General features: G+C 43.8%; 47 protein-coding genes and 1 tRNA gene (2 of these 48 cut by a window edge). 28 read left to right on the top strand and 20 right to left on the bottom strand.

The window, feature by feature from the left end:
- Positions 1-603, bottom strand: the beginning of a protein-coding gene (locus AC0VYI_RS20930) for a YdgA family protein (protein ID WP_475445322.1). 732 nt of this gene lie to the left of the window's left edge; only the first 603 of its 1335 coding nucleotides appear in the window; it begins with the start codon at positions 601-603; the stop codon falls past the left edge of the window.
- Between the two features lie 155 nt (positions 604-758).
- Between AC0VYI_RS20930 and AC0VYI_RS20925 the strand changes: the two genes are divergently transcribed.
- On the top strand, positions 759-1601 hold the full coding sequence (locus tag AC0VYI_RS20925) for a hypothetical protein (protein ID WP_475445321.1): 843 nt from the start codon (positions 759-761) through the stop codon (positions 1599-1601).
- A gap of 8 nt (positions 1602-1609) precedes the next feature.
- On the opposite strand, the gene AC0VYI_RS20920 is transcribed toward AC0VYI_RS20925, so the two are convergent.
- Positions 1610-2359: an SDR family oxidoreductase gene (locus AC0VYI_RS20920; protein WP_475445320.1), complete on the bottom strand. Its 750-nt coding sequence runs from the start codon at positions 2357-2359 to the stop codon at positions 1610-1612.
- Between the two features lie 101 nt (positions 2360-2460).
- Between AC0VYI_RS20920 and AC0VYI_RS20915 the strand changes: the two genes are divergently transcribed.
- A complete protein-coding gene (locus AC0VYI_RS20915) occupies positions 2461-2814 on the top strand; it encodes a winged helix-turn-helix transcriptional regulator (protein WP_475445319.1) in 354 nt (117 codons plus the stop codon).
- A gap of 334 nt (positions 2815-3148) precedes the next feature.
- Positions 3149-4723, top strand: a complete 1575-nt coding sequence (locus AC0VYI_RS20910; RefSeq protein ID WP_475445318.1) for an L-lactate permease — start codon at positions 3149-3151, stop codon at positions 4721-4723.
- 247 nt (positions 4724-4970) lie between these two features.
- Here AC0VYI_RS20910 and AC0VYI_RS20905 read toward each other — a convergent pair whose 3' ends face one another.
- Positions 4971-6314 (bottom strand): IS1182 family transposase, encoded by a 1344-nt coding sequence (locus AC0VYI_RS20905; RefSeq protein WP_475443365.1) that lies wholly within the window; start codon positions 6312-6314, stop codon positions 4971-4973.
- Positions 6315-6567: 253 nt separating this feature from the next.
- Between AC0VYI_RS20905 and garD the strand changes: the two genes are divergently transcribed.
- The 11 genes from garD to AC0VYI_RS20850 all read left to right on the top strand — a co-directional run bounded on the left by garD (position 6568) and on the right by AC0VYI_RS20850 (position 19151).
- Positions 6568-8136 carry a galactarate dehydratase gene (gene garD / locus AC0VYI_RS20900; RefSeq protein ID WP_475445316.1) on the top strand — a complete coding sequence of 523 codons (1569 nt, stop codon included), beginning with the start codon at positions 6568-6570 and terminating at the stop codon, positions 8134-8136.
- A 150-nt stretch (positions 8137-8286) separates the two neighbouring features.
- Positions 8287-9198: a 5-dehydro-4-deoxyglucarate dehydratase gene (locus AC0VYI_RS20895; RefSeq protein ID WP_475445315.1), complete on the top strand. Its 912-nt coding sequence runs from the start codon at positions 8287-8289 to the stop codon at positions 9196-9198.
- A gap of 125 nt (positions 9199-9323) precedes the next feature.
- A complete protein-coding gene (locus AC0VYI_RS20890; protein ID WP_475445313.1) occupies positions 9324-10649 on the top strand; it encodes an enolase C-terminal domain-like protein in 1326 nt (441 codons plus the stop codon).
- A gap of 94 nt (positions 10650-10743) precedes the next feature.
- Positions 10744-11502: a FadR/GntR family transcriptional regulator gene (locus tag AC0VYI_RS20885; RefSeq protein WP_067013219.1), complete on the top strand. Its 759-nt coding sequence runs from the start codon at positions 10744-10746 to the stop codon at positions 11500-11502.
- 76 nt (positions 11503-11578) lie between these two features.
- On the top strand, positions 11579-13168 hold the full coding sequence (locus tag AC0VYI_RS20880; protein ID WP_475445312.1) for an aldehyde dehydrogenase (NADP(+)): 1590 nt from the start codon (positions 11579-11581) through the stop codon (positions 13166-13168).
- Positions 13169-13233: 65 nt separating this feature from the next.
- Positions 13234-14175 (top strand): AEC family transporter, encoded by a 942-nt coding sequence (locus AC0VYI_RS20875; RefSeq protein WP_475445311.1) that lies wholly within the window; start codon positions 13234-13236, stop codon positions 14173-14175.
- Positions 14176-14213: 38 nt separating this feature from the next.
- The gene (locus AC0VYI_RS20870) at positions 14214-15164 is read left to right on the top strand and encodes a 2-hydroxyacid dehydrogenase (RefSeq protein ID WP_475445310.1); all 951 of its coding nucleotides are present in this window, start codon (positions 14214-14216) and stop codon (positions 15162-15164) included.
- 191 nt (positions 15165-15355) lie between these two features.
- Positions 15356-16357, top strand: coding sequence for a TRAP transporter substrate-binding protein (locus AC0VYI_RS20865; protein WP_475445308.1), 1002 nt, complete (start codon positions 15356-15358; stop codon positions 16355-16357).
- A 108-nt stretch (positions 16358-16465) separates the two neighbouring features.
- Positions 16466-16993, top strand: a complete 528-nt coding sequence (locus AC0VYI_RS20860) for a TRAP transporter small permease (protein ID WP_199477529.1) — start codon at positions 16466-16468, stop codon at positions 16991-16993.
- 1 nt (position 16994) lies between these two features.
- A complete protein-coding gene (locus AC0VYI_RS20855; RefSeq protein ID WP_475445306.1) occupies positions 16995-18278 on the top strand; it encodes a TRAP transporter large permease in 1284 nt (427 codons plus the stop codon).
- Positions 18279-18353: 75 nt separating this feature from the next.
- Positions 18354-19151, top strand: coding sequence for an NAD-dependent epimerase/dehydratase family protein (locus AC0VYI_RS20850; RefSeq protein WP_475445304.1), 798 nt, complete (start codon positions 18354-18356; stop codon positions 19149-19151).
- Between the two features lie 123 nt (positions 19152-19274).
- Here AC0VYI_RS20850 and AC0VYI_RS20845 read toward each other — a convergent pair whose 3' ends face one another.
- The 6 genes from AC0VYI_RS20845 to AC0VYI_RS20820 form a co-directional block, all read right to left on the bottom strand.
- Positions 19275-20888 carry a TRAP transporter large permease gene (locus AC0VYI_RS20845; protein ID WP_475445302.1) on the bottom strand — a complete coding sequence of 538 codons (1614 nt, stop codon included), beginning with the start codon at positions 20886-20888 and terminating at the stop codon, positions 19275-19277.
- A gap of 15 nt (positions 20889-20903) precedes the next feature.
- On the bottom strand, positions 20904-21584 hold the full coding sequence (locus AC0VYI_RS20840) for a TRAP transporter small permease (RefSeq protein WP_475445301.1): 681 nt from the start codon (positions 21582-21584) through the stop codon (positions 20904-20906).
- A 156-nt stretch (positions 21585-21740) separates the two neighbouring features.
- Positions 21741-22742 (bottom strand): TRAP transporter substrate-binding protein, encoded by a 1002-nt coding sequence (locus tag AC0VYI_RS20835; protein ID WP_475445299.1) that lies wholly within the window; start codon positions 22740-22742, stop codon positions 21741-21743.
- A gap of 327 nt (positions 22743-23069) precedes the next feature.
- Entirely contained in the window at positions 23070-25307 is a 2238-nt protein-coding gene (locus tag AC0VYI_RS20830; RefSeq protein WP_475445297.1) for a GNAT family N-acetyltransferase, read from the bottom strand.
- A 141-nt stretch (positions 25308-25448) separates the two neighbouring features.
- Positions 25449-27479 (bottom strand): methyl-accepting chemotaxis protein, encoded by a 2031-nt coding sequence (locus AC0VYI_RS20825; protein WP_475445296.1) that lies wholly within the window; start codon positions 27477-27479, stop codon positions 25449-25451.
- Between the two features lie 263 nt (positions 27480-27742).
- On the bottom strand, positions 27743-29773 hold the full coding sequence (locus tag AC0VYI_RS20820) for a methyl-accepting chemotaxis protein (protein WP_475445294.1): 2031 nt from the start codon (positions 29771-29773) through the stop codon (positions 27743-27745).
- Between the two features lie 414 nt (positions 29774-30187).
- Here AC0VYI_RS20820 and AC0VYI_RS20815 point away from each other — a divergent pair, with 414 nt between their 5' ends.
- The 3 genes from AC0VYI_RS20815 to AC0VYI_RS20805 all read left to right on the top strand — a co-directional run bounded on the left by AC0VYI_RS20815 (position 30188) and on the right by AC0VYI_RS20805 (position 32973).
- Entirely contained in the window at positions 30188-31531 is a 1344-nt protein-coding gene (locus AC0VYI_RS20815) for an IS1182 family transposase (protein ID WP_475443365.1), read from the top strand.
- Between the two features lie 370 nt (positions 31532-31901).
- Complete coding sequence (locus AC0VYI_RS20810) at positions 31902-32162, top strand: DUF5062 family protein (protein ID WP_199477520.1); 261 nt, start codon at positions 31902-31904, stop codon at positions 32160-32162.
- A 142-nt stretch (positions 32163-32304) separates the two neighbouring features.
- A complete protein-coding gene (locus tag AC0VYI_RS20805) occupies positions 32305-32973 on the top strand; it encodes a DUF1826 domain-containing protein (RefSeq protein ID WP_475445293.1) in 669 nt (222 codons plus the stop codon).
- A gap of 32 nt (positions 32974-33005) precedes the next feature.
- Here the strand turns inward: AC0VYI_RS20805 and AC0VYI_RS20800 are convergent, their stop codons facing one another.
- The 3 genes from AC0VYI_RS20800 to AC0VYI_RS20790 all read right to left on the bottom strand — a co-directional run bounded on the left by AC0VYI_RS20800 (position 33006) and on the right by AC0VYI_RS20790 (position 34828).
- Positions 33006-33725, bottom strand: a complete 720-nt coding sequence (locus tag AC0VYI_RS20800) for an SDR family NAD(P)-dependent oxidoreductase (RefSeq protein WP_475445292.1) — start codon at positions 33723-33725, stop codon at positions 33006-33008.
- A gap of 202 nt (positions 33726-33927) precedes the next feature.
- Positions 33928-34323, bottom strand: a complete 396-nt coding sequence (locus AC0VYI_RS20795; protein ID WP_199477517.1) for a thiol-disulfide oxidoreductase DCC family protein — start codon at positions 34321-34323, stop codon at positions 33928-33930.
- A gap of 61 nt (positions 34324-34384) precedes the next feature.
- Entirely contained in the window at positions 34385-34828 is a 444-nt protein-coding gene (locus tag AC0VYI_RS20790) for a DUF3429 domain-containing protein (RefSeq protein ID WP_199477516.1), read from the bottom strand.
- Positions 34829-35122: 294 nt separating this feature from the next.
- Between AC0VYI_RS20790 and AC0VYI_RS20785 the strand changes: the two genes are divergently transcribed.
- Complete coding sequence (locus AC0VYI_RS20785) at positions 35123-36499, top strand: glycine--tRNA ligase (RefSeq protein ID WP_199477515.1); 1377 nt, start codon at positions 35123-35125, stop codon at positions 36497-36499.
- A gap of 83 nt (positions 36500-36582) precedes the next feature.
- Here the strand turns inward: AC0VYI_RS20785 and AC0VYI_RS20780 are convergent, their stop codons facing one another.
- Positions 36583-37047 (bottom strand): DUF2867 domain-containing protein, encoded by a 465-nt coding sequence (locus AC0VYI_RS20780; RefSeq protein ID WP_475445291.1) that lies wholly within the window; start codon positions 37045-37047, stop codon positions 36583-36585.
- A gap of 147 nt (positions 37048-37194) precedes the next feature.
- Here AC0VYI_RS20780 and AC0VYI_RS20775 point away from each other — a divergent pair, with 147 nt between their 5' ends.
- Both AC0VYI_RS20775 and AC0VYI_RS20770 read left to right on the top strand, forming a co-directional pair.
- Positions 37195-38826 (top strand): tannase/feruloyl esterase family alpha/beta hydrolase, encoded by a 1632-nt coding sequence (locus AC0VYI_RS20775; RefSeq protein WP_475445289.1) that lies wholly within the window; start codon positions 37195-37197, stop codon positions 38824-38826.
- A gap of 223 nt (positions 38827-39049) precedes the next feature.
- Complete coding sequence (locus AC0VYI_RS20770) at positions 39050-40738, top strand: carboxylesterase family protein (RefSeq protein WP_475445288.1); 1689 nt, start codon at positions 39050-39052, stop codon at positions 40736-40738.
- Positions 40739-40923: 185 nt separating this feature from the next.
- Here the strand turns inward: AC0VYI_RS20770 and AC0VYI_RS20765 are convergent, their stop codons facing one another.
- Both AC0VYI_RS20765 and AC0VYI_RS20760 read right to left on the bottom strand, forming a co-directional pair.
- Positions 40924-43467 carry a plasma-membrane proton-efflux P-type ATPase gene (locus AC0VYI_RS20765; RefSeq protein WP_475445286.1) on the bottom strand — a complete coding sequence of 848 codons (2544 nt, stop codon included), beginning with the start codon at positions 43465-43467 and terminating at the stop codon, positions 40924-40926.
- A 434-nt stretch (positions 43468-43901) separates the two neighbouring features.
- Entirely contained in the window at positions 43902-45029 is a 1128-nt protein-coding gene (locus tag AC0VYI_RS20760; RefSeq protein ID WP_475445284.1) for an MBL fold metallo-hydrolase, read from the bottom strand.
- Positions 45030-45222: 193 nt separating this feature from the next.
- Here AC0VYI_RS20760 and AC0VYI_RS20755 point away from each other — a divergent pair, with 193 nt between their 5' ends.
- The gene (locus tag AC0VYI_RS20755; protein WP_199477509.1) at positions 45223-45636 is read left to right on the top strand and encodes a GNAT family N-acetyltransferase; all 414 of its coding nucleotides are present in this window, start codon (positions 45223-45225) and stop codon (positions 45634-45636) included.
- A gap of 113 nt (positions 45637-45749) precedes the next feature.
- On the opposite strand, the gene AC0VYI_RS20750 is transcribed toward AC0VYI_RS20755, so the two are convergent.
- From AC0VYI_RS20750 to AC0VYI_RS20740, 3 genes are read right to left on the bottom strand one after another with little or no spacing between them, the layout of a single operon-like run.
- The gene (locus tag AC0VYI_RS20750; protein WP_475445282.1) at positions 45750-47645 is read right to left on the bottom strand and encodes a methyl-accepting chemotaxis protein; all 1896 of its coding nucleotides are present in this window, start codon (positions 47643-47645) and stop codon (positions 45750-45752) included.
- Positions 47646-47698: 53 nt separating this feature from the next.
- Positions 47699-49000: an SLC13 family permease gene (locus AC0VYI_RS20745; protein WP_475445281.1), complete on the bottom strand. Its 1302-nt coding sequence runs from the start codon at positions 48998-49000 to the stop codon at positions 47699-47701.
- A 32-nt stretch (positions 49001-49032) separates the two neighbouring features.
- Positions 49033-49851, bottom strand: a complete 819-nt coding sequence (locus AC0VYI_RS20740; RefSeq protein WP_475445279.1) for an amidohydrolase family protein — start codon at positions 49849-49851, stop codon at positions 49033-49035.
- A 237-nt stretch (positions 49852-50088) separates the two neighbouring features.
- Between AC0VYI_RS20740 and AC0VYI_RS20735 the strand changes: the two genes are divergently transcribed.
- Positions 50089-50820: a GntR family transcriptional regulator gene (locus AC0VYI_RS20735; protein ID WP_475445277.1), complete on the top strand. Its 732-nt coding sequence runs from the start codon at positions 50089-50091 to the stop codon at positions 50818-50820.
- A gap of 70 nt (positions 50821-50890) precedes the next feature.
- Here AC0VYI_RS20735 and AC0VYI_RS20730 read toward each other — a convergent pair whose 3' ends face one another.
- The gene (locus AC0VYI_RS20730) at positions 50891-51421 is read right to left on the bottom strand and encodes a peroxiredoxin-like family protein (RefSeq protein WP_475445276.1); all 531 of its coding nucleotides are present in this window, start codon (positions 51419-51421) and stop codon (positions 50891-50893) included.
- 124 nt (positions 51422-51545) lie between these two features.
- Between AC0VYI_RS20730 and AC0VYI_RS20725 the strand changes: the two genes are divergently transcribed.
- Entirely contained in the window at positions 51546-52388 is an 843-nt protein-coding gene (locus AC0VYI_RS20725; protein ID WP_199477503.1) for an AraC family transcriptional regulator, read from the top strand.
- 1 nt (position 52389) lies between these two features.
- On the opposite strand, the gene AC0VYI_RS20720 is transcribed toward AC0VYI_RS20725, so the two are convergent.
- Complete coding sequence (locus AC0VYI_RS20720) at positions 52390-53343, bottom strand: GlxA family transcriptional regulator (protein WP_475445273.1); 954 nt, start codon at positions 53341-53343, stop codon at positions 52390-52392.
- Between the two features lie 108 nt (positions 53344-53451).
- Between AC0VYI_RS20720 and AC0VYI_RS20715 the strand changes: the two genes are divergently transcribed.
- The 5 genes from AC0VYI_RS20715 to AC0VYI_RS20695 form a co-directional block, all read left to right on the top strand.
- Positions 53452-53973, top strand: coding sequence for an isochorismatase family protein (locus AC0VYI_RS20715; RefSeq protein ID WP_475445271.1), 522 nt, complete (start codon positions 53452-53454; stop codon positions 53971-53973).
- Between the two features lie 183 nt (positions 53974-54156).
- Positions 54157-54233: transfer RNA gene (locus tag AC0VYI_RS20710), tRNA-Ile, on the top strand.
- A 234-nt stretch (positions 54234-54467) separates the two neighbouring features.
- Positions 54468-54965 (top strand): hypothetical protein, encoded by a 498-nt coding sequence (locus tag AC0VYI_RS20705; RefSeq protein ID WP_475445269.1) that lies wholly within the window; start codon positions 54468-54470, stop codon positions 54963-54965.
- Positions 54966-55014: 49 nt separating this feature from the next.
- Positions 55015-56160 carry a hypothetical protein gene (locus AC0VYI_RS20700; protein ID WP_475445267.1) on the top strand — a complete coding sequence of 382 codons (1146 nt, stop codon included), beginning with the start codon at positions 55015-55017 and terminating at the stop codon, positions 56158-56160.
- Positions 56157-57671, top strand: the 5' portion of a protein-coding gene (locus AC0VYI_RS20695) for a hypothetical protein (protein WP_475445265.1). It continues 744 nt past the right edge of the window; only the first 1515 of its 2259 coding nucleotides appear in the window; its start codon is at positions 56157-56159; its stop codon lies beyond the right edge, outside the window. The genes AC0VYI_RS20700 and AC0VYI_RS20695 overlap by 4 nt, the downstream gene beginning before the upstream one ends.

Here is a 57671-nt window from a genome sequence, read left to right as displayed (position 1 = left end):
ATCCATTGCTAATTTAACGGAAAGGTCTTTTAACGACGCCGGTTGTTGGTCATCAATATTGATATTTTTTAGTGCACCTTGATAGTGAAAGGTGTTGTTTTTATTCTCGCCTGACCCAGAATACCCGCTAAATAACAGGGTTTTTGCCTTGTCGGTAAAGCTTGGAATGGCATCCGCCATGGTTAAATTACCTGTTAAACCACGGGTTATATTAAGCTGATATAAGGGCTTGTTATCATCCCAAACCAAGGTGTCGCGTGCTTTGTCGGCTGGAATGCTAGCCTGTGTTGAATACAGTCCGATAAGACTTTGTTTATTGAATAATAGCGGGCCATAGTGTGTATCGAGAATGATATTGGCTTTTATGGAGCCGATTGGACTATTAGGATCAATCGTTGACGGATCAACTTCCACTGAAATATTGGCCTTTGAGCCAAACCAGGAGTTATCCATTGATTCGATTTTAGCATGATAACCTGCCGATTGATTTAGGTAGGCAATAAAGCTTTCTAGCTGTTTCTGATATTGACCCGCAATAATTTTGGGAGAAATAAGACACACAGCGGCAAGCACAATAACGAGTATACCAAGTAGCTTTTTCACAAAGACTTCCTTTTCTAAATTAATGAGTTGATTGCCATTGTACAGAGAATCAGCAATTAAATGAATGCTAGTAGACTCCATCCTCCTTGTATTTTACAGTGTGTTCTTTGTACAACAGCTTACCTGTCGTACCATTTTTGTGGAGTGGTAACAAAATGAATCAAGCTATCACCCTTAGAGTTGAATTTGCGCGAAAATTGCTCTCTCGTCTGTGCGTTATGGATTACCATACGGCTCTTATTGGTGGCTCTGTCGCTAAAGGTTGGGCGGATGATTATTCAGATATTGAAATAGGTCTGTTTTATACAAGCTTACCTTCTCTTAGTGATAGACAGGAGATGGTAAAAAGGACGGCGGGCACCGATGCTACTTTTTCAAAGCCTGATGGGAATGGTTTGATAACCGACTATTTTTATGTTGATGGCTTAAAAGTCGATCTTTGGCATTGCTCGGAGGAAGTCATTGATGGTTTTATTCGTTGTATCGACACGGCTCCACTGACTAATGCCATTCAGGAAACCTTATGGGTTATTCAAAATGGAATGCTACTAAAAACTTCCTCGCAATTGATACAATGGCGCAATGATCTGCATTTTCCACTGAAAAAACGCCAAGAAGTGGTTGCTCTACATCTAGCGGCTATTACCTCACCAGATTTGAAATTATATGCCCATCGTCAAGACTTACCCATTTATTATGGTTTGATCTCAGGTATTCAAAAACGCATGGGGCTTTTGCTATTTGCCCTAAACGGTATGTTCTCTGTTGACTTTAAGAGCCTTGAACAGAGTTTAAAGGGGTTGCCTATTCAACCTGAAAACTGTTGGCAGCGCTTTGAGGCGATTTATAAAGCGCCTTTTTTAGAAGGCGCTGAAATGATGGAAAGTTTGATTGCCGATACAGTAGCTTTAATTCAACAGCATATGCCTGAAATGAGAGTGGAGAAAAAGCACGTTTTTGATAGGTATCGAAGACGACGTTGGGTCGGGCCTGTTTAAGTGGCTACTCAGACATTGCCAATGCCGCCATCCATCAATAACTCAGAGCCGAGCATATAAGCGGATTCGTCTGAGGCTAAAAACACGGCCGCTTTTGCCAGTTCGATTGCCGATCCCATGCGTTTTAAAGGAATAAGATTGCTTACCTCCGCTCGCAGAGCGTTCTCCTCTTCTTGTTCTAGACCAAATTTTTTAAAGGCATCGGTTTGTGTTGGACCTGGACTAAGGGCGTTAACTCTGATTCCTCGATCTTTTAATTCGCCGGATAATGTCCTGGCGAAAGAAATGAGTCCGGCTTTGCTGGCTGCGTAAACACTACTTTGTGGCAAACCTATTTGGGCGGAAACACTACCACAAAGAATAATGGAAGCAGACTCGGAGAGGTGTGGTAAAAGTGACTGGATAAGAAAAAACGGCCCCTTTAAATTGGTATTGAGAACGTGATCAAAGGTATTTTCATCCCATTTTTCTAGTGGTTGATGAGTGACATCACCTGCATTAATAAACACTATGTCTAATTGAGGGAAAGATACGCTGATCTGCTCAGCAAGACGCCTTTGTTCCGCGACAATACTCGCATCGCTTTTTAACACTAAGAGATGGTCAGCAAATTCTTCTTTTGCCGCTTTTAATCCGATGTCGCTACGGCCCGTAATAGCGACATGAGCGCCTTCTTGTAAAAACTGTCTGGCGGTTTCTAATCCTATTCCTGCGGTGCCACCCGTGATCAAAGCATGCTTACCTAATAGACGTTTCATATAAATACCACCTTGTTGTATTGGTTGAGTGGTCGCATTATCTGTATATTAGTATGTTTTTAATAGTAGGTACCAAATGGGTACTAAAGAGGAAAATATTAATGACCACATTGTTTACTCAGTCTACTGAATCTTGTCCTATGGTAGATTTTGTCAATCTTGTCTCAGGAAAATGGGCAATTCCGATTCTCTATCGTTTAATCGTGGTGGATGATGCGATTCGTTTTGGCGCACTGCAAAGAGCGGTAGCGCCTATCACACAGAAAGAACTCACCAAACAATTAAGAGCCTTTGAATCGATAGGTTTGGTGACACGAACCATGTACCCAGAAATGCCGCCACGAGTGGAATATCAAGTGACGGAGCTTGGTAAAACCTTAAAACCAACATTGGATTCATTGGCTCAGTGGATGAGAGAACATAGGGGGGAGCTAAGCGCGCCTCTACCTCTATGATGTGGTGGTGATTTTTTTATAAGAAAATTTTATATAAAGTGTTTGTTGTTATTTCATTATGCACTAAGGAAGAATTCATTGATTCCAAAATTACACTAATAGTGAAGAGAGGTTTTTGTGAATAAAACTATAACATATTGATTATTATGCAATAAATTTTCTTATTAGTAGTGATTTTGTGTTTTGTCAAATTCTATTAGATTGTTTCTGAAAAAGTACTAGATGGTCTTTGTTTCTTCTCTCCCTAATAATTGGCGCATTCCCAATTGCAGCCATCGGTTGCAAAAAACAAAAATAATATTACGTCCATCAGGACATTGAGTGGAGAAATGCAATGGATTTACTGGTATCCATATTCCCTATTGTTTTATTAATCTATGCAATGACAAAAAAGCATCCTGTCCCTTCCTATATTGCGTTACCCGCCACGGCGTTACTGGTCGGCATATTTCAGGTTTTTTATTTTCATGCGAATCAAACCCTTCTGTTAGCCAACGCAATCTCTGGCGTGTTATCGACTCTCACCCCGATTTCAATTATCGCGGGGGCGATATTGTTGAACCGAGTGATGGTATTGTCTGGTGCTGAGAATATCGTGCGTCATTGGTTAGAGAGCATCAGTACGAATGCCGTTGCTCAGCTGATGATTATTGGTTGGGCGTTTGCCTTTATGATTGAAGGCGCTTCGGGGTTTGGTACGCCTGCCGCGATTGCCGCGCCCATTTTGGTGGGATTAGGCTTTAACCCCATCAAAGTGATTTTGCTGACGCTAACCATGAACTCGGTACCGGTATCGTTCGGGGCTGTTGGCACGCCGACTTGGTTTGGTTTTGCACCGTTAAATTTAAAAGATGCGGAAATTTTAAGTATCTCTCAATATACCGCTCTTGTTCATACCATTGCGGCTTTTTTCATTCCGATTATTGCGTTGCGCTTTGTGGTGAGCTGGCAAGATATCCGTCGTAACATTATTTTTATCTTGTTGAGTGTGTTGTCCTGTACTTTACCTTATTTACTGATTGCCCAATGGAATTATGAATTCCCTTCGCTGCTAGGTGGTGTAATTGGCTTAGTCATCAGTGTGTTTCTGGCTCGTCATCATATTGGTTTGTCGAATGAGACGCGACATAACGAAAAGCGTAAAGGGGTAAGCGGTAAAGCTTTGGCGATCGCCATTAGCCCGATGATTCTCTTAGTGGGGATCTTGATTATTACTCGGATTAAGCAACTAGGCATAAAGCAGATTTTGACGGATATGACACCTTGGTTACACGGTAGCCTTGGTAGCACTCAAGTAAGTGTAACGGATTCGTTAGCCATTTCTCTGACGCACATTTTTGGAACCAGTGTGTCATGGGCTTATAAGACGCTCTATGTGCCAGCCTTGATTCCATTTTTAGTGGTTGTGCTTATTTCTATTCCGATCCTAAAAATGTCTAAAGGCCAAGTGTTTGAGGCGTTTTCGGATTGTCGACGTCGTATTCTGTGGCCGTCTATTTCGTTAATGGGGGCCCTAGTCATGGTGAAGTTCATGATGCTGGGTAAGTTAGATTCTCCTGTGCTGGTTATCGGCCACTCCTTTGCCGAATTAACTGGTGATAAATGGACCTATTTTGCTTCCTATCTAGGAGCACTAGGAGCCTTCTTCTCTGGTTCGGCCACCGTGTCTAACCTAACCTTTGGTGCCATTCAGCAAAGCATTGCAGTGAGCGTTGGCTTGCCACAAACACTGATTCTAGCTCTGCAATCGGTAGGTGGGGCGATGGGGAATATGGTTTGCTTGAATAACATCATTGCAGTATCGACCATATTGGGTATTAGCCATAAAGAAGGCTTTATTATGAAACGTACGGTGGTACCTATGGCGATCTACGGATTAATCGCAGCATTGGTTAGTGTGTTCTTATAAGGCTTATAATGCCGTAATTAAATTAAAAACAAATAGATAGAATCAATAAAAATGCCGCTCAAATGAGCGGCATTTCAGGTTACTGATAAACCCCAGTTTTTTGCTGGGGTTTTATTTTTCTGAGTCTTTTGCTCACATTCCTTCCTAAGTGACTCAAGATATCTCATTAGTTACTTAGAGCTCTTTGAGGCCTTTTATTAAGGCTCTGACTATCGATTTCGTCATTTTTTTGAACAAATAAAAGCCTCTAGCTAAGCATTAAGGCTATCTTTTTCATATTTTGGGCGGCTGCCGTTAATAGACATTGAGAAGCTACTTTATCTGTTCCTCGAAATCGTGCATATCGATAGCCATGCAGCTCTTTTGCGTCGGCAAAACTTCGTTCCACGGTTTCCTTTCGTCTGGCATAAATGACTTTGCCTAATGGGGTTAGCCGATGGGCATTGATGCGTTCTTTGCTATCTTCCCAAACATGACGCGTAATGGTTTTGACCGATTTTTTGTTTGTGGTGCAGCGGTGCTTTTCTGGGCAGTTCGCGCAGATCAGGCTATCTGAGTCGTAGTGACGGTAACCTTCTCGAGAAGTGGTTTTGTAAATGAGTTTTTCACCTTGCGGACAGAAGTAGACATCTTGTTCCCTGTCGTACTTGTATTCGCGTTTATAGAAGAAGCCTTTCTTGTGATTAGGACGACGATAGCCCATCACGGCATAGATATGTCGTTCTTCTAACCCATGACAAACTGCCGAGGTAAAGTACCCCGCATCGACTCCGACCGATGTGATGAAAAGCTTAAAGCGTTCTTTGATTCGGTCCAATCGCTCTAAATAAGGGACAGCATCGTGGACATTGCCTGCGGTGACGTGTACGTCAGTAATAATGTTGCAACGTGCATCAACCGTTCGGTGATCTAAGTAGAAGAACCCTTTGGGCTTAGTATCTCGTACCATATAGCCACTCTCTGGATCCGTCGTACTCTGCTTGATTTCACGACTCTCCACCTTGTTTTTTTCAGGTGGTAAAGGCTTTTTTCCATGAACGAGTCGATCCTCCTCAACGGCCTTATCGAGCTCATCCATATACGCCTGTCGGGACTGTTCAACCACTACTTTTTCAAAATGCTTTTTGTTCGCATTGGCTTTAAGGTGTGTGGAGTCCGTATAAAAGGTGTTTCCGCCAACTAACTTGTGTTTTATAGCCTGGAGTACGATCTCATCAAAGATCTTTTGATAGATATCGGATTCCTTAAAACGACGTGTGCGGTTTGCACTCAAAGTGGAAGCATCGGGAATTTTGTCAGTCAGGCCTAAACCTAAGAACCAACGATAAGCGACATTAACTTGAACCTCTCTAATCAACTGACGTTCACTACGAATACCAAAAAGGTAGCCAATAAATAGCAACTTAAACATGAGAGTAGGATCGAGAGCGGGACGACCGTTATCCGCGCAATAAAAATCCTTCACAAGATCATGTAGAAAGGAAAAATCAATAATTCGATCAATCTTGCGAAGCAAGTGATCACTGGGGACGAGCTCGTCGATGGAAACAAACTCTAAAGTAGACTGGGTTTGAGGGCGTTCTTTAAGCATGCCGTTATTATAAAAAATCCCCGCCGAATGGCGAGGACTTTATCAGCAGTCTGAAATGCCGCTCAAATGAGCGGCATTTTTAGTTAAAAGCGAAATATCTAAAACTTCCTTGAAAAGACAATTGTATGATGTATGATTTTTGGTGGTAAATATAGACAGTATTTACTTGATATTCTTGGCTGCTTTGAAAGCTTTCATTAGTGGCATAAAAATAATGATAAAACCAAAAGTTTGAATGCAGTTGAGGGCAGGTATGAATGAATATGTGCTAATCAAAATCCACGCTAACGATAACGTGGCGATTATTGTTAATCAAGGTGGGGCCCCGGCGGGAGCAGAGTTGGAAGGTGGTATTGTATTAAAAGAAGCGGTGCCACAGGGTCATAAAGTGACGCTAACAGCGATTGAGCAGGGGCAAGACATCATTCGTTACAACGAGGTGATTGGGTACGCAAAGGAGCCATTGGCTGTAGGGCGTTGGGTGTCGGAAGCGTTAATGATTATGCCTACGCCACCTAAGTTGGACGAGCTACCATTGGCGACACGCGCTAAGCCAGACATTGATCCCCTAGAAGGCTATACCTTTGATGGTTATAGAAATCCAGACGGTTCTGCAGGAACAAAAAATTTGCTCGGTATCAGCACGAGTGTGCAGTGTGTTTCTGGTGTAACAGAATACCTAGTAAAGCTCATTAAGCATACTTTGTTACCAAAGTATCCGAACGTCGATGGGGTGGTCGCTCTCAATCATAGCTATGGCTGTGGCGTGGCCATCAATGCTCCTGCAGCGATTGTGCCAATTCGTACCTTACAAAACATGGCGAAAAATCCTAATTTTGGTGGTGAGGTGATGGTCATTGGTTTGGGGTGTGAAAAACTCCAACCTCATCGTTTACTTGATATCGACGATGCGCAAGCGGTGAATATTTTGCCGAATTCCGCTGCGGCTCAATTATTAAAAGACAATGTGGTTAGTCTGCAAGACGAAGCGCATCACGGTTTTCAAGACATGGTTGATAGCATTATGGCGATGGCGGAGGCGCATCTTGAGCGTTTGAACCGGCGTCGTCGCGAATCTTGTCCGTTGTCTGAATTGGTTGTGGGGGTGCAATGCGGTGGAAGTGATGCTTTTTCTGGTATTACCGCCAATCCAGCTGTGGGGTATGCCTCCGATCTGATTATTCGTGCTGGCGGCTCCGTGATGTTTTCTGAAGTGACAGAAGTGCGCGATGCTATTCACTTATTAACACCGCGCGCCGAAAGTGTGGAAGTGGCAAAAGCCTTGCTGCGTGAAATGCAGTGGTACGACAATTATTTGAGTTTAGGCCAGGCGGATCGCAGTGCTAACACCACACCCGGTAATAAAAAAGGGGGATTAAATAATATCGTCGAAAAGTCCCTTGGTTCCATTACGAAATCTGGCAACAGTCCAATTGTTGATGTGTTAAGTCCCGGCGAACGTATTCGTAAGCGAGGCCTTAACTTTGCGGCAACCCCAGCAAGCGATTTTATTTGTGGCACCTTACAGTTTGCTTCTGGGATGAACTTGCATGTGTTTACCACAGGTCGTGGCACACCTTATGGTCTTGAGGTGGTGCCAGTCATTAAAGTTTCGACCAACAGTCATTTAGGTAATCGTTGGCATGATCTGATTGATCTAGACGCCGGTCGTGTTGCCACCAAAGAGATTACCTTAGAAGAAGCGGGTTGGGAGCTGTTCCATTTGATTATTGATGTGGCCAGTGGTCGTAAGCAGGTGGCGGCAGACCGTTTGGGGATTCATAACGACTTAGTGTTATTTAATCCTGCGCCTGTGACTTGATGGTCTCTGCGAGTCGATATAGAGGTTGTCATTTGTTGTCTTTGTTGTATGATGTAATACATTATATAGGTTGAATTACTACCTCCTAAATCATTTAAATAGCCTTTTTAAGGCTTTACTTTCAACGATATAAATAATGAGGAAAGAAGCATGGCTTTTTCGGTAGAACAAATGAGATCGGCGTTGAGTGATGGGCTGTTGTCGTTTCCTGTAACAGATTTTGATGCCAATGGTAAATTTAACGCTGAAACATTCCGCCTGCGCTTAGAGTCGTTTATCGAACATGGTGTGTCTGCTATTTTTGTTGCGGGTGGAACGGGTGAGTTTTTTTCACTGGATGAAGACGATTATCGCCAAATTGTTGAGTTATCCGTTGCGACAGTAAAAGGGCGTGTGCCAGTTATTGCTTCTGCAGGACGCAGTGTATCAGACGCTAAAAAATTCGTTAGCATTGCTGACGAAGCCGGTTGTGATGGTATTTTGTTGATGCCGCCATTTCTGACGGAATGTCCTGAAGACGGTATTGTTGAGTACGCTAGTCAGGTGATGGCATCAAGCAACATTCATTTTATCTACTACAATCGCGCTAATGGTAGTTTGTCCGCTGAGCGTGTAAAAGAGCTGGCGGCTCGTAACCCGAATATGGTGTCTTTGAAAGACGGTGTGGGTAATATTGCTGCATTGAATGACACCATTAAAACCGTTGGTGATCGTTTGGTTTACATTGGTGGTGTACCAACAGCGGAAATTTTCGCTGAAGCTTACTTGTCTATTGGTGTGAATACCTATTCCTCTGCGGTGTTTAACTTTATGCCGGAGATGGCTAATAAGTTTTACAAAGCACTACGTGCCGGTGAGAAAAATACGGTTACGGCCATCATTAAAGACTTTTTTATTCCTTTTTGCCGCTTACGAGATACGAAAAAAGGTTACGCGGTGAGCTTGATCAAAGCAGGGGCGACCATCACTGGTCAGTCAGCGGGGGCTGTGCGCGCGCCTTTGACTATGCCCAATGCGGCGGAGTACGACCAACTAGAAGCGCTTATTAAGAAAAACAGCTAACTCCCTTAAGGAGGTTGGGGTTTTGTGCCAGCCTTCTCTTTTTATTTTTATGAGAGACCTTTATACACGGCTGTGGGTGCCAATACAGCGTTAAAAGGCCTCTATGGATAAAGTAGGCCCGTATTATGTTTACAACAATAAAAAAAATGCAGGTTGTTCCTGTCGCCGGTTACGATAGCTTTCTATTAAATTTAAGCGGCGGCCATGCTCCTTGGTTTATCCGTACGGTTGTTGTCTTAGAGGATAATGATGGCAATATTGGTCTGGGTGAAGTACCAGCAACCGATAATATTATCAACACACTAGAGCAGTGTCGCGTCATTGTTGAAGGCCAGAACGTTGGAAAATGGAAGTCTATTATCAGTCAGGTTCGTCATGCCATATCAGGCCAATCTGATGATGTGCGCGGTAATCAAACGTTTGATTTGCGCACCGCGGTCCATGTGATTACTGCAGTTGAATCGGCACTGTTGGATTTGGCGGGGCAAAATATGGGATTGCCTGTTGTCGATTTGCTTGGCCAGTATGGTAAACAGCGTGACGACATAGAAGCACTGGGGTATTTATTCTTTCTAGGAGATCGCACAAAAACTGATCTACCTTACCCTGCCTACGATCACCCTATGGACGATTGGGATGTGGTTCGCGGTAAGGAAGCCACTACGCCTGAGGCGATTGTTAACCTAGCAAAAGCGGCTTATGCCCGTTATGGCTTTAAAGATTTTAAATTAAAAGGTGGGGTGCTGGATGGGCATAAAGAAGCAGAGTGTATTGCTGCTTTGTATGAGGCTTTTCCTGATGCCCGCCTGACACTTGATCCCAACGGAGCGTGGACTCTTCAGCAAGCGATAGACTATTTAACACCAGTGAAACACATGCTGAGTTACGCTGAAGACCCTTGTGGGCAAGAGGGAGCCTGGTCTGGTCGAGAAACCATGGCCGAATTTAAGCGTCGTACCGGATTGAAAACCGCCACCAATATGATTGCCACCGACTGGCAGCAATTAAAGAACGCTGTGCGTTTGGACTCGGTTGATATTCCTTTAGCGGATTGCCATTTTTGGACCATGCAAGGCGCGGTGGCGGTTGGTGAGTTGTGTAACGAATGGGGCATGACCTGGGGCTCACACAGTAATAATCATTTTGATATTTCTTTGGCAATGATGACCCATGTGGCAGCGGCTTGTCCTGGTGAAGTGACCGCCATTGATACCCATTGGATTTGGCAAGATGGGCAGCGTCTCACCAAAGAACCGCTTAAGATTCGCGCTGGCAAAATCAAGGTACCGACAAAAGCGGGCCTTGGCATCGAACTGGATCGCGATAACTTAATACAAGCCCATGAATTGTACAAAACGCTCACATTGGGTCAGCGTGATGACAGTTTGGCGATGCAGTTTTTGATCCCAGGTTGGACATTTGATCCCAAAAAACCGGCATTGGTTCGATGAGCGATGAGTAATGCGTACAGATAAAAACCTTTGCTTGTGGGAGCTGGAACCCTAGGGTAATGTTCTTATTTTCAGACAAAGATGCATGTTTATCATGAATAGCGAGGGCAAATTGGTAAATCGATTTCAAATTGAACGGGTAGGCAAAAGCGATAGCTTAGCCAGTAATGTGGCAAAACAACTGGAGCAACAAATTGCTGCGGGTGCCATAGCCGTAGGAGATAAGCTGCCGACAGAAAATGAGTTGTGTGATTTGTTTGGGGTGAGTCGAACGGTCATTCGTGAAGCGATTACACAGTTAAAGTCGTTAGGCTTGGTGGAGACTAAACGTGGTGTTGGGACCAGTGTATTGAGAACGCAAGCCGCAGAAACCTTGTTTGCCTATCAAATTGATCCAACCGCCATCGATGATATTTTGCACATTTTGGAAATGCGTATTAGCGTGGAAACCACGGCGTGTGAGCTGGCGGCATTGCGTCGTACAGAGGAAGAAGTCGCCCTGTTAGAAGCCCATTTTCAAGCATTTGATGAGGCATTAAGTCGTGGTGAACTGGCTCGCAAGGAAGACTATGAATTTCATTTGGCCATTTGTACCGCAACACGCAACCCGTTTTTAAAGCAATTTTATGAGCAGTTTAATAAGAACGTGATACCGAGAGCGAATTTAGTAAACAGTGATTTAAAACAGGTCGCAACGGACAGCTATTTACAGCGTGTGCGCTCAGAGCATCTTGAGATACTTAACTGTATTAAAAACAAAGATGCAGAAGGGGCCAAACAAGCCATGCACAATCATTTGTATCGTGCTTACCATTTGTATCAGCGATACCAGGACAACAATAAATTCGATTAGAGTAAGCCAAACTCGCTTTAATCGAGGCGTAGCAACTAGGTATTAGTGTTTTCATAACAAAAACTAGGGGAAGAGCATGCAAAGCAATACCATTCTTAAGGGAACATCACTCATCGCAGGCCAAGCAGTATTAGGCTCGGGCAAGGCGGTCCATGGCATTAATCCAGCGACCAATGAGGTTCTTGAGCCTGGCTATTTAGGGTGTAGCAAAGCGCATGTGGATCAAGCGGTTGATGCGGCTTGGCAAGCCTTCGACCTATACCGTGCTTTGGACATTGAAAAAAGAGCGAGCTTTTTAGAATGTATTGCGGATGAGATTCTTGCTCTAGGGGATACCTTAGTCGAGCGTGCTGTTGCCGAGAGCGGATTACCAAAGGCGCGTATTGAAGGGGAGCGAGGTCGTACGATGGGGCAACTTCGTTTGTTTGCTTCGGTCATTCGCATGGGAGGATTCAGTGATGCTCGTATTGATCCTGCGATGCCGGATCGTACGCCGCTTCCTCGTGCTGATTTACGTTTGCAAAAAATTCCCTTAGGCCCTGTTGCCGTATTTGGTGCCAGTAATTTTCCATTGGCCTTTTCCGTGGCGGGTGGCGATACAGCGTCAGCACTGGCGGCGGGTTGCCCAGTGGTAGTGAAAGCCCATCCTGCTCATCCTGGGACATCGGAGCTGATCGGTCGTGCTATTCAAAGTGCTGTGGAAAAATCGGCTATGCCAGCAGGCGTTTTCTCTTTACTGTTTGTTTCAGATAACCAAATAGCTGGTGAGCTTGTGGCTCATCCTCATATTAAAGCTGTTGGTTTTACTGGCTCGCGCAAAGGGGGACTGGCGCTGGTCAATATTGCTAAACATCGCCCTGAACCGATTCCGGTTTACGCGGAAATGAGCAGTATTAATCCGGTTTTTGTGATGCCAAGTAAATTGGCGACCCAGGCGAAAAAAGTGGCCTCCGGTTTTGTCGCCTCATTGGCCATGGGGGCAGGGCAGTTCTGTACTAATCCTGGTTTGGTGGTTGCATTAGAAGGTGACGGTTTTGATGACTTTTTAGCGCAAGTCGCAGCAGATACCCGTGCATTGAACAGTCAAACGATGTTAACGGGGGGGATTTACGATGCTTACTGTGCCGGTGTTGCCGCCCTTGAAGCCAATAATAAGGTGACATTAGTGGCGAAAGGGCAGCAAGCCGATACGCCAAACCAGTGCCAAGCCCATGTGTTTGTAACGGAAGCGAGCGCTTTTCTTGCCGATCAGGGGATGGAAGATGAAGTATTCGGTTCGACTTCTCTGATTATAAAATGCCGTAGCTTAGAAGAATACAAAGCTGTTGCGGAGCATGTGGAAGGTCAGTTGACGATCACTATTCAGATGAATGATGAGGATGTGGAAGCGGTGCGTACTTTGTTGCCAGTGTTTGAGCGTAAAGCGGGCCGTTTGTTGTGTAATGGCTATCCGACGGGGGTGGAAGTATGTCAAGCCATGGTGCATGGTGGCCCATTCCCTGCTACCTCTGACAGTCGTTCAACGTCGGTGGGCAGCGCTGCGATAGACCGCTTCTTGCGTCCAGTTTGTTACCAAGATTTTCCTGAAGCTTTGCTTCCTTGTGCGATTAAAAACAGTAACCCTATGTCTATTCCTCAGCTAGTCGATGGTAAGCTCATCGTGTAAAGTAATCGTTTTACAACGAGCTGATAGGGCATGCATTGAAATGCATGCTCTTTATTGAGAGAAATATGTTACTAGAGACTAAAAGCGTTATTTTAGAGGTGGCGGCCCCTGTTTTATTAATGATTGCTGTCGGCGCTTTTTTGCGGCGGATTCGTTTATTAAATGATGATTTTATTCTCATTAGCTCACGTTTTGTTTTTAAAGTGGCTATGCCGACCTTGCTGTTTTTAGGCATGTTGTCGAATAATTTAAGCGGCTTGATCAGTTTGGATTTTGCCCTTTATTTTGCCTCGTCGATCGTTCTGACCTTTTTATTTGCCTGGTTTCTCGCGGTAAGGCTTGGTTTGCCTTCTATACAGCGAGGGGTATTTGTGCAAATTGCCTTTCGTGGCAATTGTGGCATTTTTAGTCTCGCTCTTGTTGTGAATATGTTTGGTCAAGAGGGCGTGGCGATAGGCGGTATTATGGCGGGTCTGAGTATTCTGCTGTTTAATGTGCTGGCAGAAGTGATTCTGACACGCTATAGCAAAGGGCATTTGCATCTGGTTCCATTGTTGAAAAGCCTCGTAAAGAACCCGCTGATTCTTGCGATTGTTTTGGGAACGGTTGCGAATCTTATGGGCTTAAAGCTGCCCTTGTTTATTCTCAAAACGGCGCATTTAGTGGGTAACCTTTCTTTGCCTTTGGCCCTAATTTGTATTGGGGGCGCACTGGTGACCAGTGGCTGGGCGTTACCAAAACGTTTTCCGATTGCTTTAGTCTGTAAGGTGATTGTTAGTCCAGCGTTGTTTACCTTGGTGGCTTTTCTTTTTGGTTTTTCGCAAAAAGAGTTACTGTTTTTGTTTGTCTTTTTAGCTGCGCCAACGGCGGCATCCGCTTATGTGACGGCGGTGGCAAAAGGCGATGATGGCAAGTCGACCGCCAATGCTATTGCCACCTCTACCGTCTTCTCGTCAGTGGTGATCGTGGTTTGTATCCCTATGATTATTGCCATGACTGGCGGTTAACATCGTACTTTTATGGCTGAACGAAACAGGAGGTTACTATGGGGAAAATAGAAGTATTGGTTGTGGCACCTGGCTACCCAACTCAAATGGCCGTGCTAGCAGAACGTTATCAATTACATCGTTATGACTTAGCGGATCAAGCTGGTAAACAGCAGATAATCAAAGCCCATGGAGAAGCCATTCGTGCGGTTATGACAACGGGAGGCGGTGGCTTTTCTGAGTCGTTGTTGGACCAGCTCCCTAAACTCGAAATCGTTGCCTGTGGCAGTGTTGGTTTTGATTCTATTTGTGTTGAAGAGTGTATCAAGCGAGGTGTGGCAGTAACTAATACGCCGGATGTCTTGACCAATGATGTTGCCGATATGGCCTTGATGTTAACGCTTGCTACGGTACGCCGTCTGGTGCCAGGTATGGACTGGGTTCGTCAAAGGAAATGGCAACAAGATGGTCCGATCCAGCTTAATACTAGGATCGAAGGCAAGCGTATGGGGATTATCGGTCTTGGACGAATTGGTAAAGCCATTGCGAAACGAGCAGAAAGCTTTGGCATGGAAATTGGTTACTTTGGCCGGCGTCCGCAAGCTGATGTGAGTTACCCATACTTTTCGAATCTAAAGGAGATGGCGAACAATGTGGATATTTTGGTCGCCGCCGTTCCTGGTGGTTCCGAAACACAAGGTATGATTACCCGAGAAGTGCTAGAGGCGTTAGGTGAGCATGGCTATTTTATCAATATTGCTCGAGGCTCGGTGGTCGATGAGCAGGCTTTGGTCGCGCTTCTCGAAGCGGGTGGAATTAAAGGGGCGGGATTAGACGTCTTTGTTGATGAGCCAAACGTGCCAGAAGCCTTATTCACATTAGACAATGTGGTTCTACAGCCCCATTGCGCGAGTGGTACCCATGAAACCCGAGCGGCTATGGCACAGCTGGTGGTAGACAATTTGGCGGCCCATTTTAGTCAAAAACCACTGTTAACCCCCGTCGGTTAAGTTTAGCAATTTTTCGCTGTTACTTCTATTTGTTCTATAGGTGTGAGGACAGACATCACCTTTTTAGTAAAATAAAACATATGATGACTGTTGTATGATGAATTACTTTTGTGTTAAAAAGACCTGTGCTTGTATGACAAACTCGCTTTTTGGATAAGCTCGTTATCAACGACATATTAGGGGATAAAATAATGATAAAAAAATGTTCCATTAAAAAACTGGCTTCAGCATTGGTGTTAACTGGCTCCATTGCCGCGACTTTTACCATGGCGCCATTAGCTCATGCTGATTGGAAAGGTTGGAATGTTCACCCGGCTGGTTATCCAGTTACGGTGGGGATTGAATCTTTTATGAAGCATGTTGAGAAGGCAACGGACGGACGCGTTTCTGGGCGTGTATATAACGGTGGCATCTTGGGGGATCAAAATGATGCGATCCAAATGCTGCAAGTAAACGGTATTCAATTTGCGGAGTTTAACCTTGGGCCAATTGGTACTATGGTGCCAGAAGTCAATGTGGTGTCATTGCCTTTTATTTTCAAAAATGAATCCCACATGCACCGCGTAATGGATGGCCCAGTAGGGAAAGAGTTAGCGAAAGCCATGGCAAAACAAGGGATTATTGCCTTGGCATGGTATGACTCCGGCTCCCGTTCTTTTTACAACACTAAACATCCGATCACGAAGCCTGCCGATATGAAGGGCATGAAATTCCGTGTCATGAACAACGAATTGTATGTCGACATGGTCAAAGAGTTGGGTGGGAACGCAACACCCATGGCGTACTCCGAAGTCTATCAAGCTTTAAAAACGGGCGTTGTAGACGGTGCTGAAAATAACTGGCCTTCTTATGATTCGAGCAATCACTATGAAGTGGCTAAATATTACTCGTTAACGCAGCATCTGATTCTTCCTGAAGTATTAGCCGTGAGCAAAGCCGCGTGGAATAGCTTGTCGCCAGCGGATCAAAAGGCGGTGAGGAAAGCTGCCCAAGACAGTGCTGTGCTCGAACGTAAATTGTGGGCAGAGCGGGTACAGGAAAGCCGTGCCAAATTGCTTAAGGCGGGTGTGATTGTCAACGAGATAAAAGACAAAGCCGCTTTCCAGGCGAAGATGAAGCCTGTCTACGCTGAAGCAGAAAAAGCCACCCCCGCTCTCATTCCTCTAATTAAACAAATTCAAGAAACACCTTAAGCTATTGAAGCCTTTACTCGGTATCACTGGTAAAGGCTTCTCAATGTTGGGTGCCACTGTCTTTTACCGGTCAGTGGTGATCATTGATTTTGTATGAAGAGTAATGTGATGACTGCTTCAATTAAGGCCTCTTTTGTTAAGCGTTTTTTGGACGCACTTGCTTTTTTAGCCATGACGATCTCTGGCCTATGTATGATTGTACTGGTGGTGTCGTTTGGATGGCTTGTCTATGGTCGATACGTATTAAACAACACGCCTACTTGGGTGGAACAAATGGCCATGCTATTGATCATCACCATTACCTTTTTGGGGGCTGCCGTCGGGATCCATGAAAGAACGCATCTTAGTGTTGATATGGTCTCTTTACTGTTGCCAGAAAAGGCCAATCGTTTGATTGATATATTGATCGATACCTGCCTTGCCGTGTTCGGTGCAGCCATGCTGTATTATTGCCAAGAGTTGATGACGTTTGGTTGGTACCGATTAATTCCCTTATTAGGTATTCCCGATGGCCTTCGTTATGCCCCTGTTATGGTAGCGGGCGGCCTTATCTTTGTCTTTTCTTTATACCGTATCTTGGTTGGCATTCAAAAACTGTTTGTTAGTCAATCGGCTATTGTTAATGGAGGCCAATAATATGGGCTTAGCATTGTTATTGGGAGGATTTGGCCTCTTAACAATTATTGGCGTACCCGTTGCTTTTGCGTTAGGCATGGCGGCCCTAGGAGCCTTTTGGTATGAAGGTATTCCATTGATGATTGGCTTTCAGCGAATTATCTCTGGTATGTCATCCTTCTCCTTGTTAGCGATTCCCTTTTTTATTTTTGCCGGTGAGTTGATGCTGCATGGGGGCATTGCTGCACGACTGATTCGTCTAGCATCCGCCAGTGTGGGATGGATGCGTGGCGGCTTAGGCCAGGTTAACGTATTCGCTAGTATGCTGTTTGGTGGTATCTCTGGCTCTGCGGTGGCGGATACCTCGGCGTTGGGATCGTTATTGATTCCTGTGATGAAAGAAAAAGGCTATGACGACGATTACGCGGTGAACGTGACGGTGACGTCCTCCATTGCGGGTATTTTGATTCCCCCCAGCCATAACATGATCTTATACGTGGTCGCTGCGGGCGGTGGGATTTCGGTGGCCAGTCTGTTCATGGCTGGTGTGGTACCTGGGGTGTTAATGTGTTTGTTGTTAGGCTATGCCGCACGTTGGATTTCAATTAGGAAGAACTTTCCAACGGAAGAGTTTGCTGGTTGGAAAGTGATTTTCATCTCCTTCTTGGCTTCTTTTCCGGGGTTAGTCACCGCGATTATTGTCGTGGGGGGCTCTTTATCCGGTATTTTCACGGTGACTGAATCTGGGGCCATTGGGGCGATTTATGCCATTGTCATTACTGGATTAGTCTACCGTTCTCTGAGCCTAAAAGACTTTTGGGTGGCCGTGGTGCGTTCTGTTAGAACCACTGGTATGGTGATGGTGTTGGTTGGTTGTGCTGGGGCATTTGGTTATATGCTGGCCTTATATGAAGTCCCCAAAGTATTGGCTCATGCACTAACATCTGTCTCCAGTAACCCCGTTGTTATTTTGCTATTAATGAATCTGATCTTGCTGATATTGGGCATGATTATGGACATGGCGGCCTTAATTCTGATTTGTACGCCGATCTTTTTGCCTGTGGCAACAGGCTTGGGGATGGATCCGATTCAATTTGGTGTCATGCTAATGATGAATTTAGGGTTGGGGTTGTGTACGCCACCTGTTGGGGGATGCTTATTTGTTGGTTGCGCTATTGGGCAAGTGCCGATTCAACGAGCCGTGAAAACGATTTGGCCTTTCTACATCGCCATTCTGGTTGCCCTGCTATTGGTGACTTTTATTCCTTCGGTATCGTTGGCTTTACCTAATTGGATCACCAGTTAACTTTACATTTTTACGAGAGGACGCGGTTCATTTTCGCGCTCCTTTTTAGATGAATTTTGCTTTAAGGAGTCGTCCATGAAACGTGTTTTAATAACAGGCGCTGCCGGAAATTTAGGGACTGCTATGCGTAAAAAACTGGCGGGTTGGGCGGATGAATTCGTGTTGTCGGATTTAAACCCAGTCACCGAGTTGAGGGCAAGTGAAACCTTTGTGCAATGCGACCTTGCTGATTACGACAGTGTGATGGCATTAGTCGAGGGTTGTGACGGAATTGTTCATTTTGGTGGTGTGTCCACGGAAAATACGTTCGATAATATTCTCAATGGCAATATTAAAGGCGCCTACAACCTTTACGAAGCGGCACGTAAGCACGGAATTAGGCGCATTTTCTTTGCCAGCTCCAATCATGTTATTGGCTTCCATAACAGAGAGACGATGCTGGATGCGCAAAGCGAGATGAGACCGGACAGTTTATATGGGGTTTCGAAAGGTTTTGGGGAGTTATTAGCGCAATATTACTTCGATAAATTTGCGATAGAATCGGCTTTGGTGCGTATCGGCTCATGCTTCCCGAAACCTTTGAATCGTCGTATGTTGTCGACTTGGTTAAGTGAGGGAGATTTAGCGGAGCTGATTAAAAAGGTGTACGCTGCTGATCGCCTTGGTTGTACCGTTGTGTATGGTGTATCCGATAACCCAAGCACTTGGTGGGACAACAAGCATGCAAAATTTCTAGGGTGGACGCCAAAAGACTCTTCAGAGGTGTTTGAACAGGAAGATTATCTCCTAGAAGAAAATATCGATTCGAACGATCCGGCGGTGCGTTTTCAAGGTGGTCCATTTGCCAAAGCGGGTCATTTCGAAGACGACTAAAACTGGCTCGTTGGCTTTTACCTCTCGCGCTGACTTCACAATGTTCTAGCATTTTCATTGTATGGAGTTAAGAACAAAAAAACGCCCGATTTGGGCGTTTTTTAATGCATTAAAACCGTTTTATTATTTCACTAGCTCTGGCCCCATGACGCTATAAGGTAAAACCGTGGAAAGCTCTGGGATGTAAGTCACCAGAACCAAGAACACCATTAATACCAACATAAAAGGCGTAGCGGCTTTTACGACGCGGGCTAAACTCATGCCTGTGATGCCTGAGGTCACAAAGAGGTTTAGACCAATCGGTGGCGTGATCATACCGATTTCCATGTTGACGACCATGATGATACCAAGGTGAATCGGATCCACCCCTAGCTTCATCGCGATTGGGAAGACAACTGGGGCAACAATGACCAGCAAGCCAGATGGCTCCATAAACTGTCCACCAATGAGCAGAAGAATATTCACCGCAATCAAGAAAGTGAACCAGTTAAAGCCGACACTTAACATCCATTCTGTGATCATTTGCGGAATACGCTCTGCTGATAAGGTATGAGCAAACAACAGGGCATTGGCGATGATAAACATCAGCATGATGGTGGTTTTGGTGCCTTCCAGCATCACCTTGCGAGATTCTTCACCAAACAGTGCAGGGAAAAAGCCTCGTAGCATCAATGAAAGATTACGCCCCCAAATAGGCAAGCCAGCAAGCAAACAAGTTACGATGGACTCCTTTAAATGGGAAGAGCGCTTGTAGACATAGAAGATCGCGAGTAATAGCGAGAGGGCGCAACCCCAAAGAGCGCGATCACCACCAGTCACGGTTTTACTGTCCGCAAAGGCGAAGAAGGACAAAATTTCCCAGACAAGGAAGAAAGACACGCCATACACTGTGCCGTTAAAACCAACACGAGCATGAGGTGCGTCGTTATCATTTGTCCAAGTTTGGCCTTTTAATGGCCCCATATCACGATACACAAACAGGGCGATAAAAATCGAGTACACGGCCGCTACCACTGCCGCTTCTGTTGGTGTGAACACACCACCGTAGATACCACCCATGATAATAACGACAAGAAATAATCCCCAGCCAGCTTCTTTACCGCCACGGATAAGATTACCAAAGCCTTTCCATTCTTCTGCTGGTAGGTTTTTAATACGGGCAACAACATAGATGGCTATCATTAACATTACGCCAGCCAATAAGCCAGGAATCACCCCTGCTAAGAACATGCGACCAACGGATACATCCGTTGCGGCTGCGTACACCACCATTACGATGGAAGGGGGGATTAGGATACCTAATGTGCCCGCGTTAGCGATGATGCCAGAGGCGAACTCTTTTGAGTAACCGACTTGGCGCATCCCCACAATGGCAATCGAGCCGATAGCAACCACAGTGGCGGGGGAAGAGCCTGACAAGGCTGCGAACATCATACACGCCAAAACGGATGCCATGGCCAAACCGCCACGGAAGTGTCCAACGCTGGCAATGGCGAAGTTAATCAAGCGTTTTGCGACACCGCCAGTTGACATATAAGACGAAGCGAGAATGAAAAACGGGATGGCCAACAGGGTATAATGTTGACCCGCACCAAACAAAGAAATCGCTACCGACGACAAGGAGTCGTGGGAGAAAAAGGTAATAAACAAGATGGACGATAAGCCCAACGAGATACCAACAGGTAGGCCGATAAACAGCAGGGTCAGTACGAGACCGAATAAAATAATAGATTCCACAATAAAGCTCCTGCGTTAGTCTTTTAAAGAGTCTTTGTTGGCGTTGACGAGGTCTTGCGCCTCGTGGCCGCTGATCAACATGTCACGTTTTCCTCGTGCAATATCGATAAAGGCCTGCAGCGAGCGATACGACAGCATGGCTAAACTGATCGGCAATATAATAAGCACTAACCAGCGTTGAACACGGGGTCTTAGGTCAAACATTTCTTGCATAAAGACCGGGTAACGCAGCTCTTCAGTACCAATGCCGATTTTGAACATTTTTGTCCAATACTCGATGGCCCCACCACGAGCATCGATGCCTAACATTGATAGCCAGGTTGCATCTAGGAGGATTAAGCCGTACATAATGGCCGCAAACGCGCCAAACAGAGATAGGGCTTTGGCAATGGGTTTAGGTACGGCGTTTAGTACAATGTCGACCCCTATATGGATACCCGTTTTAATGCCATAACTCATACCCAGTAGAATCAACCATGAAAATGCGACGGTGTTGAATTCCAATGCGGCATCCCAGCCAGTATTAAATCCGTAACGCGCAATTACCTGACCAAAAGACACTGCCATAATCGAAGAAATGACGATGATTAATAGGTTTTCTTCAGCGCGTTCCATCGCTTTGGGAAAGCATTTTTCCAGCACCCAAAGGATGATGATAAAAAATAATAAATATAAATGTGGCCAGTAGTATGCCATGGTGGTCTCCTGAACAAGTGGACCTGTCTATCTAAAAGCACAACGCAGACACAGCAAGACGAACCTCGTTATACAAGGATAAGAGATAGGTAAACTGTGAGGAGAAGGCCCTAATGTTGGCTCAATAGAGCCAACATTCTGCATAAAACAAAGGGATTATGAGTTGGCTGCGGCATTAATTAGATTTTCACCGATGTCGTTTTGGAATTTTTTCCAAACCGGTTTCATCGTTTCAACCCAAATTTGACGTTGCTCTGGTGTCAATACATTGATTTTGCCGCCGGCTTTTAAAATATTGGCGCGGTTTTCAGCTTCTTTCGCTTTCACAGATTGGTTTGCTTCCTGTGTTACTTCATCCGCAATTTGCAGGAATTGTTTGCGATCCGCTGGGGATAAGCTGTCTAGGAAGTCTTGAGACGTCATGAACAAGTAAGCCAACAATTGGTGGTCGGTTTGTGTGATGCTGTCTTGCACTTCGTAGAATTTTTTGGTGTAAATGTTAGACCATGTATTTTCTTGGCCATCCACAACACCGGTTTGCAGTGCGCCGTATACCTCGGAGAACGCCATCGCTTGTGGTGACGCGCCCATGGCTTCGATCATGGCTTTGGCTACATCAGAGGTTTGGACACGGAATTTTAGGCCCTTCGCATCGCTTGGTAAGATCAGTTTTTTGTTGGCAGAGAAGTATTTCATACCTGACATCCAGTAACCTAGACCAACGAAGCCAACATTGTCTTTCATGGCGTAGAGCAGATCTTTACCTTGAGGGCTGTTAGTAAAGCGGATGGCTTGGTCCATGTTTTTAAAGATGAAAGGTAGGTCGAATACACCATATTTAGGTGTGTAAGAACCAAACTTAGAAAGAGAAGGGGCAAGCAATTGAACATCGCCTAAAAGCAAGGCTTCTAATTCTTTTGAGTCGCCAAATAATGTTGAGTTCGGAAAAACTTCAACACAGAGTCTGCCATTCATTTCTTTGTTAACACGCGCAGCAAAATTATTCGCGGCCACCACTTTAGGGTGAGTTGTTCCCCCTGTTACGTGGCTGAATTTTACAACGCGCTCGCCAGGATCGCAGGCTGAAGAATCAGCAAAGGCGGCGTTGGTAGCAAAGGAAAGGGCGAGAGTGGTCAAGGCTAGACTGATTTTTTTCATTATTTTAAAACTCCAAAACGAGATAATTATTTTTATTATCGCTTGATCTTAGCCAAACGAGTGAAGCACATTTAATTGTTGCTATCTTAGTGTTTACACAATCTATGCCAACTCTTTAATATTTTGTCTAAGTGATTGAATTTGATTGAATAAAAAAGTTTTTTCCAGAATCGGACGAAGGCTGGTGGCGATATTAAGAGCGGAAACTCACACATAAAATAATGACTATGGGTGGATTTCCGCCAATTTTTATTGCGATCTAAACCCGAGTGGCGAGAGATCAAGAAAGATTGTCTGGCAGATCAAGAAGAGGACACCAAGGCTTAACTAGGATTGAGTTGTATGAGGGGCAAATATTTCCTGTTTGAGTGTCTGTTTCAAAGCCAAGTGAAGGTCTTTCCGCCCTGTCAGTTTGGCTGCTTTCAATTGAGGCTGCGTTGTTCTACCTAATACGGCATCAAACAACAGAGTATCGAATGATGAATGTGCTTTGAGTTTACCTTGGTAGGCTAACTGAAAAAACGCGCTATAAAGGGCCGCTCGAACACTATCAAAAGGGCGATGAGTATGGCAAAACAAGAGCAGATCCTGCTTATCCTGTTCGCTTATTAATAGATTAGCCGGTGAGGTTGACTGAGGAGTCCATTGGACAAGTTGAATAATAAGCGCTGCGGATAAATCCTGATAGCAGAGCAGTAAATTCGTCTGGAAACGCTTCAGAAACAGACTGTACCACTGTTTGGCTTGTTGCTCGGCAATTGAGTTAAGAGGTTTGACCATCATCAAAGAGTAGCTGCCGCTGGCTTTGTCTTTGCTTGTACCCAGTCTCACGCTGATAAAACCATTTTTTTGCCAAAACGCAACGATATCAGGACTGGCGGCAAAGCTGGTACAGAGAAAATCGACTTTGCTTCGAGCAGCTTCTGTTATTTGTTTGAGTAAATGGCTCGCTAGCCCTTGGCCTTGAAGATTAGGCTGAGTGGCAATACGGCTGATGCGCCAATAGCGATAGCGTCCCGCTTCGATGAAGCCCTCATGGGCCATTAATGACTGAGGAACAAGGTGGCCTCTAGGGCGGCGGGAGCCTTCTAGAACCGCTTGGCTTAGATCATCTGGAAGCTCACCTTCTTCGGTAACAATTGCCACACTGTTAATGGTCATATTGCTCATTACTTGGGGGTTATTTATTACCATAGGATTTGTCGTTATCTTGGGGACCCCTGTATGCGCTGGTTTAGCGGCTCTGTTGGGGGAGCCTGATTGAGATAACCATGTGGTGACACTTGGGTCATCCAACATCCATCTTATATTATCTGGCGAAGTTTGATAGTGAGCATTTACTAATAGCGAAAAAGTCACTTTTAAATGCTCAGGTTCCTGTAGCCATGCTTTTCCTTGTAACGTGGTGACAAGCGGTGTGGTATTTGTTGACGAAAGGTTGGGAGTTGCCTCAAATGGTGGGCATAAGAAAAATGTCTCATTAACCCATTTTTCGAGTGGGTCATTTTCCCCCCATCGAATGGGCTGGGTTAAAGAGAGCCTTTTTAAGGACGTTGATTTTCCTTGGCGTGGTGTTTCTAAAGTGTGACAGAAACGAATACCAAAACCTCGTCCTGCCCCTTCATAGCCATAATCTGTTGTGCTGAATACACATTGCTTAGACTTATCCAACAGAGCCGTTAGTACGGGAATGGGAAGACGAGCGGCTTCATCAATAATCAGATGTTCCCATTGATCTTCCATCAATAGCAGGGTGTCTGGTGCATAAAAGGGCATCTCTGGCACCATCTCTTTGTGATCAGATGACACGTTAAATGAGGCAAATTGATCATCATATTGTTTGCGAAGGGCAACCAATGCGTCTGGCGTGGCGGCAGTAACGGCGACTTTCTTCCCCGCTTTTACCCACTTGGCTAGGGTGTCTCCAAGCAGAGTGGATTTGCCTCGACCCCGTGATGCGATCAATACATGAGTCTCGTTGGAAGCGGTTAATAATGACTTTTGGGCGGCTTCTTGTTCTTGTGTCAGAGTGATTTTGTGCTGGGGGGCACCCACTGTATGGCTTTGTGGTGGTGTAAGTCTATCAATCTGTTGAGGACGGATGTATTGGAAGGGGCTGCGTGGATGGATAAGCTGATTAAGAATATAGCGTTTAAAGTGTGACTCGATTTGATCAGGATGATAAGGCCAGGGTAGATAGCGGGCCATTTCCTGGTCTTCTTGGTTTAGCCAATTTTGTTCAGGTTCTTCCGGTAAGCCGATGGCAAAGATACCATCGCCTCTTACTGCACCTGCTAATATGGCGATCACACTAGCAGAGACCCCCTGTGTTATATCAATTAATATGGCGTCATAGGTTTGCCCAAGGGTATTCTTTATGTGTTTAAATAAACGAATGTCTGCGTTTTCGTGTGGATTGAAGTCGCGATAATGTGCTTCATCGTGGGTACAGATGAGGATTGAATCTTGTCCATTGGAAACGCAGGAAAAAGCCGCGTAAATTTGCGAAGTATTTCCTGTGAAGAGATAACAATGGCGGTGTTTTAAATTGTTTGGATTCGGCATAATCATTCCTTGCGATCAAGGTATGATACTGTGACCATGGGAAATAGCCAATGTTCGCTAGAATCGAATGCTACAGTAAGCCCATAATTTGTGGACGAAACATAAGGAAGGTCTTTTACAACCTTCCTTAATATTTTTATCTTACTTTAGTTTAAAGGCTTTGAGATCATCTTGAAGATCGTTAGCCAATTGGTGGATGTTGTTACTGTGATCTTGCGACGCATCCGCTTGCTTTAACGTGCTGCCAGAAGCTTCTTGCAGTGTTTCTGTATTCTGACGAATTTGTGTCGCTGCAACACTTTGCTCCTCTGTGGCTGTGGCAACATTGGTGATACCAAGAGAGACTTTTTTCATCGATGTGAGTATGTGAGACAATATGTTACGTGTTTCAGATACTTGGTTGACACTATTATCTACTTGGCTTCTCCCTTGTTCCATTTCTTTCACGGCAGAACGGCTGTTTATTTGTAGCTCATCAATCACTTTGCGAATTTCTTCTGTGGATTGTTGCGTACGTTGTGCCAATACTCTCACTTCATCGGCGACCACGGCAAAGCCTCGTCCTTGCTCACCAGCACGAGCTGCTTCAATGGCAGCATTCAGCGCCAGCAGATTGGTTTGCTCGGCTATCTCATTGATAGCAAGGGCTACTTTGCCGATTTCCGTTGAGCTTTTTTCAACATTTTCGATGGTCTCTGAGGCCTGAGTAAACGCATTGGCAAGCTTGCCAACGGTTTCCTCAACACGTTGCATCGCCTCATTGCCGTTTTGTGTAACGCTTTGAACCTTGTCTGATTCAGCCGAAACATCGTTAGCATTATGTGCGACGTCTTCTATGGCGGTCGAGATCTGAACAATGGCAGAGGCCACCTGAATGCTGACGTCTTGGCTGTAGTTTGCACTATTGATTAATGTTTTATTGACGTCAGAAATGGCATTGCTTGAGTGGAGAAGCTCAATGCTAGAATCTTGAACCTTTTGAATAAGATGAATCAAGCTGTCACGCATATGAATGGTATCATTACGCAATAAATCGATTTCATTATTGGAGTCTTTGCTTAATTTATTATGAAAGCGAAAAGCCAAATTGCCACTTCCTAATTCATGCAAGCCTTGAGAAATTTCTTTTATTGGCGAAAGCGCGCGACGAATAAACAGCCATAACACGGTTGCCAGCATCAAGCCAAATACAGCCGACACAGAACTGACAATCCATAAGGTTTTATTGATTTCGGCTTGATATTCATCGTCATAAGTTTTTAACACCACTACCCAGTTCCAGCCTTTCACTCGTTTAAAGAGAGCAATTGCGGGGCGAGAGGTGGTGGTTTGACCTTCTACTTTTAATGAGTAGTGGATGATGCCTGACTTTTGTTGATAGAGTTTCTCAAACGTATTTGCGAGTTGTGGGTTACGACTTAGAATATTTTGCCCAACTAAAACTTTACTTGGGTGAATAAGAATGTCCCCTTTATGCTTTCCAGCTGTCGTGACATAGACATACCCTGTTTTGCCAAACACCATTTTATTTAGCGTATTAGCAATTGGGGATGTGATGTTTTGAATAGGAATAAGCAGTTCGTAATAGAGATTGCTCTGTCCCGATACTTTCTTATAGTAAGTAAAGTAGGAGGTGTTTCCGAGAGTGTCCACCCCCAAATAATCGGAGTTATTTTGGATGGCTTTGTAGCCCTCTGTATTGTTTCCTAAATCAGTACCAGCAGCCAAGGCATTGTTCATAGAGCTAGCAACGCGAATGATCTGATCTCCTTGCTTGATTAGCAAACTTACTTCAGATTCTGTCGATGTGGCGAACTGTTGAATAAAACGACTATTTCCATTAATAACTTGGTTATTTAACTTAATTGAGGGAGTTTGAGTGCCGTTAATGCTGAGTGGCGTATTCGAATCGACAGTTACCTGTTCCAGCATATCATTAAGAAGAGCGCCGTTGCGCATCATAACGCGTTGCATTAAGTGGTACTTGTCCTCAAGTTGGTTGCTGACCAACTCGACTTCTTTTTTTTCATGACTGATAACGATGTCATTGATTTGCTGTTTTAGTTGCACGTTGATGATAAAAGTTAAAGCAACGAAGATGATAATAACAAAAGCGAGTGTCCCTAGACCGAGTTGCCTTGGTAGCGGGTATTTTTTGAAAAATGCGAGCATCTCATGGATCCTTAATTCAGGGGATATAGTGGTTGAGTTATTTAAAAGGGAAGAAATTCCATAACGATATGTTATGGAAACAGCAATTTTTTATTGCTTTGTTTTATTTTGTAATTCTTTGTTATTATAGTGATAGATTTGTATACGGAAATGATATTTAATTAAATAAGGTGAATTCATATAAATGAATTTATTTGCTAGGATTGAGCATCAAGTGGATTCGGGTTGCCCACTCTAGGTAAATAGAGTGGGCAATAGTGGTATTATGGTAGTGTGAAGGCTTTGAGATCTTCTTGAAGGTCAGTGGCCATGTGTTGGATATTTTGGCTATGACCCTGTGAGGTGTCTGCTTGAATTAATGTATTGCTTGAGGCCTCGCGTAATGTTTCTGTATTCTGACGAATTTGAGTGGCAGCAACGCTTTGTTCCTCTGTCGCTGTGGCCACATTTGTTGTTCCAAGCGAGACTTTTTTCATCGATGTCAGTATACGAGACAAAATGTTGCGTGTTTCTAGGACTTGACTGACACTATTGTCAACTTGGTTTCTTCCTTGTTCCATTTCTTTAACAGCAGAACGACTGTTCAGTTGTAGCTTATCAATCACTTTGCGAATTTCTTCTGTTGATTGTTGCGTACGTTGTGCCAATACTCGCACTTCATCCGCAACCACGGCAAAGCCTCGCCCTTGTTCACCAGCGCGAGCGGCCTCAATAGCCGCGTTCAGCGCCAGTAAATTGGTTTGTTCGGCAATCTCATTGATAACAGAGACTACCTTACCAATTTCAGTTGAGCTTTTTTCAACATCCTCGATGGTTTCTGAGGCTTGACTAAACGCATTAGAAAGCTTGCCAACCGTTTCTTCGACGCGTTGCATCGCCTCATTGCCGTTTTGTGTAATGCTTTGGACGCTGTCAGATTCGCTAGAGACATCGGTCGCATTGTGTGCGACATCTTCTATGGCTGTCGAGATCTGGACAATAGCAGAGGCCACTTGGATGCTGACATCCTGGCTGTAGTTCGCGCTGTTGGTTAGTGATTTATTGACGTTTGAAATCTCGTGGCTGGAATGGAGGAGTTCCATGCTCGAATGCTGGACTTTTTGAATGAGACGAATCAAATTATCGCGCATACGGATCGTATCATTACGCAATAAATCGATTTCATTATTAGAATCTGGAATCAAGGTATCATGAAAGCGAAAAGCCAAATTGCCTGTTCCTAATTCATGTAAACCTTTGGATATTTCTTTTAACGGTTTAAGTGCACGGCGTATGTATAGCCATAGGCATAGTACGAGTAAAAGACCAAAAATCAGGGAAGCGGCGCTGACAACCCATAAGATCACGTTAATTTCTGCTTGATATTCATCGTCGTAGGTCTTTAGCACCACTACCCAGTTCCAGTCTTTGACTCTTTCAAACAGAGCAAGAGCGGGGCGGGGAATGGTGGTCACCCCAGGGATTTTTAGGTCGTAATGAATGATACCGCGATCTTTTTCATACATTTGGGAGAAAGTCGTTTTAAGGCCTGGGAAAACAGAAAAAATATTTTTTCCAACCATTTGTTTGTTGGGATGAAGAACAAATGTGCCTGGGTGGTCACCTGCTTGTGTGATAAAGATATAGCCACTTTTGCCAAATGTCAGTGTATTTAATGACTTGGCTAAGCCATCGGTTATCTCATTAAGCGGGATGAGTAGTTCGTAATATAGATTGCTTTGCCCTGAAACCTTGTTGTAATTGGCAAAGTATTGTTGGCCATTTATGCTGTCTACGCCAATAAAATGTCCGCCGTCTTCTAGCGCTTGGTAGCCCTTATTACTCTCATTTAATAAAGAACCTACAGGGGAAGAATTCGCTGATGAACTGGCAATTCGAATAAATTGATTGTTTTGCTTGATTAGGAGGTTTGTATCCAATTCGGTAGAATGAGCGAACTGCTGAATGAAAGGGCTTTGACCGCTGATGGTGTCACCATGTAATTGCAGCGATGGAATCGTCATGCCATTAATTGTGTCGGGTTTGTTTGCGTTTATCTTTGCTGCTTCAAGCATTGTGCCCAAAAGTACGCCATTGCGTTGAAGGCGATCCTCTAGAGAATGGTATTTTGCTTCTAATTGCTTACTGACCAGTTCCAGTTCTTTTTGTTCATGATTCGTCACAATGGTATTTATGTATTCATTAAGCTGGGCGTTGATAATAAACACTAAGGTGGCAAAAACGATCGTAACAAAGAGCAATGTGGCGATGCCAAGTTGTCTTGGTAAGGGGGATTTTTTTAGAAATGACAACATAGATTGAAAGATCCTTAACAGTAGAAGTGTTAACTTTTGTTTCTTTTTTGCTGTATAAAGCCCTTTTAAGTATAAGAAAATACTCTAAAGAGACTTTTTAAATAAAGTAAAAAAGAATGTTTTTTGATTTTTGTTTATATAAATCAATTATTTAAACTCATACTTATTGAGTTTTAGTTCACACGGCCATGTGCAAAAATCTCTTAATGTAAAATTTTGTTATTTTTTTGATTGTAAAAATGAACAATAATATAAAAAATATCTTAAATTGAAAGTATTAAAGTTTGATTACTTGTTTTTTTAAGTGGTTAACAAGTCATCTTAGGGATTCAAAGCTGTCAATCGCCTCTTTATAGAGGCTCAGACTGCTGATAAAGTCCTCGCCATTCGGCGGGGATTTTTTATAATAACGGCATGCTTAAAGAACGCCCTCAAACCCAGTCTACTTTAGAGTTTGTTTCCATCGACGAGCTCGTCCCCAGTGATCACTTGCTTCGCAAGATTGATCGAATTATTGATTTTTCCTTTCTACATGATCTTGTGAAGGATTTTTATTGCGCGGATAACGGTCGTCCCGCTCTCGATCCTACTCTCATGTTTAAGTTGCTATTTATTGGCTACCTTTTTGGTATTCGTAGTGAACGTCAGTTGATTAGAGAGGTTCAAGTTAATGTCGCTTATCGTTGGTTCTTAGGTTTAGGCCTGACTGACAAAATTCCCGATGCTTCCACTTTGAGTGCAAACCGCACACGTCGTTTTAAGGAATCCGATATCTATCAAAAGATCTTTGATGAGATCGTACTCCAGGCTATAAAACACAAGTTAGTTGGCGGAAACACCTTTTATACGGACTCCACACACCTTAAAGCCAATGCGAACAAAAAGCATTTTGAAAAAGTAGTGGTTGAACAGTCCCGACAGGCGTATATGGATGAGCTCGATAAGGCCGTTGAGGAGGATCGACTCGTTCATGGAAAAAAGCCTTTACCACCTGAAAAAAACAAGGTGGAGAGTCGTGAAATCAAGCAGAGTACGACGGATCCAGAGAGTGGCTATATGGTACGAGATACTAAGCCCAAAGGGTTCTTCTACTTAGATCACCGAACGGTTGATGCACGTTGCAACATTATTACTGACGTACACGTCACCGCAGGCAATGTCCACGATGCTGTCCCTTATTTAGAGCGATTGGACCGAATCAAAGAACGCTTTAAGCTTTTCATCACATCGGTCGGAGTCGATGCGGGGTACTTTACCTCGGCAGTTTGTCATGGGTTAGAAGAACGACATATCTATGCCGTGATGGGCTATCGTCGTCCTAATCACAAGAAAGGCTTCTTCTATAAACGCGAATACAAGTACGACAGGGAACAAGATGTCTACTTCTGTCCGCAAGGTGAAAAACTCATTTACAAAACCACTTCTCGAGAAGGTTACCGTCACTACGACTCAGATAGCCTGATCTGCGCGAACTGCCCAGAAAAGCACCGCTGCACCACAAACAAAAAATCGGTCAAAACCATTACGCGTCATGTTTGGGAAGATAGCAAAGAACGCATCAATGCCCATCGGCTAACCCCATTAGGCAAAGTCATTTATGCCAGACGAAAGGAAACCGTGGAACGAAGTTTTGCCGACGCAAAAGAGCTGCATGGCTATCGATATGCACGATTTCGAGGAACAGATAAAGTAGCTTCTCAATGTCTATTAACGGCAGCCGCCCAAAATATGAAAAAGATAGCCTTAATGCTTAGCTAGAGGCTTTTATTTGTTCAAAAAAATGACGAAATCGATAGTCAGAGCCTTAATAAAAGGCCTCAAAGAGCTCTAAGTAACTAATGAGATATCTTGAGTCACTTAGGAAGGAATGTGAGCAAAAGACTCAGAAAAATAAAACCCCAGCAAAAAACTGGGGTTTATCAGTAACCTGCGCCTCTTTATAGAGGCTTTTTTGCTTTATAGGGCGAAAAGCTAGATAGAAGCTTGTTCTTTAAGGTATTTATTGCTTTCATGCTGATTGAAAGTAAATGATGGAGAGAGTCACGCTGTTTATAGAGGCTCTTGCTTGAGATATCAGGTAGGGGATCCAATGCTCTCTCCTCCTTCCATGTTGAGAAAGGATCGTCATATGAAGAAGATCAAGAATGAAGCGGCTCTGAGCAAGAGAGCATTACAAGTGGGAGAGAACTACGCTTTAAAAAGAGGTTATGCTGGTTTTTCTTCCACTATGTCAGCCAATGAAAAAGTCGAGGCGATTTATCGCTTGTTGGTACTGGATAAGCTTGTGGTTGGGTTACCAGCGGATAAAGAGAATCTTCCTGCCATGAAGCACAAATTGGCTTTATGGATTCAAAAGCACTTGCCTAAAGATGATCCTCTGTTGAAGTAGATCAGTCTTGTTCATGTATACAGGGTTCTAATGAACGCATGAATTGCCGTCTTTATGACGGCATTTTTATATAGACAAATTGCTTTTCAGTATTGTAATGTTATATCATATCATTTAACTGAAAAAGTAGGTTTAGCGTAATATGAACACCGCACGACAAGCATTGCTGGCGCTTCCTGAGCTTGATCATTCGTTACTGTCTGTTGTGAAGTCGAACAAGCCAGATGTTTTTGGGGATATTTATCAAGACTCGTTTAACATGGTGGTATGGAAACGCTCGCTTAAGGAGGTTGATACTTACTGTACAAGCTTAATATCCTCTGCGCCGCAGCTGAATATTAAAGACCAAGGTGCGCCTGAGCACATTGAAAAGTTATTAATTCGTATCCTACCCGACGACACCAATAAAGAGGTCTTTATTAAAGATGTGCGTACGTTAATGGATATGTTTGCCTGTTTATTTGACTTGTCAGAGGTGGGGTTAAGACTGGCTGTATTATCCAAAGCTATGTGTCCTCGTTTCCATGTGGATAATATACCGTGTCGGCTGATTACCACTTATCTTGGGCAGGGCTCAGAGTGGCTTCATGATGCTCATGCGGTCCGCGCCGAGTTAGGTCATGCGGTTAAATGGACTGAGAAAAATACGGGATTGGCTTCTTTCGGTACAGTCAACCAATTAAACGCTGGGGATGTGGCCCTTATGAAAGGCAATACTTGGCCTACTGCTATGGGGAGAGGAGTGGTTCATCGGTCACCCAGTGCATCGGTGGATTCGCCAAGGTTGTTTCTCAGTCTGGATATGATTTAGCGATTATCTTAATGATGCGGAAATGAAGGTTGTTACCATTCGATTTTTTTATTATCCCAGTCGATAAAACTGGCCTGATTATCCATCTTGGCGTTGTCCATGATGGATAATAGTCTTTGTGCAACAAATTCCGGTGTAAAGAGTTTTCCTACTGGCACGGATTTCTGAAAGGGCTTGGATAAAGGGGTATCGGTTGTTCCTGGATGAAACGCAATCAGCTTGACATTCTTTGCACGTCTAGCGTACTCGATAGCACTGGTTTGTATAAGCATATTTAGTGCTGCTTTTGAAGCTCGGTAAGCGTACCAGCCCCCCATTTTATTGTCTGATATGCTACCTACCCGCGCGCTAAACAGGGCTATCTGTGTGGCTTTTTCTCCTTTAAGTACCTGAATCAGCCGACTTAACCAAAGCATAGGAACGATAGCATTGCTCCTATACAAGCCTACTAATTGCTCACTTTGAATGTCTTCCAGCTTTTTCTCCGGAGTGTATTGCGTGTTATGTAGTACACCGTTACAGATAAGAACCTTACTTAGGTTCTTGGTATTGGTCAGCAGGTACTGGCAAATCTCTTCTATGCTTTTTTGGGAATAGTCACACAATAATGGTCTGATTTTTCGACTGAAAAAGCGAGGAGGAAACTGGCTAACGGTATAAACCATTCGGCAATCATTCTGATGAGACAGTTGTTCTATAGCGGCTTGAGCGATACGGCTACTGGCTCCTATCACGAGGGCATCAAATGACATGACGTATTTTCCTTAATAACAGACATGGTGTGAGAGGGATGCATTCGTGGCTTATCATAGACAAGAGCGCCGTGTTCGAACACGTCGCTAAGCTTTGCAACTTTCCTTGTGCGATTGACTGTCGGTGATTATAAGCGGACAAATGCATCCTAATCCAGTGTACTTTATGTTCCACTAAAGTTTAAGAGGGGATGTATTTTTGTCACAATAGATCACATTCGCCTTTGTCACAAGAAGTGCAACGAGGTTTACCCGTAATAAAAGAAGAGATTGAATGGCGATATTTTGCAAAGCCTTGATAACCAAGATCTGCAAATAGGCGAATCACAGGCCAACGTAATATTTGCATCCATCGATGTTTCCCCACGAGTCTCCATGCCATGCAAGTAACGTCTAACCCTTGAATGACTTTACCATTTCCTAGCTGTCCATGAAGAATGCGATCTGCCTTAATGGGGTCGATGTGAGGATAGCGCTGGGTAAAGTCCTCATGATGAATGTTTTCCAGTGTGAGTCGATGGTGTACATCGAGTTTTTTTAACTCACGCATTTCCGCAAGGCAAAGTGGGCAAAGGCCGTCGTAAAATATGATCAACATAAGAGTGTCTCCTATTGACTAGGATGATCCGCTCTTCCCTAGGGAGGGCTAATAAACAGACCTAATACACAGGGAAGAGTACAATAACATGCATAACACTCAATACGACAGTAAGTGCAAAACGGATCTTTGAATAGGCTTTATAAGATTGAGAAACCAGCCGTAACCAACGTCCATCCAGCCAAAAGGTGGTAATAAAGCCTAGTAACAAAATACCAATAGACAGTTCAGGGACTTTCATAAACAGACTTCCCCAAGCAACCAACATAATTAGGTGGTTAAGTACCATTGTTCGGTTGCTGTACTTTTGTGGCTTGCCCTCAAGTACCTGTCCAGATAGTACCCCATTTACAAAACTCAACAGAATGGCGCTATAGGACGCAAAAAGCGCCTGTCCCGAGTATCCCATGATGTGTATGTCTGTCAGTGTAATGATGGTCAATACAACAAAAGGAGCCAGGGCAAATAGACCTAATAGAAGCATGGGGGTGGCAGAATATCGCATAAAAAACCTTTAGCCGAAAACACAAAATTTTTGTGTAAAAAAAAAGAATTATCTAACAAAATGACAAAAAAAAATACGCAAACTTCCGAATAAATTACATATTCTTGTCATAACTCGCGGTTATTAAGGAAGTTTGTACGGCTTTAGTTCCGTGGTAATCATCATTCGCCATTGAGCGAAATTCAGGCTCAGAGTACAATGTCTGGCTAGAATTTAACTTTCCTTCAGATGTACGCGAACTGTTGAGCGTGTATCTAACTAACCAATTTCAACTTGCTTAAGGTGTGTTTAGAAATGCCAGCTAAAACAATGGATGAACTCGTCTCCCTGTGTAAACGTCGTGGATTTATTTTCCAAGGCAGTGAAATCTACGGTGGTATGCAAGGTGCTTACGATTACGGTCCGTTAGGCATTGAATTAAAAAACAACCTAAAAGCGGCTTGGTGGCGCGCCATGGTGTACGAGCGTGATGATGTTGAAGGGTTGGATGCGGCGATTATCCAAAACAAAAACGTCTACAAATACTCTGGTCACGAAGACACCTTTACTGACCCAATGGTTGATTGCCATGAGTGTAAATCGCGTATGCGTGCCGACCATATGAAAGACATTAAAGTCTGCGACAACTGTGGTTCAACCAATGTGACCGAGCCTCGTGACTTCAACCTGATGTTTAAAACCAACGTTGGCCCAATGGTGAACGAAGAGTCCTACACTTACCTTCGTCCAGAGACGGCACAAGGTATCTTCACGAACTTCAAAAACGTCGTGGACTCAACTTCTCGCACTTTGCCTTTCGGTATTGCGCAAATTGGTAAATCTTTCCGTAACGAAATCACGCCTCGTAACTTTATTTTCCGTGTTCGTGAATTCGAACAAATGGAATTGGAATTCTTCTGTAAGCCGGGTGAAGATGAAAAATGGCATGAGACTTGGGTTAAGCTGCGTAAGCAATGGTGGTTGGATCAAGGGTTATCAGAAGAAAACATCCAGTTCGAATACGTAACCGGTGACGATCTGGCCCATTACTCAAAAGCCACTGTGGACATCTTGTACAAGTTTCCACATGGTTTTGAAGAGTTGGAAGGGGTGGCAAACCGTACCGACTACGATTTGGGCTCCCACACCAAAGCACAAGAAGAGTTCGGTCTTTCTGCCAAAGTGAAGAAAAACGAGCATTCAACGGCGAAGCTTGCAATTCGTGATCTTGAAGAAAACAAATGGGAAGTGCCTTTCTGTATTGAGCCTTCTGCGGGTCTAGACCGTGGTTTATTGGCGGTGATGACAGAAGCTTATACAGAAGAAGAATTGCCAAATGGCTCAACTCGTACCGTACTGAAATTCAAGCCACATCTAGCGCCTATTAAGGTGGCGATTATGCCGCTTAAGAAGAATAAGCCTGAGATCGTTGCGCTTGCCAAAGAGTTGAAAAACAAGCTTCAAAAATTGGGTCTGGGTCGTATTCTTTATGAAAACACAGGTAACGTGGGTAAAGGCTACCGCCGCCATGATGAAGTGGGAACGCCAATCTGTGTAACGGTCGACTTTGACTCTATTGAGAAAGAAGGTGCGCCAGTGACGGTTCGTGACCGGGATACTATGGAGCAAATTGTTGTACCAGCGGCAGAGTTGCCTGCTTATGTAGTAAATTACTTTATTAACCAAGATTAATAGCGGTTAATAAAATGTCATTGTCTTTATTATAAGACAAATACCGAAAGCCGTTACGCTCAGTCGTCGCGGCTTTTTTATTATTATACGGTTTTACTTGCCGTTTTGATTCGGGTTAAAGCATTAAAAACAATAAGCACATGAAAGGGAAGAATTGCTTTTAGGTAGAGTTGGCCCGCTAGGTTATTGGGATGCACCCAAGTGGCTAAAAAGACACGTCCATGTTGTGACATAACAGAAATTCTAAAGTTTAAATGTGTGTCGTTAAACCCAGCGATAAGTTCATCGCTATTTTCAGATTCTACTGGGAAAAATCCCACTTTATTTAGCGTTTCCGGCCCCTCTTTTAACAGCCCAAAAGGGGCGGTGAGAGTGTTTCTCATACTAATCAAACACTGAGCCCACCCAGGAAAATTTGTAATAATGTCTGCGGCATGACGCGGCGATAGATTCGATTCAACCGAGTAGCAGTCAAGAAAGTCCGTTGCCTTTAATCTATTATGAAGCGCACTTTCTAATGGCAGTGCTGATGAGGTGACGTGCTGCATATTGATTACCCTTCCTTATGGCTTCACTTATATCTTTCTACCATAGAGGCGTCGTTTATTCATTGAATATTTTTAGTATGCAAAATATTCAAAACAGTATTAGTATTTAACTGTTTCCGACAATAACAATTAATAAGGAATATTATAATGAATAAAGCATGGTTACTTTGTTTGGCCTTACCTATGGTTGCCAAGGCGGGTGTGATGGCCTGTGATCCATCAACCTTTCATGCACCAGGGCTGACCATCAAGTCTGCACAATGGGAATCACCAACCGGTGATGCGTTGGTTGAGAATTGTCGAGTGGAAGGGGTTTTAGACCCCTATAAGGGCATGGATGGCCGGAATTATGCCATTGGCTTTGAGCTCCGTTTGCCGAAGAACTGGCACCATGATTTTGCTTATCAATTTAATGGTGGAAACGATGGTATTGTCGTTCCCGCCTTAGGGCATGCCTCCAGTCTTACTCCTAAACAATATGCCTTAAACCGAGGAATGGCGGTGGTGTCCAGTAATGGGGGCCATGATGAGCAAGAGTTTAAAGATATGGGATTAGCAGGGGGGAGCGGTTTTGGATGGGATGCTCGGGCAAGGTCACTTTATGGCTACAAAGCCGTTGAGCTTTTATATCCTGTTGCGAACCAGATGATTACCCAGTTTTATGGGCAAGCGGCGAAATATCGATATGGTATTGGTGCCTCAAATGGTGGTCGTATGGCCATGGTAGCAGCCTCCCGCTTCCCCGATTTCTTTAATGGCATTTTGGTCGGTTACCCAGGTTTTAATTTGCCCAAGGCGGCGATACAACATGCTTGGGATATTCAGCATCTTCACGCGGTAAACAGCGATCTCAAGCAATCTCTTACCCCCAAAGACATGTCGTTAGTGAGTCACTATATTCTAAAACAATGTGATGACCTTGATGGTCTAAAAGATGGTCTGATTTTTAATCCTAAACAGTGCCAAAAGCTCGTTAATTTGCAAGATTTAGTCTGTCATGCAGGGCAAAAAGATTGTTTGAGTCAAAGCAAAGTCAATGCTTTAGTTGCGATTCATAATGGTCCCCATAATAGCCAAGGTAAAGCGTTATACAGTCGTTGGTATTATGATGCTGGTATGAGTTCAAACAATTGGCGCTTTTGGAAGGTAGAAAGCCCGATTCCTGCCTGGGGTTATAACCCTCTCATTGCTGTGATGGGAGCGTCTTCATTGGCACAAATCTTTACGACACCGCCAACTCATGTGAAGGGGACACCAAAGGCATTGGTTGATTATTTGTTGAAGTTTAATTTCGATACAGATGCGCCCAAAATCTATGCCAAAACAAAAGCCTTTCCTGAGTCATCAATGGAATTTATGACACCGCCAGATGCCGCTGACCCAACCATGTCTGCTTTCAAAAAAGCGGGTGGAAAAATGATTATTTACCAAGGGGATAGTGATCCGGTATTTTCTATTGTGGATACGATTCATTGGTATAACAAATTGAACCAAAACCAAAATGGCAAAGCCCGTGACTTTGTGACCTTTTATGAAGTCCCTGGCATGCCACACGGAAAAGGTGGTCCATCTTTAGATCAGTTTGATGTGTTATCTCCTTTGATTGCTTGGGTGGAAAAAGGGAAGTCTCCAGACCGTGTGATTAGCCAAGCAAGAGCGGATAATCCAGAAGTGCCTAAAACGTTGTTAAAGGCAAAACGCCCACTGTGTCCATACCCTACGATTGCGGTTTATGAAGGGGGAAATAAGGATAGTGCCTCGTCATTTATTTGCCATTAATATAGAGAGGAAATTTTGATCATTGCCAAATGCAGTCTAGCTAGATTGTATTTGGCACACTTCTTTTTTGGGTAAAAGAGAAACAATGAGACCTTTGCACGATGTCACGAGCAACGCCAAGACGCGGCAAAAACAGACGAGCATTTTGAGTCTGTTTTTAACAAAGTGTTGGCAAGCGCAGTAGTCGTGCAAAAGTCTCACAATAAACATGGAAGGATAAAATATGCGCATTCAATACGCCCTTAAGCGCGGACTATTCATTGGATTAATGGCAATGTTTGCCGGCACGGTACTAGCAAACCCCGTCGTTTCGCTCTCAGACGCGGCTAAAGTGGTTGGTAAAAGTGAGCAAGGTGTAGATGCTTTTTTAGGCATTCCTTATGCACAAGCTCCTATAGGGGCATTGCGTTGGCAATTACCTCAGCCAGCTAAACCCATTCAAGGTACCTTTCAAGCAACGCAAGAGGGGGCGATTTGTCCCCAGTGGCAGCAAGGGAAGTTTGAAGGAAAAGAAGATTGTTTGAATCTAGATGTTTATCGCCCTGAGCACGCTAAGCATGAGCTGCCCGTTTTAGTCTATATTCACGGCGGTAATAACCAAACGGGCGAAGCCCATGAGTTTAAGCCTCAAGCATTGGCCAAAGCATTGAATGCGGTCATCGTACAAGTGAATTATCGATTAGGGGTATTAGGGTTTAATCCGCTCAAAGCATTAAAAACAGAGCAGCCAATACAAGCCTCAGGTAACTTTGGTTTGTTAGATCAACTGGCGGCTCTGCAGTGGGTACATCAAAACATCCAACACTTTGGTGGCCGAGCCGACCAAGTGACCGTTGCTGGATTTTCGGCGGGCGGACGTGATGTGATGGCAATGTTGATTTCGCCTTTATTCAAAGGGAAATTTCAGCACGCCATTGTCTTTAGCGGCGGTATGACCACCGCACCCGTTGTACCAAGTCAGCAGGTCTTTCGTCAGGCATTTGCGCCATTGGTTGTGAGTGATCATATCAAACCAAATATCGCCTCTGCCCAGGCATGGCTCGCCAATGGTGGCAAAGCGGTTCGTGATTATCTACAGCAGTTGCCTGCTGAGAGATTAGCGCCATTAATGAAAGGTGCAGGGATCCGCATGAGTCATTTCCCGCATTTGTATCGAGATGGGGCGGTGATCCCTAAGCAAGGTTTTGCAACCACAGATTACAATAGTGTGCCAGTGATTATGTTATCGGGACAAACCGAGTTTTCGATCTTTGCTTTGACCGATCCCTATTTTTTTAAAGCATGGCATGATGGCACTCTGGTGAATGATCCTGATATGCTCACGAAATATCAGTTCGTTTATCACTACGGCGGAAAACTTTATAGTTTATTTAATGTGCAGCAGTCTGCTCAGAGAATGTTTGCCCATTATAAAGCCTCCATTTACGCCACAGAAGTGGCCTTTGGAGATGATCCTTTGGTCACCCGAAATGAACAGATGGCATTGCTGGGGGCATTTCACGGGGTGTTCATGCCATTACTGGATCGAACATGGCGTCAAGCATTACTTGGTAAGGTGTTCCAGCAACCCGGTGCGGTGGATTTATCTAAGCAGTTTCGTCGCTATTTAGCCCATTTTATCCGCACGGGGAACCCCAATGGTCAGCATTTGGTACGCTGGCTGCCTTGGTCTCCTAAGCATGACAATCAAGGTCAATCCTTATTGGTCCTGAATGCCAATCGACATAAAGCCTTGATCCAGATGTCTTCCAAATCCTATGACGAAGCCGTTTTACTGGATGCTATGGCGAAGGACCATCATCTTTCCGATCAGGCAAAGCAGGAGATGATTGATCAAGTATTGAATGGTCGTTGGTTTAGCAACTCATTGGATAAACGGTTCCATGTACCTTCTTTATGGCCTAAGTCGTAATCGTTTAATGGCCTAGGGAAGGGGGATAAACCGTCTAAGTCTTAGGCTTTCAACATATCGCAATGATAAGAAATGTTTTTAATAAAAGGGAGCCATTACGGCTCCCTGGATTGTAATGATTTTCAGCTTTTTTACCGTGAGCAGGCTGTAAAGCCCGTTCCAAACTGTTTCGGGGTGTACACCACTCAATGATTGAGAGGTGTATTAATATATTTAATGGATCGGGCGCGCCGAGCACTGCGGTTATCCAGCACGTGGTCAATGGCGACTCGCACCCCACCCATGATAAATAACCAGACCAGTAGATAAACCCAAACAAGGCCAATTAAAGACCAAGGGATTTGTGGCACCAGTATGCCGAAACCACACATGAATACCGCCACCAGTTGGGTTAGGATAATGGCAACCAGTAAGGGCGTGGCCGGATAGGGCGGTTTCATAAACCAGTCGTCTTTGCGACTTACCAGCATGAGTAAGTGGCCGCCTGCGACCAGTTGCAGGAACATCATGGATTGCAGATGAGCCTCGTCGGTTAAACCCAATGACTGGGCATGGGCCCCATGCATTAAGGCCATACCAATCAGCAGCAAACCAAATGACTGTACCACAGAGAAAAAGCCCAACACTGCGGATACGGTCAACAATCTGGACATACGCCAACGGATCGGACTGGGGGAGACTTTATTATTGTCATAGGCCACTGTCATGATTGGAATATCATCGAGTAACGACATAATGACGATCATAATCGGTGTTAACGCCCGAAAATCTAGGAAAATAGTCGCCAGTACTACCAGAAACATAATATCCATGGTCAGTGCGACCCGGTAAATAGTGTAACTGGTAATACGCTCAAAGATGCGCCGAGCTTCATCAATGGCATTTTGTATTACCGACAAACCGGGAGCTGTCAGAATCAGCGCCGCTGCGCCGCGAGCCGCATCGGTGGCACCGGATACGGCAATTCCGCAATCGGCCTGTTTCAAAGCGGGGGCATCGTTGACACCATCGCCAGTCATGGCCACCAGATGGCCATTTTTCTGGAAGGTTTTCACAATGGCGTATTTATGCTCAGGAAATACTCGGGCAAAGCCATCAGCGGCCAGGATCTGCTGAGCAATCGGGCCTGGCACATGATCTGGGTCCATATCGGGGGGAAACACATCCGCCGCTGTCAGTATATTAGTTCCTAATCCCAGCTGACGGGCGGTTTCTTTTGCAATCGCGGTATCGTCGCCGGTGATCATTTTCACCGCAACGCCTTTCTCTCGCACACTTTCTATGGTGGATTTGGAGTCGTCCCGTGGCGGATCAAACATCGGCAGGATACCCAGTAGCGTCCAGGCACCGCTCACATCCGAGCGAGCTACACCAAGAGCTCGGTAACCTTTGGCTGCTAAAGCAGAGACTTCTTTATTGACCGTCTCTTCGATCTCTTTGGCGGCCTGGCACAGTTCCACAATGGCCTGGGGAGCGCCTTTGGAAACTGAAAAATGCCGCCCCTCAGAATCCACGATTTTTGCCATGGTACGTTTAGATACCGGATCAAACGGGGTAAAGGATTCAACCTGATAAGACGCTAATAATGATTTATCGGGTAAAGCATTCATCACGGCACTATCGATGGCATCCCCGTCTTCTGCGTGGGAAGCAAGCACTCCAGCCAGAATAATCGCCTCAGGGGCTGCTCCATTAATCGCAATCGGATCGCCAAGGGTAAGAATATTTTTTGTTAAAGTGCCGGTTTTGTCAGAACAGAGAATATCGGCCCCTGCCATTTCGTCGATGGAAGAAAGCTGTGAGACAATGGCCTTTTCTTTGGAAAGTGCTAACGCACCAAGTGCCATGGTAATAGAAAATACCGCTGGCATGGCCACCGGAATGGAGGCTACCAAAAGCACCAGCACAAATTGCAAGATACTTAAGACATCTTTCACATCCCAAGTGCTGGTTACCACCACATCATGATATACCTGCACCGCCACCATAATGAGCGCTAAAATCACCGCCACCACGATAAGGAAATTACCAATCTGAAACATGGCGGTTTGCGCCTGACTGACTGAGCCGGCACCTGCTACTAATTTTGCGGTGCGGCCAAAGAAGGTATTGAGACCGGTGCCGATGACCACAGCGGTCATTTCCCCTTGTTTGACCACACTGCCCGAATAGGCGCTGTCGCCCACTTTTTTGCTGACGGGTAAGGATTCCCCGGTCAGGGCCGATTGGTCAATAGAGGCGTAATCCCCACCGACCAGTCTTAAATCCGCCGGTACTATGCCTCCTATACGGATTTTTACAATATCTCCGGGCACCAGAGTCGCCGCATCGATTACCTGAAACCCACCATCACGCAGCACAGTGGCTTGGGGCGCTAGAGAGTTTTTCAGTACTGCTAACGCATTACTGGCCTTACTATCCTGATACAACTCAAGACCTGCATTAAATAGCAGTAGGCCAAAGATAATGAAAAAATCGGCCCAATCGCCCAAAAATAAAGACACCAGAGCAGCGGCTTCAATCATAAAAGCAATGGGGCCAACAAAGTAGCCGATGATTTTTTTCCAGAAACGAGTTTCTTCCTCAGGAAGCGCATTGGGACCATAGGAAGACAAACGTTGCTGCGCTTCCTGCTGAGTCAATCCTTGATCAGGATCCACATTCAGTTCGCTAAGAACCTCTTCTATAGGCAGTTTGGTGAAGTCTTTGGAGGCAGGTGTCTCTGTCATGGCAAATACACCCCCGCTTTTTGATTCGTACCACTTTCCGATACACAACTTTTCATCTTATCCATCCTTACGAGCTGAATTCAATTTCTTGAGACGTTTGCACGATCATGCAAAGGTCTCTTCTTAAGACAATGATGAATTAGATAGCTACCACAATTTATGCGCTAAAGTTAGTAACCTAAGAAATCCAACAACTTGGTATTAAGAGCGTCCGTTCAATACCTATAATCAGTATCCTCGATTAAAATAGTACTCAGATCAGAAGGAATAAAATTGACCGACATCAATCATTACAAATTTTTATAGGGAAGAAGTAAGCATACAAAAAGGATAAAAACAGGCACGCATACGGCGGCCCTTACGGCTTAACCGCATACAAAAACAGAGAGTAGACCCTTACAATGTGAGACATGGGGCACTAAGTTAGACTTAGACTAGGTGGGATTGTCGGACATTTCCCCTTTATCGTTTATTGTTGCAGTCCACCACATCTGAAGTTTGGCTGGGTCATTAATCGAGAATATCTGCCCAAACTCGGGTGTGGTTAACTCCACATCCTGTTGTTTTGCGGCGGCAACGACACGGTCAAAAGGGTCATGCCAAGTGTGAAACGCCAGATCGAAGGTGCCATTATGAATCGGCATCATCACCTTTCCTTTAAGGTCGATATGTGCCTGAACACTCTCTTCTGGTTTCATGTGAATAGTAGCCCAGTCTTTGTCGTAGGCGCCCGTTTCTATCATAGTGAGATCGAATGGGCCATAGGTCTCACCAATCTGTTTAAAACCCGCAAAGTAACCTGAATCTCCGCTGAAATAAAGGCTGTGTTGTGGGGTTTTTATAACCCAAGATCCCCATAACGTGCTGTTACTATCGCCGATACCGCGACCAGAAAAATGCTGACAGGGAGTAAAGGCAACCATACCCTGGCTGGTTTGTTCCTCTTGCCACCAGTCGAATGTCTTGATTTTACTGGTCGGGACGCCCCATTTTTCTAAATCCCCATCCACACCAATTGGCACAAAGAACCGTTCTGTTTTCCCTGCTAGCAGCTTGATACTGGCTTTGTCTAAATGATCATAATGATTATGGGAGATGAGTACTTTATCCAGTTTAGGCAATTCAGCTAAAGAGAGTGGTGGGGTATGAAAGCGCTGTGGGCCAATAAATTGAAAAGGAGAAGCCCGTTCAGAAAAGACGGGGTCTAATAGCCAATATTCACCATACACCTTGAGCAAAACCGATGAGTGACCGAGTTTGACGATATGTATGGTGCTGTCACTGAGGTTGGTTAAATGCTGTTGGCGCAGTGGCCGAACAGGAATCTTGATATCGGGTTTGGTATCGACTTTTTTCTCTGTGAAAAAGCGAATCCACAAGCGAGCGGCATCCAACAAAGACCGAGGCGTGGATGGGGCGTGATTGCGAAAACGTCCCTGCTGGTAAGGAGCAGCCGTGTTCGCGTTTTGCGGTTTGACCTTGGCAACAAGGGTTATATTGACCACGTACACTAAAATAGCAAAGAGTATGAGTAAGGAGAAAAGCAGTTTTAGTAGCAACATAAAGACCCTGTTTCTTCAAAGAAAGGACATTTAATAATATTTGGATGAATGAATAAATTACAATACAGGGCTGCTTTTGTATGCGCCATTCTTTTCTAAGCCTGTCTTCGCTCATAGCAAGAGTTTACCCGTATCACTCGTGCTAAAAATCTTCTATGCTGTGACTTTACATGCTGATGCGAGGGCGTCTTTAATGACCATTAAATACAAGGTGAATCAGGCTATTACCGCTGCTCAGTTTATCGAGCTGTTATCCAAAACGACCTTAGGTGCCCGTCGACCGATTCAGGATGTGGAAACGGTTGAAACCATGCTCAAATATGCCAACCTTTTAATTACGGCCTGGCAAGGGGAGCAATTGGTGGGAGTGGCGCGTTCCGTAACGGATTTTGCATTCTGCTGTTATTTATCCGATTTGGCGGTGGATGAAGCAGTCCAAGCGTCCGGTATTGGTAAAACCCTTATCCGCATGACCAAAGAAGCGTTACAACCGAAATGTTCACTGATTCTGTTATCGGCGCCTCAGGCTGTTAACTACTACCCTAAAGTCGGCTTTACTCAACACAACAGTGCTTGGGTGCTAACGAATATTGAGGATTTAACCTAGGGAGGTTGCTAATAAAAAGCTGTCGCCAATAAAAAAGCACCATGACAAGCCAGCCATGGTGCTTTGGGGATCTATTGTTTAATACGCGTGCTTAGTCCGTTTAGGGCCGAGCATTAAATCTGAAACTGTCCGACTTCGTGATCTACTTGGCTAGCCAAGTGGTTTAAACGTTTAGACTGATCTTCACCAACCTTGCTTTCTTGTGCCAGTTGTGTGGCCATTTGACGAATGACTTCACTGTTTTGGCTGATCTCATTTGTTACGGCGGTTTGTTCTTCCGCGGCGGTGGCAATCTGAGTGGCCATGTCAGAAATACTGATTATGGCGCTGGCGATTTCTTTCAATGATTCCGTGGCTGCATCCGCATCTTGTACACTGGTTTGTACTTTTTTACTGCTGTTTTCCATGGACTTCACGGCTTTCGTGGTTTGCTCTTGCAGCAGTTCAATCATTTTCTGAATTTCTTTTGTCGACGCATGGGTGCGCTGAGACAGGGTACGTACTTCGTCCGCTACGACGGCAAAGCCACGGCCATGTTCCCCAGCACGGGCCGCCTCAATGGCTGCGTTAAGTGCCAATAGATTGGTTTGCTCAGCAATACCTGTAATGGTCAAAAGAATGCCACTGATTTGCTGGGCATGATGATCCAAAGCGGCAATTTGTTCTGTCGCGAGATTGACTTCATTAGCCAGTTCGTAAATCGAGTTGCGACTTTGTTGAACCTGTTGGCTGCCCATTTCACCTAATTTAACAGAGTCGGTAGCAGCTTTTGCGGTTTGTTCGGCATTGCCAGCAATTTCGTGCGTCGCGGTGGCCATTTCAGTAACCGCAGACGCAACCATATCAATTTCTTGCTGTTGCGTATTCACTCGAGAGGCGCTTTCTGTTGCAGAATGAGCAACGTTTTTCGCTTCTACAGCCAGATTATTAGACATGCCTTTAAGGCGTTCAACTACCCCATGCATATGGCTAACAAAGTCATTAAACCCAGTAGCAAGTATACCGATTTCATCCATGTGTTTGACTTCGATACGAGCCCGTAGATCGCCTTTTCCTTTTGATATTTCTTGCAAGGCAGTAGAGACACGATTCAAATCACTGAATAATACTTTAAATAACCAATACAAGAAGACGATAAAGGCGATGATCAAGATCGCGGCAATAACTAACTGACGCGTAATAACACTGTACACATGTTCCATTAGCATCTTCTTGTCCATGCTAAAGACCAACAACCAATCAGTATTGGGAATTCTATGGACATAGGTAAAGACGGTTTCACCATTGAGATCCGCTTCTTCCAATGTGTTTTCAGCGTCCATCTTTTCTAAAGAAGCAGAGGTAAAAAGGGGAGAAATAGATGCCGCTTTTTTCATCACCTGCTCTGGGTTAGGGTCAGCAATAATGTCATTTTTAGTCGAGACAATCATGGCTTTACCATTGCCTGGAATGGTCATTTCTGCAAGCTGTTGGGATAATTGGTTCAAGGTTAGATTGGCACCAACGATACCAAATAAGGTTCCTTGTTTATAAACGGGTGCGGCCAAACGAATAGAGAGCTCTTTCGTTGTTGAACTCATCGTCGGGCCATAGGTCGCCGCTTTACCAACACTCATGGCTTCTTTGTACCAGCTTTTTTGTCTTGGGTCGTAATCTGGACGCTGTGCATCTAATGCTGGGTCTTGGCGATACATTTTTCCATCATTGTTACCATAGTAGACGATGGAAAATCCCCCAGACTCATAGGCTTGATGGATGGCCGGATAAGGAGATAAATCAGGATGGTTTTCAAGTGTATGTGCGAGTGATGCAGCGTTTTTTTTGTGACTGTCCAACCAGTCACTTACATTGTTACCATAGGCATTGGCCGTATGGCTAATGTCCGACAGCAGGGTGTTGTGCATTTGTTCCGTTAAGGATGAGGCAGTTTCTGATACGAGATACCCTGTAGTGATAACCAGTGAGAGTATACTGACACTCAATAGGCGAGTGCGTAGAGAAAGGGACATTAAAAAACTCCAGATAAAACATGACGCAGATAGCGTCATGTTTTGTCGATAAATTAAATTACGAAGGTGATGACAAGATTATAAATTAGGGCGGCAATAAAGCCTATTGGCGCCGCACGAAATAGTAACTGTGGGAACAGTTTGCTGCGACTTTCTTCATTTGGACAAGCACCCAAAATAAGGCTGCCACCTGAAGAAAAAGGCGAAATAGCGGTTGCTTGAGCGCCCACAACGATACAGATAAACAACATCATAGGATCAATGGATAAGCTTTGCGCAATAGAGGGCACAATAGGGAACAAGGCTGGCGTAACCACCCCTAGCGTGCTGGCAAATAGCGACATAAACGCGGCGACCACACCAAAGGCAACAGGCACTAAATAAGCCGGTATAGAAGTACCAATCCACGAGGCTAATAAGTTGATGGTGCCCGCTTTGATGGCTACAGAAATCAGCATTCCTACACCACAGATCATAATCAAAGTGCCCCAAGGAAGCGAGGCAATCGCTTTACGCTCGTCGCCTAGCTTGAGTAATAGAGCAATCACAGCAAAGACGCTGGCGATTAAGCCAATGTTCATTTTTGAATTAATGAAGGTAATCGTATGGTTGGCAGGTGCGATCAAATGTGCGATTGGAGCAATCAACACCAAGGCCATCATCACAAGGGTCAACGTTAAGGTTTGACGTTGTACGCTATTAAAGGGCGTTGGTTTTTCTACTTGGTAGTCTGAGCTTGCCATAGATGAGCGATGTTTCGTAAAGAAAATCAGCGCCGTGATAACGAAAAATGGAATGATCAAAGTACTTACGAAAATACCAATGGAGTTCACAAAGGCTTGGTTATCAGTGACGCCAGCGTTTGCCATGATGCTACGGAAGATAATTCCACTCTGGCTAGACATAAAGTTGGCACCCGTTAGTGCGCCGTAACCGACTGACATTGCGCCAATAATCATGCTCATACCTGTTCTTTGGCAAAGTAACAAGGTTATCGGAGCCATGAAGGCTAATACTGTGTAATAGCCTGCGCCCAACGCGGCAATAATGGATGTTGTAATAAAAATAGCGTAAGGCAAAAGATGAGGGAAACGACGGCAACGATACATTAAATGCTCCGCTAACTTTTCTAGTGTGCCGTTGATGGTGGCAAAACTGTAGAAAAGCGAGACAGAGAAGATAATAAAGAAGATTTTTAAGGGCCACATTTTGATAATGGCCGTTGGCGATAAGCCCATGCCAAAACAACCAATCAAATAAGCGAAAGCAATTGCGAAAAGGCCGATATTAATTCGAGTTTTATATCCAAGGACGATGGCAAGCACGATGCTGCCAACCACTAATAAGCTTATCATTGTTATAATTCCTAACTTTTTCTATCGAATGTTTAAAACTTAAAACAGCGTGTCGGGTTCTCTACAAGAACTTTTCGGCGTTCGTCAGGATCGCTTAGCAGTGCATTAACGATATCGACTTGATCACTGTACTGAGTTCGTGTTTCAAACTGTGTATGTGGCCAGTCGCTGCCCCACAAAAAGCGGTCTGAATGACCATAAGCTTTTCGCAATAGACTTAACATCTCCTTGGCTTGTTCAAGTGTGGCATTCGCCCGATAGGTAGCAGACAGTTTGATCCAAATGGGCGCGTGTTCCAACAACTGTAAGAACGCGAGATGATTTGGATTATCAACATGAATACCATGGGTAGGGCGGGCGAAGTGATCGATGACGACGTCCACGCCTGAGTCGAGGATAATGGGTAAAATGTGGTGAAGATCATCAATTTCACGCTGTATCTCGACTTGCCAGCCTCTTTTTTCCAATTTACCAAACAGGGTTCGCCACACGGGGGTGGTGTACTCTGCTAGTGTTTTCTTTATCAGGTTTAGTCGAATACCGACGACGCCGGCATCCGCTAATTCATCTAATTCGCAGTCGCTTATATTGGGTTCAACAACAGCGATGCCTCTTAACTTTTCAGAGTGTGCTTTTAGTGCTTCAACCATGAAATGGTTGTCGGAACCCAAAAAGCTTGGCTGAATCAACACACCGTGTGAAAAGTGATGGCGCTGAAAAAGTTCGATAAATTCAGTATCTAGAGCATTGTACTCGGGAGCGTAGCGACGGTTTTTCGTTAACGGTAAGTCGCTACGAAAAATATGTGCATGGGTGTCTATACCGGTAATGGGCAAAGAAGAGTGACTCATAAAAAAGGCTCATTTGGTAAAAATAACGTATGCTATGTCGTTTTTCTATAAACATATATATGAATTAGGCTGTGACTATAGGTCTGTGTTTTGATCAAGTCAATATTCATATATATGAAATAGATGATTTATTATTCGATGAAGCGTTAAAAGGTGAGTGTCTGAGATAAGATTTAGTCATAGACGCTTATCGGCTCTAAGACTAAAATACACAGATTCAAGGTCGTAGGTACGGTTATGGCATTTATAAAGCGTGATGAGCGACTACCGCTCTACCGACAAGTTCGTGAAGAAATTCTTGAGAAAATCAGTCGAGGAACGTGGTTGCCTGATACCGCGATTCCAACAGAAGCAGAGTTAACCAAGCAATATGGTGTGGCCATTGGTACCATTCGTAAAGCGGTGGATACCTTAGTGAACGACGGATTGCTCTATCGCAGTCAAGGACGGGGAACCTTTGTGCGACGCCCCGATTTTAATACCTCTCTATTCCGCTTTTTCCGACAGCAGCCTGCTGACGGTAGCTTTATTGTCCCTGAGAGCCTTATTCTGTTAAAAGCACTACAAGTTCCGCCTGAAGAGGCGAGCACCGCTCTGAATTTGCAACCGAATCAATTAGCGATTCACCTGAAGCGACTGCGGTTTCTAAAAGGCGTGGTCGTACTAACAGAGGATATTTGGTTGCCTGAAATGTTGTTTGCCAATTTAGTGGATATTGATAGTAATGAGATCGGCAGCTTGCTCTATCCGTTTTATGAAAAGCACTGTGGCTTACTGGTCGCATCGGCAACGGAAACCTTAACCATAGAATGTGCGGATGACGATACGGCAAGTGCTTTAAAAATTGAAACAGGGCATCCTGTTGCGGTGATTGAACGTCTTGCTTTCGGGTTCGATAAAACCCCCATCGAATATCGTGTGTCGCGAGGCTCTGCCGATACGTTTCGTTATCAGATAGAAATCAATTAATACTGACTAATTGTTATGAGAGACCGCCACAATAGGCGGTCTTTTTATAACAGTGAAAAGAGTTTAGAGGTTAAACAAGCTCACCACGTGCTGGGTAGTTATTGCTAACGGCAAATTCAATTGCACCAAGTACTTCTTTGAAGTGTGGGCGAGCAAAAGGCATGGTGCTGATGTTGCTCCAATAGAGAGTGTGATCAGGTCGAATTAAGAATAAGCCTGGTTCAGTGAACTCACTAGGCTCTTCAATGCCAATGCTGGTGATGCCTCGTCCAGCACTTCTGTGTAATCCCCAAGCTTGAGACTGTTCAGCGGTAAGGCCGTAACCCATCGTTAGGTTTTCAATCTCCCATTCACTTGATGCCTGTGTAGCCCTTTCTTCTGTATCGGAACTCAGTACGAGAATATCCACCCCCTTCGCGCTAAAGTCATCCGCTAGGCGACTTAGCTCTCTCAGATAATTTTTACAAATAGGGCAATGTAAACCACGATAAACAACTACCATGGTGAAGTTTTCTGGCGCTTGTTGTGCAAGCGACCAAGACCCTTTTAGAGTATCAATAGTGAGATCTGGTGTTGCTGTTCTTGGTTTTAGGACGACCATTTCGCTTACCTCATAATTTGATGTTGGTTTTGATGAGGACAGTCTATGATGAAATGTGATACGGTTGATGATTGATTATGTTTTAAATGTTGCAGATCGTATTTTATTTTAAAGGTAAATCATTATGGATCGTCTTTCATCGGTACTAAGTGCTTTTCGCCCTAAGGCGACTTCGATAAGTGTTCTTCATTTCATTCGTCAAAAGGAACACTTGGCCTTATCTGCTGATTCAAGCTATTGGCTTTACCTAGTGACTGGGGAGATTTCGTTAACCGCGCAAGGGGATAGCCGAACCGAGTTGAAAGAGGGTGATGGTGTGTGGCTTGCGACGGGGCAGGATCTCAGTGTATCCCTTATCCAAGGTATACAGGGTGAAAGTACATTATTCGTTTGTGAATTTGATTTCGCCACAAAAGCACTTAATCCATTGTTGGACTTAGAATGGCAATGGGTGAAAATCGACAAAGGCGATGAGATTGCTCAGCAGTTGTCGCCCTTGAAAACCATATTACTCACTGAAAGTTTACAGCCTCGTTGTGGCTCCCAAGTGGTGACGGAAAGATTAGCCGAAGCCTATTTAGTGCAAATGCTTAGACTGTTTATACAATATCAAAAAATCGAATTGGGCTTATTAGCAGGCTTAAGTGATGCAAGGTTGGCACGGGCAATCGTTGCCATCCATGAACAACCTCAGCAAGCTTGGCAGGTGGCTAGCCTTGCCGATAAAGCTGGCATGTCACGCTCGGTATTTAGTGGCTTGTTTAAAAGTACGATGGGCATGTCGCCTATGGCTTATTTAACATCATGGCGTATGCGTCTCGCAGCGCAACGGATAAAAAATGGCGACAGAAACCTCGCTATTTTAAGTGATGAATTGGGCTATCAAAGTGAAGCGGCTTTTCGTCGGACCTTTAAAAAAGTCATTGGCGTAACGCCGGGTGATATTGGTCGCCAAGCTCGCCTTTGAGTCAATGGGGTATTGGCGATACAAACCGCTGACGAAAGGCACTAGGTGTTAACCCTGTTATTTTGCGAAACGCTTTGCGGCAACTACCAACGTCGTCATAGCCAACTTGTAATGCAATGGTCTCAAACGGTAGCGTGGTTTGTTCCAAGGTATCGCAGGCCACTTGAATGCGCAGACGCTGTAAGTACTCATTTGGGTTCAGTCCGGTGCACTTAGCGAAGCGGCGTAAAAAGGTTCTGGGGGTAAGGTTGGCCAGCTGTGCCATCGTGTCCGTACGCTGAACATGTGCATAATGTCCTTGTAAATGGTGCTGAACCGTTAGAATCGCCCCATCACCATGATCAAAACTTGGCTGAAACTGCTGATAATAGCGTTGTTCTCTTTTGCCCGTGTCGATGACCAAGGTTTTGCCAAGCTGACGTACGATATGTGTATTGGTCAAGGCTTGCACCAATTCCAACGCCAAATCGAGCCAAGACATCATTCCCCCCGCCGTAATAATATCCCCTTGATTAATCAGAATCTTAGAGGCATCCACTGGTTGATGAGGAAAGCGCTCTCTAAAAGCACTTTCCAGGGCCCAGTGAGTCGTCATCACTCGTTTATCCGTGATCCCTGTGTCCGCTAAGAAAAACGCCCCCGCACAAGCGCTGCACAGTATGGCGCCATGCTTATGCTGGTGGATTAAAAAGTCCTTAATCAGAGGGTTCGTTTTACTGTAGCTCGTTTGCTTTAGACTGGGGGGCAGCAAGATGGCATGGAAAGCCTCCTTATGTTGCGGATCTTCCGTTGCTACGAGGATGTCGTTTTCATCTAGGCTATGGGTTGTCAGATGAATCGGAAGGTTGGCAGCCTCGCAGGCCTCATTAGCTAGCTCGAATATTTCAGCAAAACCGTACGCAGCGGATAAGAGGCAATCTCTATAGACGATCACCGCAATATGATACTGTGTCATAGGGAAAAGTCACTTTGTCATTTTAAGCCCTTAATATGGCAAATTTGACACTGCAATGGAATCCATCTTTTTGAGATCCTATGAATTCACCATCAATAGGAGAGTAAAATGAGCCGTACTGCCTTATTAGTTATCGACCCACAATACGATTATTTCGACAATGGAAAGTTTCCACTTTGGAATGCTGACAACACACTAAACGAGATAGTAAACGCTATCCATGCAGCAAAAGAACAAGATGCCGCTGTTGTACTGGTTCAGCATGTATCGGATGAGGAATCGCCTTTTTTTGTGGCGGGGACGCAGGGCGTTAAACTTCATCAAGCCATTCTAGACGCCGCACCAGATGCCCCCATCGTCACCAAAGAACATGCTGACGCTTTCCAAGACACCAACTTAACCGAGTTGTTAAACGATTTAGAAGTAGATCGTCTGGTGGTTTGCGGCATGATGACGCAAAACTGTGTGACGCATACTGCTATTTCAGATGATGCCGACCCTTATCAAGTTAGCATTCTGTCGGATGCCTGCACGACTCGTGAAGAGTTGCTGCATCTAATTGCTCTGGACGCGATCAAGACAAAAGTCAAATTTACGGATCTGAAGTACGCCTTCGAACGTCCTAACTAATATCACAGCATGAAGCGCTTATAAGCGTTTTAGACTGTGTGTTCGCAGGCATTTTCTAATGCAGAAAAGCGAGTGGTTAATAAATCGCCAGAGAATCAATGACTTTCGTAGATTTATTGCATAAAAATGTCAGTTGCTCCTTGGCAAGGTCGACGCATATCGATATAATCTTCCTCGCATTTAGGGCCTGTAGCTCAGTTGGTTAGAGCATCCGACTCATAATCGGCAGGTCCCCAGTTCAAGTCTGGGCAGGCCCACCATATAAAATAAGCCCTAGCAGGTTAGTACTTGCTAGGGCTTTTTTGTTTGTGCCGTAGCCATCATTGATCTCTGATAGTTGTACCTCTTTATAAGACATATTCGGTTTTACTTTTTTGTAGAACCAGCGCTCCTCTCTTTCTTTGTTCCGATCTTTTGTGGATAGCCTCTCTCTTTGCTCAAACATATCCTCAAGATTGATAGCATATAGTAGCCATAAGGGATGTTTTGATGACTTGTATTGGTTATCTAATATTTCTTTTGAGTATACTTTTTCAATTAAGCTTTCTAATGAATCCGAGGTTAGGGTAGCCTCTACTAAGTTTTGTCGCAATGACTATAGAGATTTGAAAGTATCTAATGGTACATTGGGGACTATCACCACAATTCGATCAACAAAAGATCTTGATGACGAACTAACAGTAAAGGCGGATGATGGGCGTTTGTTGTCATTTTTAGCTTCAGATTACGCTGATGAAAAGGGAGCTTACCTGTGTCATGCATACGCATTGACTGTTTATAGCTCTCAAGGTGTTACAGTAGATGGAAGTACATTTGTATACGGAGATGTTGGCATGGATCAGAGCAATTCATATGTCGCTATGAGTAGAAATAAAGATTTTTCATATGTCTACCTAACTGTAGGGAACATAAATGAATCTAGTTTTAGCCGTGGTGGCTTATCCAGTGACCTTGCAATGAACGAAGCCGTTCATCTAGATTTGATTCCTTGATTTATTTTTAAATGTTTTAATAGATTCCTCTGTTAAATATGGAGTTATTATGAGATTTCCATCTGATTTGACAAATGATGAGCTTGAGGGCTTATATGAGTCATTAGATTCTGAAGAGTTTAATTTACCTATTAATCATAAAGTGCTTAGAATCGGTCTTCTTTCTAGAGCATGTCAGTTTTTTATAACAGTTCTTAAAAGAAATAATAGAAAAAAAATAAAGTTTTATAATTTCGATTCGTCTAAAGACGGCGCGATTGATGGACTACTAAGCTCTCCCCAAAATTTGACATCTATTCTTATGTCGGACAGCGTATATGAAAAAGATAAAGATGAGAATGGTCTGAAAATAGAGTCTGAGCTAAAGACTAGAATAAATCTTAATTTACAAAAAAGACTGAACGAGAAAATATTTAGAAGTGGAAATACGTTCCAAATGTTTGCTGTTGACCATTCGATTAAAAGATATGCTTTTCCATCATGCTTTTATTCACCGGAAGAGTCTGTGATTCTAAGAAAAAGTGATTATTATTCAAGCCTTATTCGAAGGATTATTGCAGTAACTCCATCTAAAAGAGTTTTTAATTCAGGGCAAGTCGATGGTCTGGGGCAAGCAATTTATGAGCTAATAGAAAATACTGAGCAGCATGCAAAAATAGAGCTGTACACTGGTAAGTCTAAGAAATCTGTAAGGTCATTGATTGTTGAGTATAAGCTTATCAACAAAAAAATTAAAAGCAGTGATATTGGTGGTGACGAAACACCAGTAACAGATTACTTAGAAAAGATTCGTGAAAACAACGATACTCTACACCTATTAGAGATATCAATATTCGATTCTGGAGAGGGGATTTTTAAAACTCTTAGTAGGAAGCGTGAAGCTGATGTTGATTTAATTGATGAAGTTGATGTTATAAGAAGATCATTTTCAAAAGGTGAAACTTCTAAAGTTAACAGTCAAGGGGTTGGGCGGGGGCTTTTTAATGTGAGAAGCTTATTGTCTGATCGAAAGGGTTTCATATCTATACGATCTGGTCGAGTAAGCTTATATAGAGACTTCTGTTCAAATCCTCTTGTGGAAGATAGTAATACTTCACTTTTTTTATATGACGAGATGTCGAAGCAGAAAGAAAATTTTAACAAGTTCATGCCTGTCGAAGGTGTTGCTTACAGTATTTTGGTGCCTGTTCAATGAGAGATTATTATATTTATAAGATGGAGCTTAAGAAAAATAATCCTGAGTTTTTGGTTTGTTTTTATTCAGGCAGATCGTTTAATTATGATTATTTTTTAGATGTGGTCTCTGACTTCTTTGAAAATAATATTTTCTGTAAAAATATTCTCTTTTTGACTCTCGATGTTAATAGTGAAGATGTTAATTCAAAGATTTTCAATTTAGATGCACAGAAAAAGCTGAAAGATAGAATAAATAGTTTTCAGGAGATATCTTTTCATACTTGTTTTTTTGAGGCTAGGGGTGCGTTCAAGGTTTTTACTTTTGGAAAAGATGATCCAGAATTGTCCATATCCGATATAGAATCAGCTTTGGATTTTGGTTTGTTTAACTTAGTCGTTAATCGTGATTTGATTATTGAAGCTCATTCTAATATTCATTTCGTTAAACCGTCTGGTAAGCATACTACAAAGTTCTTAGATGTTAAGAATATTTTAGAGTCTTCTTCAGAAACTATATTTATAGCTATTAATTTATTAAAGTTAATTCCTGAAGAAATTGACAAAATATATGTTGATACTTCTGGTATATATCCCTTGGCATATGAGCTCTCAAATGTACTGAGAACATTTAGCAGTAGCGTCAATGATATTGCGATAGATTCGTTTGGTAGTTATGGCGGAATTGATGAATATAATTTTAAGTCAGATTCAAAAACTCTTGTTTTAATATCCGCATCAACAAGTAGTGGTTTGCTTAATAAGCTTCGAGCTAATGTTAATCTGATGCAGGCATCCTATGTTTCTCTTATTATGACACAGGTTAATAATGATGGTCATAGAGTTTTAATAGACTTCAAGAGGTTTAGGGATAGATATCACTCGTCTTATTTTAATTATTTTGATTCGTACGATGAGTCTGATTGTAGAATGTGTCATCATGAGTACTCTATCCCAATACCTTTGAATAAGAGTAAGTTTGTTTTTGAAACCCCTAGGACAGAGAAATATTTACCTGTAGCTGCGGATTCTGATCTCAACCTAAAAGGTTTGATATCAAGATATAAGGATACAAGTTCTTTTAAATGCTTATATGATGGCGTGGATGGATCTAAAAATCCAACTCCTGAGTTCTTTGTTGATGTTGAAGAGATTATTAAACAGGAAGCTTTTAAAATTAAGCTAGCTTCTCTAGTTAAAAGAAACTTTCCTCTAAATACTGATTGTATTTTGCATTGTAATGACTCAGGTGCTAAGGAATTGGCAGATGAAATAAATAATATAGTGGGTGGTTTAGGATTAAGTATTAAAGTTTTTCGTGGAAAGCTTGATGATGGTTATAAGCCTGATAAGGGTATAGTTGTTGTTGCAGGTTCAATAGAATCAGGTAAGTCGCTACTGAATATTAGTAGGCAACTAAGAGATTATAGTGATATTCCAATAACTTATATTGTCGGTTTTTCTAAGTATAATAGTGAAAAAGAATTTAATAAGCTTCAAATGGATTTAAGGTTTTCAGAAGGGCTGTATGGA

This window comes from Marinomonas sp. 63XJN7_9_ISO-PGPR-S23-217 (genome assembly GCF_056173515.1).
Note: the sequence above shows the minus strand (reverse complement) of the source record. Positions and strands in the feature narration are given on the sequence as shown.

Bases quoted from the DNA above. Each gene is read 5' to 3' on its own strand.
- AC0VYI_RS20805 (WP_475445293.1), top strand. From the start codon at position 32,305: ATGAACACCGCACGACAAGCATTGCTGGCGCTTCCTGAGCTTGATCAT.
- AC0VYI_RS20870 (WP_475445310.1), top strand. From the start codon at position 14,214: ATGGGGAAAATAGAAGTATTGGTTGTGGCACCTGGCTACCCAACTCAA.
- AC0VYI_RS20875 (WP_475445311.1), top strand. From the start codon at position 13,234: ATGTTACTAGAGACTAAAAGCGTTATTTTAGAGGTGGCGGCCCCTGTT.
- AC0VYI_RS20755 (WP_199477509.1), top strand. From the start codon at position 45,223: ATGACCATTAAATACAAGGTGAATCAGGCTATTACCGCTGCTCAGTTT.
- AC0VYI_RS20735 (WP_475445277.1), top strand. From the start codon at position 50,089: ATGGCATTTATAAAGCGTGATGAGCGACTACCGCTCTACCGACAAGTT.
- AC0VYI_RS20840 (WP_475445301.1), bottom strand. From the start codon at position 21,584: ATGGCATACTACTGGCCACATTTATATTTATTATTTTTTATCATCATC.
- AC0VYI_RS20860 (WP_199477529.1), top strand. From the start codon at position 16,466: ATGACTGCTTCAATTAAGGCCTCTTTTGTTAAGCGTTTTTTGGACGCA.
- AC0VYI_RS20715 (WP_475445271.1), top strand. From the start codon at position 53,452: ATGAGCCGTACTGCCTTATTAGTTATCGACCCACAATACGATTATTTC.
- AC0VYI_RS20770 (WP_475445288.1), top strand. From the start codon at position 39,050: ATGCGCATTCAATACGCCCTTAAGCGCGGACTATTCATTGGATTAATG.
- AC0VYI_RS20800 (WP_475445292.1), bottom strand. From the start codon at position 33,725: ATGTCATTTGATGCCCTCGTGATAGGAGCCAGTAGCCGTATCGCTCAA.
- AC0VYI_RS20730 (WP_475445276.1), bottom strand. From the start codon at position 51,421: ATGGTCGTCCTAAAACCAAGAACAGCAACACCAGATCTCACTATTGAT.
- AC0VYI_RS20785 (WP_199477515.1), top strand. From the start codon at position 35,123: ATGCCAGCTAAAACAATGGATGAACTCGTCTCCCTGTGTAAACGTCGT.
- AC0VYI_RS20820 (WP_475445294.1), bottom strand. From the start codon at position 29,773: ATGTTGTCATTTCTAAAAAAATCCCCCTTACCAAGACAACTTGGCATC.
- AC0VYI_RS20790 (WP_199477516.1), bottom strand. From the start codon at position 34,828: ATGCGATATTCTGCCACCCCCATGCTTCTATTAGGTCTATTTGCCCTG.
- AC0VYI_RS20905 (WP_475443365.1), bottom strand. From the start codon at position 6,314: ATGCTTAAAGAACGCCCTCAAACCCAGTCTACTTTAGAGTTTGTTTCC.
- AC0VYI_RS20765 (WP_475445286.1), bottom strand. From the start codon at position 43,467: ATGACAGAGACACCTGCCTCCAAAGACTTCACCAAACTGCCTATAGAA.
- AC0VYI_RS20745 (WP_475445281.1), bottom strand. From the start codon at position 49,000: ATGATAAGCTTATTAGTGGTTGGCAGCATCGTGCTTGCCATCGTCCTT.
- AC0VYI_RS20885 (WP_067013219.1), top strand. From the start codon at position 10,744: ATGAATAGCGAGGGCAAATTGGTAAATCGATTTCAAATTGAACGGGTA.
- AC0VYI_RS20810 (WP_199477520.1), top strand. From the start codon at position 31,902: ATGAAGAAGATCAAGAATGAAGCGGCTCTGAGCAAGAGAGCATTACAA.
- AC0VYI_RS20865 (WP_475445308.1), top strand. From the start codon at position 15,356: ATGATAAAAAAATGTTCCATTAAAAAACTGGCTTCAGCATTGGTGTTA.
- AC0VYI_RS20760 (WP_475445284.1), bottom strand. From the start codon at position 45,029: ATGTTGCTACTAAAACTGCTTTTCTCCTTACTCATACTCTTTGCTATT.
- AC0VYI_RS20925 (WP_475445321.1), top strand. From the start codon at position 759: ATGAATCAAGCTATCACCCTTAGAGTTGAATTTGCGCGAAAATTGCTC.
- AC0VYI_RS20920 (WP_475445320.1), bottom strand. From the start codon at position 2,359: ATGAAACGTCTATTAGGTAAGCATGCTTTGATCACGGGTGGCACCGCA.
- AC0VYI_RS20830 (WP_475445297.1), bottom strand. From the start codon at position 25,307: ATGCCGAATCCAAACAATTTAAAACACCGCCATTGTTATCTCTTCACA.
- AC0VYI_RS20720 (WP_475445273.1), bottom strand. From the start codon at position 53,343: ATGACACAGTATCATATTGCGGTGATCGTCTATAGAGATTGCCTCTTA.
- AC0VYI_RS20895 (WP_475445315.1), top strand. From the start codon at position 8,287: ATGGCTTTTTCGGTAGAACAAATGAGATCGGCGTTGAGTGATGGGCTG.
- garD (WP_475445316.1), top strand. From the start codon at position 6,568: ATGAATGAATATGTGCTAATCAAAATCCACGCTAACGATAACGTGGCG.
- AC0VYI_RS20740 (WP_475445279.1), bottom strand. From the start codon at position 49,851: ATGAGTCACTCTTCTTTGCCCATTACCGGTATAGACACCCATGCACAT.
- AC0VYI_RS20850 (WP_475445304.1), top strand. From the start codon at position 18,354: ATGAAACGTGTTTTAATAACAGGCGCTGCCGGAAATTTAGGGACTGCT.
- AC0VYI_RS20725 (WP_199477503.1), top strand. From the start codon at position 51,546: ATGGATCGTCTTTCATCGGTACTAAGTGCTTTTCGCCCTAAGGCGACT.
- AC0VYI_RS20915 (WP_475445319.1), top strand. From the start codon at position 2,461: ATGACCACATTGTTTACTCAGTCTACTGAATCTTGTCCTATGGTAGAT.
- AC0VYI_RS20795 (WP_199477517.1), bottom strand. From the start codon at position 34,323: ATGTTGATCATATTTTACGACGGCCTTTGCCCACTTTGCCTTGCGGAA.
- AC0VYI_RS20855 (WP_475445306.1), top strand. From the start codon at position 16,995: ATGGGCTTAGCATTGTTATTGGGAGGATTTGGCCTCTTAACAATTATT.
- AC0VYI_RS20835 (WP_475445299.1), bottom strand. From the start codon at position 22,742: ATGAAAAAAATCAGTCTAGCCTTGACCACTCTCGCCCTTTCCTTTGCT.
- AC0VYI_RS20890 (WP_475445313.1), top strand. From the start codon at position 9,324: ATGTTTACAACAATAAAAAAAATGCAGGTTGTTCCTGTCGCCGGTTAC.
- AC0VYI_RS20825 (WP_475445296.1), bottom strand. From the start codon at position 27,479: ATGCTCGCATTTTTCAAAAAATACCCGCTACCAAGGCAACTCGGTCTA.
- AC0VYI_RS20775 (WP_475445289.1), top strand. From the start codon at position 37,195: ATGAATAAAGCATGGTTACTTTGTTTGGCCTTACCTATGGTTGCCAAG.
- AC0VYI_RS20750 (WP_475445282.1), bottom strand. From the start codon at position 47,645: ATGTCCCTTTCTCTACGCACTCGCCTATTGAGTGTCAGTATACTCTCA.
- AC0VYI_RS20815 (WP_475443365.1), top strand. From the start codon at position 30,188: ATGCTTAAAGAACGCCCTCAAACCCAGTCTACTTTAGAGTTTGTTTCC.
- AC0VYI_RS20780 (WP_475445291.1), bottom strand. From the start codon at position 37,047: ATGCAGCACGTCACCTCATCAGCACTGCCATTAGAAAGTGCGCTTCAT.
- AC0VYI_RS20880 (WP_475445312.1), top strand. From the start codon at position 11,579: ATGCAAAGCAATACCATTCTTAAGGGAACATCACTCATCGCAGGCCAA.
- AC0VYI_RS20910 (WP_475445318.1), top strand. From the start codon at position 3,149: ATGGATTTACTGGTATCCATATTCCCTATTGTTTTATTAATCTATGCA.
- AC0VYI_RS20700 (WP_475445267.1), top strand. From the start codon at position 55,015: ATGAGATTTCCATCTGATTTGACAAATGATGAGCTTGAGGGCTTATAT.